The following is a 56,019-nucleotide window of genomic DNA, read 5'->3' as shown; positions in this document are numbered from 1 at the left end:
CGTCAGCCGGTGCCCCCGGAGCGACTTCAGCAGCTCGGCCCGCTCCTGCTCGGTCCGTCGGCGCTCCATCTCCTGGGCGCCGTCGTGCTGTCGGCCGGTCTCCGTCATGCCGGTCCCCCTCCCTCGTCCTCGCCGTCGTCACCCCCGCCCGGGGGCGGGCGGGGGTCGCGTCAGTGGTGCCCGGGGTGCCGGGCCGCGTGCTCCTGGTCCTCGTAGGCGCCGCGGCTGGCCTCGGTCTTCTCGCCGAAGGTGCCGATGAGGGCCTGTAGTGCGCCGAGCACGTCCGCCATGTACGTCTGCATGCCGTCGTGGGCGCCGGCGAGCCGGCCGGCCTCCTGGAAGCCCTTCCCGAACGCCGACTCCGGGATGGTGGTGTCGTATCTGACGGTCTGGGTGGGATCGTCCATGTCGCGCTGCAGGTGGCGCAGCTGTCGCACGACGACGTCCAGCTCTTCCAGATCGACCCTGAACCGCTCGGTCATGTGCCGCTTCTCCCCGTTCCCCCGCGGGCCTTCGGCACCAAGCTATCAAGCCCGCCGGACTTCCCGTACGTCCGTTCTCCTGATACCCGCTCCGGGGCCGCCCGTAGCGTGGACCAGCCGTCCCGAAGTGGGCAATTCGCCGTGCCACGCACAGATCTGACACTACGTCAGGAAAGTTCGGCGAGGCGGTGGCGGCAGTCCCAGACGCGGGACGAGAGGCGGGCCAGCAGGCGGGCCGCGGGGTCGCCGGTGTCCTGGCCGTCGGCGAGCGGGCCGGTGTAGCAGACGGCCAGTACGTAGGGCGGTGCGTCGGGCGGGTGGACCACCGCCGCGCTGTGCCGCGCCCCGTCGACCCAGCCGTTCTTGCCGGCCAGGCGGGTGCCGGGCGGCAGTCCCGCGGCGAGGTCCACGGCGTGCGCGTTGTGCTCCAGCCGGGCCAGCACCTCCGGTTCGAGGGAGGCCAGCAGCCGGATCAGGTCGTGGGCGGTGACGCGGTTGTCGATGCCGGCGGCGCGGGCGGCGGCGTCCTCGATGCCGCGCGGGCTGCCGGACGCGGCCGACGCCCCGGCCCGCCGCCACACCTCGGCGACCGCCGCCCGGCCGACCGCGGCCGTGCAGAGGCTGGTGGCCAGGTTGGAGGAGTGCCGGACCATCCGGTCGGCGAGCCAGCCGAGCGGTGCGGTGCCGCCCAGCAGCCGCCAGGGCTCGGGGTCGCTGTCCTCGGCCCGGTCGTGGGCGTAGCTGCCGACGGCCGCCGAGGGGAAGTCGTTGACGACGGGGACCGGGTGGTCGTGGTCGAGGCCGCTGCGGTGGACGGCGGCGAGCACCGCGACCTTCATCGTGCTGGCCGCGTAGTGCGGCACGTCGGCGTTCCGCAGGATCACCGGAGGACGCCGCCAGGGGGCTACGGCTACGGAGAGCATGGCTCATCGTAGGGCGCGGCGCCGTACGGCGCCGGGGGTCCGGGTCCGGCCCGGGCGGAGCGGGCGGGCCCGGGCGCGAACGCCCCCGTGCGCCCCGCACGGGCCCGGCAGCACCACCGCCGACGCATTCTGACGCTACGTCAGATTCCGGACCCGTCCCGCAGGCGCTCCGCCAGTGCCGACAGGGCCGTCGTCGCGGCGCGGTGGAGGCCGCCGCCGAAGGTGATCCGGGTCGCGCCCCGTGCGCCCAGTGCGCGCGGGGACGGGCCGCCGGCCCTGGCCAGGGCGTTGAGCGGGAGGGGGGCCGCCGCGGCCAGTTCGGGCAGCAGCTCCGGCGGGGCGAGGATCGGGTAGAGGCAGTCGGCGCCGGCCGCGGCGTAGTGGCGGGCCCGCACCAGCGCCGCGTCCGGGCTCGCCTCGCCGCGCAGGAAGGTGTCGATCCGGGCGTTGAGCACCAGCGCGTCGCCGGCCTCGGCCCGGACCGCGGCCAGCCGGTCGGCCTGCTCCTGCGGGTCGCGCAGGGCGCCGGTGGCGTGGTCGGAGTCCTCCAGGTTGCAGCCGGCCGCGCCGGCCTCGGCGAGCCGGCCGACCAGTTCCCCGGCGGACAGCCCGTAGCCGGCCTCCACGTCCGCCGTCACCGGCACGTCCACGGCCCGGACGATCCGGGCGATCGCCGCGAACATCTCGTCGGCCGGGGTCTCGCCGTCCGCGTATCCCAGGGACGCGGCGATGCCCGCGCTGGGAGTGGCCAGCGCCGGGAAGCCGGCGTCGGCGAAGACCCGGGCGGAGGCGGCGTCCCAGACGGTGGGGAGGATCAGCGGGTCGTCCGGCCGGCGGTCGCGGTGCAGGGCGCGCAACGCCGCGGCGGGGCCGGTGTCGGTGTCGGTCACAGCTGCGCCCCGGGGGGCTGGCGGACCGTGACGTTGACGCGGTTCCAGTTGTTGATGGCGACGATCACGGCCAGCAGGTGGGCGAGTTCGGACTCGGTGAACTGAGCGGCGGCCCGGTCGTAGACCGCGTCCGGGACGGACCCTTCGGTCAGCAGGGTGACCGCCTCGGTGAAGGCCAGCGCCGCCCGCTCCCGCTCGGAGTAGAGGTCGCCGGCCTCCTCCCAGGCCGGCAGCAGGTCGATCCGCTGCTGCTCGACACCGGCCTCGCGGAGGTTCTTCACATGCATGTCGACGCAGAACGCGCACTTGTTGAGCTGGGAGGCGCGCAGCACGGCCAGCTCCGCGAGGACCGGGTCGCCGAAGCCCTTCCTGGCGGCCTCGGTGAGCTTGAGCTGGGCCTGGAAGAAGGCGGGCACCCGGCTCCAGAACGTCATGCGGTGGGTCATCGTGTTCACTCCTGTCCCGGGGCCCGGCGGGTGGTCACGCCGAAGCGGTTCCAGGCGTTGATGGTGGTGATCATGGCGATCAGCTGGGCGAGTTCGGGCTCGTCGAAGACGGCGGCGGCCTGCTCGTAGACGGCGTCCGGGACGAAGCCGTCGGTCAGCACGGTGATGGCTTCGGTGAGCGCCAGGGCGGCGCGCTCGCGGTCGGTGTAGTAGCCGGCGGCCTCCTCCCAGGCGCTGAGGAGGGCGATCCGCTCCTCGGTCTCGCCGGCCTTGCGGGCGTCGGTGATGTGCATGTGGAGGCACATGGCGCACCGGTTGATCTGCGAGGCGCGGATCTTGACCAGCTCGGCCAGGGTGGGGTCGAGTCCCTTACGGGCCGCCACGTCCAGGCCGATCATGGCCTTGTAGACGTCGGGGGCCAGCTCGGCCCACTGCATCCGGGGGCCGTGCCGGTGGCCGGCGGCGGCCGGCGCCTGCTGTCCTGTGGACGGTGTCGGGTTCGTCATGCCCTAGACGCTACGCGGCAAGTGGCGCAGCGGTATGGTCCACTTCCATGGAGAAATCGCGGGCCACTTTCGGACGGGATCTCGGCCGGGACCTGCACCTCGACCTCGGCGGGCCGGGCGGGGTGCGGGCCTCGCTGATGGCCGCGCTGCGCGAGGCGGTGCGGTCCGGACGGCTGGTCCCCGGCACCCGGCTGCCGTCCTCCCGTTCCCTCGCCACCGACCTCGGCATCGCCCGCAACACCGTCGCCGACGCCTACGCGGAGCTGGTCGCCGAGGGCTGGCTGTGCGCCCGCCAGGGCTCGGGCACCGAGGTCGCCGAACGGGTCCTGCCGCGGGCCGCCGACCGATCACCCCGGCACGCCCCGGGCTCGCCGTCCCCCGCCGCCGGCCCGCGCTTCGACCTCACCCCCGGCACCCCGGACGTCTCCTCCTTCCCGCGGACCGCCTGGCTGGCGGCGGCCCGCCGGGCGCTGACCGCGGCGCCCAACGAGGCGTTCGGGTACGGCACTCCGGCCGGCCGCCCCGAACTGCGCGCGGTGCTCGCCGACTACCTGGCCCGGGCGCGGGGCGTGCGGACCGACCCCGAACGGATCGTGGTCTGCGCGGGGTTCATGCAGGGGCTGGGGGTGCTGTGCCGGGCGCTGAGACCCCGCGGCGGCACCCCCGGCCGGGTCGCCACCGAGGCGTACGGGCTGCCCTTCCACCGCGCCGTCATCGCCCGCGCCGGCCTCGGCACCGTCCCGCTGCCGATCGACGCGCACGGCGCGGACACCGGCCGGCTGACCGACCTGGACCACCTGCGGGCGACCCTGCTGACCCCCGCCCACCAGTTCCCGACCGGCGTCCCGCTGCACCCCGACCGGCGGGCCACGGCGGTCAACTGGGCGCGCGCCACCGGCGGTTACGTCCTGGAGGACGACTACGACGGCGAGTTCCGATACGACCGGCAACCGGTCGGGGCCCTTCAAGGACTGGACCCCGACCACGTCGTCTACCTGGGCACCGCGAGCAAGAGCCTGGCGCCCGCGCTGCGGCTGGCCTGGATGGTGGTGCCGGACCGGCTGATGGACCGGGTGCTGGAGATCAAGTCGGCCGGCGAGTGGCAGTCCGGTTCGCTGGACCAGCTCACCCTGGCGGAGTTCGTCTCCTCCGGCGCGTACGACCGGCATCTGCGCGGGATGCGGCTGCGCTACCGGCGGCGGCGCGACCAGCTGGTGGCCGCGCTGGCCGAACACGCCCCGCACGTACACGTCTCGGGCATCGCCGCCGGGCTGCACGCGGTGCTGGAACTGCCGCCCGGCACCGAGCGGTCCATCGCCCAGGCCGCACTGTGGCAGGGCCTGGCGGTGACCGGGCTGGCGGATTTCTCCGATCCGGCGGGCCCGGCGGCCGCCCGCGACGCGCTGGTCATCGCCTACGGCCGTCCGCCGGACCACGCGTTCTCGGCCGTCCTGGAGGCCCTGTTGAGGGCGATGCCGCCGGCGGGGTGAGGGCCGGGGCCGGGGCACGGTGTGGTGCGGTGGGCTTCGTTCACGGGCGTTCGGCGGGCACCGTGGTGGAGTCGGGCGGGGACGCCGGTGTGCCGGTGTCCGTGCCGGCGTCGGCGTCGGCGTCGGTGCTCGTACCCGTGTCCGTGTCGGGGGCCGCGGTCGCCGGTGCCTCGCCGAAGCGGGCCAGTGCCAGCGCCCCGGCGACGGCCAGTGCGAAACCGGCGACGGTCAGCGGGGCCAGCCCGTCGCGGGTGCGGTCGCCGAGCCAGACGACGCCGACCACGGCCGGGCCGAGGGTCTCGCCGATCACCATGCCGGCGGTGGCGGTGGTGACCGCGCCGCGCTGGAAGGCGGAGGTCAGCAGCAGGAAGGCGGCGGCCCCGCCGATCAGCAGCGCGTAGCTGGCGGGGTTGGTGAGCAGGTCGGCCGGGCCGAAGCCGTCGATCAGCCGCACCGCGACCTCGACGACCCCGAAGCCGAAGCCCGAGCCGAGGCCGAGCACGGCGGCGCGGGAGCGGTCCGGGAGCCGGCCGGCCAGGGCGCCGGCGGCCAGCACGGCGACCGCGAAGACCAGCACCCCGATCCGCAGCGCGGGGGTGCCGGCCCGGTGCCCCTCGGCTCCGGACGACAGCGCCAGCAGGGCCAGCCCGCCGCAGACCACCCCGACCGCCAGCCATTCGGCGCGCCGGAGGCGGACGCCCAGGACCGGCGCGGCGACCACCGCGGTCACCGCGAGGGTCGCGGCCAGCGCCGCACCGACCGTGTAGATCGGCAGCGTCCGCAGCGCCACCAGCTCCAGCAGGAAGCCCAGCCCGTCCAGCGCCAGCCCGAGCAGATACCGCCACTGCGTCAGCACCCGCAGCAGCAGCCGGGCGTCGACGCCGGAGCCGGAGCCGGGCGAGGTGTCCCGGGCGGCCACGGCCTGGAAGACGGAGGCGGTACCGAAGCAGACCGCGGACGCGAGCGCGCAGATCATCCCGAGCAGCATGGCCCGACTGTACGGGGCGGCGGGGGCACCGGGGCAGGGGGCTTCGCCATGGGGTGCCCGTCCGGCACTCGGCTCGGGGGCTCGCCTCCGAGGACTCGGCCCGGCGACTCGCTCTCGCAGGGCACCCCGGACGGCGCTCCCCCGGGCGACGCTCCCCCTTCCCGGACGACACCCCGGAGCGGACGCTACGCGCCCAGCACCACCCGGAGTTGCTCCAGCCCCCAGTCCAGCTCCTCCTCGTCGATCACCAGCGGCGGCGCGATCCGGATCGTCGCGCCGTGGGTGTCCTTGACCAGCACACCGCGCGCCAGCAGCCGTTCCGAGACGGCCCGGCCGTCGCCGCGCGAGGGGTTGATGTCGACGCCGGCCCACAGGCCGCGGCCGCGGATCGCGTCCACCGCGCCGCCGCCCACGATCGGGGCCAGCGAGCGGTGCAGGCGGTCGCCGAGTTCGGCGGCCCGCCGCTGGTACTCGCCGGTGCGCAGCATCGCGATGACCTCCAGGCCGACCGCGCAGGCCAGCGGGTTGCCGCCGAACGTCGAGCCGTGCTCGCCGGGCCGGAAGACGCCCAGCACCTCGCGGGACGACACCACCGCGGACACCGGCACCACCCCGCCGCCCAGCGCCTTGCCGAGGACGTACACATCGGGCACCACGCCCTCGTGTTCGCAGGCGAAGGTGGTCCCGGTGCGGCCCAGCCCGGACTGGATCTCGTCCGCGACGAAGAGCACGTTCCGGGCCCGGGTCAGCTCGCGCACCCCGGCCAGGTAGCCGCGCGGCGGCACCAGGACCCCGGCCTCGCCCTGGATCGGCTCCAGCAGCACCGCGACGGTGTCGGCGTCGACGGCGGCGTCCAGGGCGGCCAGGTCGCCATAGGGGACGACGGTGAAGCCGGGGGTGTACGGGCCGAAGTCGGCGCGGGCCTCGGGGTCGGTGGAGAAGGAGACGACGGTGGTGGTCCGGCCGTGGAAGTTGTTCTCCGCGACGACGATCCCGGCCCGTCCGTCGGGCACGCCCTTGACCCGGTAGCCCCATTTCCGGGCCGTCTTGATCGCGGTCTCCACGGCCTCCGTGCCGGTGTTCATCGGCAGCACGAGTTCCATCCCGCACAGGTCGGCGAGCTGGGTGCAGAAGTCGGCGTAGCGGTCGTGGTGGAAGGCGCGGGAGGTGAGCGTGACCCGTTCCAGCTGGGCGCGGGCCGCCGCCAGCAGACGGGGGTGACGGTGGCCGAAGTTGAGCGCGGAGTACCCGGCGAGCAGGTCCAGATAGCGGCGGCCGGTGACATCGGTCATCCAGGCGCCCTCGGCGGTGGCCACGACCACGGGGAGCGGGTGGTAGTTGTGCGCGCTGTGGGCCTCGGCGGCGGCGATGAACGCTTCCGTGGACGTCACGGGTGACTCCGTCCGGTGGGCCGGACCGCGGGTCCGACTGCTGTGCCGACCTGCCCGTTCATTGTCCCGCCCGGGGCGGGCGCCCGCAGGCCGCACGCCGCCGCCGGGCGGGCGCGAGTTCGACGGCAGGGCCTAGACTTCCGGTGCGCAGCCGCGACTGGCGTACGGGGAACGGACCCCGAGGAAGCGGTGCGCGGCCACACGCCTACGAGGTGCCGCCCGCCTGGGCACCCCGGGACCACGACCGACCACCGCTCGATCGCCCCGGAGGACGCCATGACGCCCCATTCCCCCACCCGTCCCGCCCATCCCGCCCTGCACGCCGCCGACCCCGAACTCGCCGCGCTGGTCGGCGCCGAGGAGCGGCTCCAGGCCGACACCCTGCGGCTGATCCCCAGCGAGAACTACGTCTCCGCCGCCGTGCTGGAGGCCACCGGGACGGTCCTCCAGAACAAGTACAGCGAGGGCTACCCGGGCCGCCGCTACTACGAGGGCCAGCAGAACATCGACGTCGTGGAGGCCCTGGCCGTCGAGCGCGCCAAGGATCTCTTCGGTGTCGAGCACGCCAATGTGCAGCCGTACTCCGGCTCGCCCGCCAATCTGGCGGCGTACCTCGCCTTCGCCTCCCCCGGTGACACGGTGCTGGGCATGTCGCTGCCGATGGGCGGGCACCTCACACACGGCTGGGGCGTCTCGGCGACCGGCACGTGGTTCAACGGGGTGGGGTACGGCGTACGGGCCGACACCGGGCGGATCGACTTCGACGAGGTGCGCGACCTGGCCCGCAAGGAGCGCCCGAAGATCATCTTCTGTGGCGGCACGGCCGTCCCGCGGACCATCGACTTCGCGGCCTTCGGCGAGATCGCGCGGGAGGTCGAAGCGGTGCTGGTCGCCGACATCGCGCACATCGCGGGCCTGGTGGCGGGCGGTGCGCACCCCTCGCCCGTACCGCACGCCGACGTCGTGTCGACGACCACCCACAAGACGCTGCGCGGTCCGCGCGGCGCGATGCTGATGTCCCGCGCGGCGCACGCCAAGGCGATCGACAAGGCGGTCTTCCCCGGCCTGCAGGGCGGCCCGCACAACCACACCACGGCCGCCGTCGCGGTGGCGCTGCGCGAGGCGTCGGCGCCGTCCTTCCGGGAGTACGCGCACGCCGTCGTCGCCAATGCCAAGGCGCTCGCCGAGGCGCTGCTGGCGCGCGGCTTCGACCTGGTCTCCGGCGGCACCGACAACCACCTGGTGCTGATCGACCTGACGTCGAAGGAGGTGCCCGGCAAGGTCGCGGCCAAGGCCCTGGACCGGGCCGGGATCGTGGTGAACTACAACACCGTGCCGTTCGACCCCCGCAAGCCGTTCGACCCGTCCGGCATCCGGATCGGCACCCCGTCGCTGACGTCGCGGGGCCTGGGGACGGCGGAGATGCCGAAGGTCGCGGAGTGGATCGACCGCGGCGTCCGGGCCGCGTCCACCGGCGACGAGGACTCCCTGACGACGATCCGCCAGGAGGTCACGGACCTCATGACCGCCTACCCGGCGCCGGGCCTCCCTGTGCACGACTGACCTGTGAACGGCTGAGGCGGCGGGGCGCCTCGTGGCGTGACCCCGGGAACACCCCCAACCCCCCTCACGTTATGGCCCCGCAGGGGGCCCGCTCATCCCCTACGGGATGTGTTCGGCCACCCCTTGCGGGCCTCCACGCCCGGGCCTCCCGCGGACCTGAGAGAATGGCTGCCATGGCTCTCGAACGCCCGCCCGTCGCCCACCACCGCCCCAAGGGGAGTGGCTCCGCCATGCAGCATCCTCGGGTGCTCTCCGGTATCCAGCCCACCGCCGGCTCCTTCCACCTCGGCAACTACCTCGGTGCGGTGCGCCAGTGGGTGGCCCTTCAGGAGTCGCACGACGCCTTCTACATGGTCGTCGACCTGCACGCGATCACCGTCCCGCAGGACCCCGCGGAGCTGCGCCGCAACACCCGGATCGCCGCCGCCCAGCTGCTGGCGGCCGGCCTCGACCCGGAGCGCTGCACGCTCTTCGTGCAGAGCCACGTCCCCGAGCACGCCCAGCTGAGCTGGGTCATGAACTGCGTCACCGGCTTCGGTGAGGCGTCCCGGATGACGCAGTTCAAGGACAAGTCGGCGAAGCAGGGCACGGACCGTACGACGGTCGGCCTGTTCACCTACCCCGTCCTGATGGTCGCCGACATCCTCCTCTACCAGGCCGACCAGGTCCCCGTCGGCGAGGACCAGCGCCAGCACCTGGAGCTGACCCGCGACCTCGCGGACCGCTTCAACACCCGCTTCGGCGACACCTTCACCGTCCCGAACCCGTACATCGTCAAGGAGACGGCGAAGATCTTCGATCTTCAGGACCCGTCGATCAAGATGAGCAAGTCGGCGTCCTCGCCGAAGGGCATCATCGACCTCCTCGACGAGCCCAAGGTCACCGCGAAGAAGATCAAGAGCGCCGTGACGGACACCGACACGGTCATCCGCTTCGACCGCGAGGCCAAGCCCGGCGTCAGCAACCTCCTCACCATCCTGTCCACCCTCACCGGCCAGGACATCCCCTCGCTGGAGCGCTCCTACGAGGGCAAGATGTACGGCGCGCTCAAGACGGACCTGGCCGAGGTGATGGTCGACTTCGTCACCCCGTTCCGGACCCGTACGCAGGAATACCTCGACGACCCCGAGACGCTGGACACGATCCTGGCCAAGGGCGCCGAGAAGGCCCGCGCGGTGGCGGCCGAGACCCTGGCCACCACCTACGACCGGATCGGGTTCCTGCCCGCCAAGCGCTGACCGTCCGCGCAGGCCCGGGGACGTGCCCGTCCGGGTCCGTCCCCGGCACACTGGGAAGGGTGCCCGCCCCCGCGGCGCGCACGCACACGTCGGGACGGCACGTCAGGGCGGTACGTCAGGACAGCACGTCAAGGCACACGCAGCGCAGCACGTCAGGGCACATGTCAGGGTACATGTCAGGAGGGAGAACGCAGTGGGGACCGTAACGCTCGGCGTTTCGCTCGCGGTCCCGGAGCCGCACGGCCGCTTCCTCCAGCGGAAGCGCGAGGGCTTCGGGGATCCGGCCGCCCGCGGCATCCCCACCCACATCACCCTCCTCCCGCCGACGGAGGTGGACACCGGCGCGCTGCCCGGCATCGAGCGCCATCTCGCCGAGGTCGCCGCCGGCTCCCGGCCGTTTCCGCTGCGGCTGGAGGGCACCGACACCTTCCGGCCGCTCTCGCCGGTGGTCTTCGTCAAGGTCGTCGAGGGCGCCCGCGGCTGCACGCTCCTACAGGAGCGGGTCCGTGCCGCGTCCGGGCCGTGCGCCCGCGAGCTGCAGTTCCCGTACCACCCTCATGTGACGATCGCGCACGGCATCGACGAGGCCGCCATGGACCGCGCCCAGGCGGAGCTGGCGGGCTTCTCCGCCACCTGGACGATCGCCGGCTTCGCGCTCTACGAGAAGGGCGACGACGAGGTCTGGCGGCTGGAGCGGGAGTACCCGTTCGGGGCCGGCGGGGGCGCGGTGCCGGTGCCCCGGCAGGGCAGTGAGCCCGCCGAGCTGTCCCGGCCCCCGGCCACGTTCCACTGAGTCGCCGCCCGCTGAGCCGCCGCCCGGCCGCCTCCGCCGTCACGCGCCTGCCCGGTGCGTCGGATGGCCGCCGGTCACCGGGGTAGCCGGAGGCTAGTGTTCCGGATCATCAGCCGGAACAGCCGGCACGGGAGGCGGTACGGGGATGAACGGCGGGCGGCACTCGGGCCAGGGCAGCGACGAGGGCCCGGACGAGAGCGACGAGCACAGCGAGCACGACCAGCACGGCGAGCACGACGCGCACAGCAAGCACGACGAGTACGACGCGAGCGCCGGCCAGGACCAGGACCAGGACGAGGACAAGGACAAGGCCCAGGACCGCGCCCCGGTCGAGGGCGCCGAAAGCAGCCCCCTCGCCTGGATCCCCGGGCTTCCGGTCGTCGGACCGCGCCTCGCGCCCCTCGTCGAGCGGCTGCTCGCCACCCACCTGTGGCGCAGCTACGAGCGGATGCTGCGGGTCCACTGGACCCGGCTGGCCGCGGCCATCACCTTCACCAGCTTCATCGCGCTCTTCCCGCTGCTGACCGTCGCCGCCGCGATCGTCGCCGCCACGATCGGCGCGGACCGGCTGCACACGCTGGAGGCCAAGCTCGCCGAGCAGGTCCCCGGCATCTCGAACCAGCTCAATCTGACCGGGCTGGTCGACAACGCCGGCACCGTCGGGCTGATCGCCGGTGCCGCCCTGCTGCTCACCGGCATCGGCTGGGTGCAGTCCCTGCGCGACTGCCTGCGGGCGGTCTGGGAACTGCCCGACGAGAAGACCAACTTCCTGCTCGGCAAGGTCCGCGACGGCGGGCTGCTGCTCGGCCTGGGCGCGGTCGCGGTGGTCTCGGTGGGCTGCTCGGCGTTCGCCTCCGCGGCGGTCGGCCGGGCGGTGGACGCGATCGGCCTGCCCCGGGGCGGCGCGGTCAGCGTCCTGCTCACCGTCGCCGGCTTCTGCATCGCGGTGCTCGCCGACTTCCTGATGCTGGCCTACGTCCTGACCAAGCTCGCCGGCGCGCACCCGTCGCGGCGCGCCCTGGTCGTCGCCTCACTGGTCGGCGCGGTCGGCTTCGAGGCGCTGAAGCTGCTGATCAGCAGCTATCTCCAGGGCGTCGCCGGGCGCAGCATGTACGGGGCGTTCGGCACCCCGATCGCGCTGCTGCTGTGGATCAACTTCACCGCGAAACTGCTGGTCTTCTGCGCGTCCTGGACGGCCGCCGAGGGGGCCGGGCAGCGACCGGACGGAACCGGCCGGCGGCCGGACACGGAGCCCGCCGCCACGGCGTGACGGTTCCGAGCGGACGGGGCCGGCCCACCAGCAAAGCGGCGGGCCGGCCCCCGGTCACGTTCTCGCCGTGTCGCCCGCTCCCCCGCTCACTTCCGCCGACGCCCCCCGGAGCCACCCCGGTGCCCAGGCTCCTGCCCGGTCCCGGCACCGGCCTCCGGCTGCGGACGCCGCCTGCGGACGAACCAAGCCACCGCGGCGATCAGCGCCACCGCTCCGCCGCCGATCCCGGCGATCGTCCACGGTCCGCCCCAGCTGCCGGAGTCCAGCCCGGCCTCGGCCTGCGGGTCGCCGTTCTTCGCGTCGGCGCCGTGGTCCTTGCCCGAGCCCTTCGGGTCGACCAGCTTGCCGACCGGCGTCACCTTGCCGTCCGCCGCGAAGCCCCAGTCGAAGAGCTTGGCCGCCTCCCGGTACGCCTCGTTGTGCTGCTTCTTCTCCGGGTTCATCACGGTGACCAGCAGCTTGCGGTCGCCGTGCTGGGCGAACCCGGTGAAGGTGGACCCGGCGTTGGTGGTGGAGCCGTTCTTCACGCCCGCGATGCCCGGGTAGGGCTTGATGTCGTAGTCGCCGCTGAGCAGCCGGTTGGTGTTCTGGATGCCGAAGGTGGCGCGCTTGCCGTCCTTGCCCATGTCGCCCGGGAACTGCGCGCTCGCCGTGGAGCAGTACTCCCGGAAGTCCGCGTTCTGCAGCCCGGCCCGCGCGAACAGGCTCAGGTCGTACGCGCTGGACACCTGCCCCGGCGCGTCGTAGCCGTCCGGCGTGATCACGTGGGTGTCGGTGGCGTTCAGCTGCACCGCCCGCTGCTGCATCTGCTTGACGGTGGCCTCCGTGCCGCCGTTCATCGCGGAGAGCGTGTGCACCGCGTCGTTGCCGGACCGCAGGAACACCCCCAGCCACAGGTCGTGGACGGTGTAGGTGAGGTTCTCCTTTATCCCGACGAGGCTGCTGCCGACGCCCATGCCCGCCAGGTCGGCCGACTTGACCGTGTACTTCGTGGTCTTGGGGAACTTCGGCAGCACGGTGTCGGCGAACAGCATCTTCAGCGTGCTGGCCGGCGCCAGCTGCCAGTGCGGGTTCTTCGCGGCCAGCACATCGCCGGTCTCGGCGTCCGAGATGATCCACGAGCGGCCGGTCAGCTCCTTGGGCAGCTCGGGCGCGCCCGGCCGGAGCTGCACCTGGACGCCGGGCCGGCCCAGCTGCTCGCCGCCGACCTGCGACATCTTCGCGGGCGGCACGGGGGCCTTGGGCGGCTGACCGCCGTCCACGGGGGCGGCGTGCGCGGTGCCGGCCAGCAGCGGCGACGCCAGCACCACGGAGGACGCCAGCGCGGCAACGGTTCGAACGGCGGACGGGGACGCGGAGGCACTCAAGGTCGTCGGCACGTCCGTGAACGTACCCGCCCGCGACCGCCTCTTTGAACGTGCCCCACGGAAGAGTGCCCCTCCGAACGGCCGGATGGAGCCGCCCTCGCCGTCCGGCCGGGGATGCGTGCCGCTCCCTCGCCCCGCGTCCTGGTTCCCGCCCGCCTTACGGGGGAGCTGACGCATCTGGTCCACCTTTCCCAAACAACTCACCAACACAACGTCAGGACCAGGCAAAAGAGCAGGTCAGAGCCCCCGTAACCGTTCCTGTCGAGGGGCCGCGAAGACATGGACTCCGTTCCCGTCACCGCGCCCGCCCGATGGTCCATCCCCGCCCCGACGTCCGAGCACGCCACCGTCCGGAACGCCGGCCGTCGGCCGGTGCGGGCAGATGTTCCACAGCCCCCAAGACGGACCCCGGCCCCCCACGGATCCACAAACCACCCGTCCGGGACGTGAATCACTTCCACCGGCAGCCCGCACGCCGTCCAGTGGGGTTGACGTGCGGGGCTCCTGACCGCGCCGCGTCGGTCGACGGCGTGCCGCACCGCATCCCGGCCGGGTTTATGCCAAGACGCGCATAAGGAACGTGATCGCATGGACGCGCGGGGCTGAGCCGCCTACGGTCGTGGCCAGTTGGCCCACCAGGGCCAGAAGCGAGGGGGTTTCGGCATGCCACGTGAGGAACTGACCCGGCTCACCGGCAACGGCAACGGCACCTGCGGTGGCGAGGACTGTCCGAATGTCTACCGGGCAGAAAACGGGACACTCATCATGCAGGGAGGAATTTCGGAGGCATTCGCACCGCCGCCCGGTGAGGCCCTGGTAGAGATTCCGGAAGAGGTGCTGAGGGAGGCCGTGCGTGCTCTTGGATGGTGAAGAGTGGCGACGTCGGTTCGCAGAGATCAAACGAGAGGCATGGCGGCTTGAGACGCTCCCGCAGTACCTCGTACCGCAGGAGGCCGAAGCTTTCGCGGCATTCCGCGAGGGGAAAACGCTGGACGCGTACACAGCGTCCTCATACACGGAACGCGTCTCACGTCAGCGGGCGGCGGGGAAGCGCAACGGCCGGGTACATATCGTAACGCGGCCGCTCTCCGACTACCTTCAATTCGAGTTCGCTCGCTACTATCAGGCGCATTCCCAGGCAGGGGACGACATTCGCATTCTCGACGTGACCGATCGCCCCAATCCCCTGGCGGGAGTCCAGGATTTCTGGATGTTCGACCACACAGAAGTCGTGTTCATGAACTATGCGGAGGATGGCCGGCAGATCAATCGTGAGGTATTCGAAGGCGACGTGTCCCCGTTTATCGAATATCAGCGCATCGCGATGGCTGAGGCGGTCCCCTTCGAGGAGTACGTGAACGGTGGCCATCGAGCCTGACCGGCTTGGCCGGTCCGGTCTGGAGCTGGCGGCCATGCTCAGGCAGCTCCGCAGGCAAGCCGGACTCTCGGGAGTCCGGCTTGCTGCACGTTGCCATATGTCCCAGTCCAAGATCAGTCGTATCGAGGGGGGAAAGCTCCGCCCGTCGCTGGTGGACGTGGAGCAGATCCTGCGCGGGCTGAGCGTCTCCCCCGCCGTCGCGGCCGAGGCCCTGGCCATCGCTCGAATAGCTCAGACGGAATGGCAGGACCGCAAGGCCCTGCACCGAAAAGGGCTGGACAAGAAGCAACTGGAGCTGGCCGGCCTGGAGGCGGTCACCACAGACTTCCGATATTTCATGCTGTCCATGGCCACAGGCTTGCTGGCAACGCCGGATTACATCCGGGAAAGCATCACACATGCCCCGCCGACACAACAGGCCAAGACCGTCAGCATGAAGCTTGAACGCCAGGCCGCCCTACTCGATCACTCCAAGCGCTTTGCTTTTCTCCTCACTGAGCAGGCAATCAGGTACCCATTAGTTTCGCCGGACGCCATGGCACTCCAGATTGACCGACTGGCCTCACTGACCCTGCAGTCGAACATCCGGCTCGGCATTCTTCCGATGGGTGTGAGATTCAGCAACACGCCGCTGAGTACGTTCACTGTTTACGACGACCGTCTGGCGACGATCGAGACGGATCTCGGGGCTGCCGTTTTCCGAGACCCCAAAGACATCCGTTCACTCCTCGACCGATTCGCCAGCTATGCGGCACATGCCGTCTACGATGACGAAGCCCGACAGCTGTTGACCACGTGGGCGTGGTCATTCCGCCAGTGATCTTTATTCAACAACGCGAATAAAGCAGTCGCTTCCTTCACTGATGCAGGACCATTGATGCCTCACGGAACAACTGGGGAGGCACAAGAAATAGCCAGCAGCTCGGAAACATCTGAGGGAAATTGGGAGTACCCCACCTACGCGCCCAAGGGGCAGCGGTGCTCCGTTTGCGCGGAGCCGATCCGGACGTTCGAGCTAACTCTCCGAGGTCAGATCGAACGCGCCTCAGAGTCGCCCGTGGTGATCTACCGGCACACCGGCACGTGCCCAAGGTGACGGCCATGGCCAGGCAACCCCGGCTGGATCGACATGAAAGGAAGTCGAAAGATGAGCAGTGCGGCGGTCGAGACGATGGATACGCGTCCACGCGACGCCGAAGGCTGGCCCGGCATCCCGTTCCGGCACCCACGGGATCTGGAGGTCGTCGCCGAGAACGACGGCGGGAAGCACGACGGCGGGCCCATGCCTCCGGAGGCGCCCCGCGATCCGGCTCCGCAGCCCAGCGGCGGCGAGAGCAAGTGAGCCACTGACGGTCGCGCGCCTTCTCGGGGCGGTGATAGCTCACGGCCCTCCCGCAGCGGCTCCCGTCCCGCGACGGGGGCCGCCCGGCGGCAAGGGCGTCGGGCGCGTCCCCCTCAGCTCTCCGCCGCCGCGCCCCGTGCCGCCTCACGGCGCAGTGCGCGAAGGCCCCGGAAGCCGAGGACGCCGATGGCGGTGCCCAGGAGGAACGAGGTGATGGCGAGGGCGAGATGGATCCAGAAGTACGCGGTGGGGTTCCCGTGGTCGAAGGCCAGACCGCTCGCGTCCTTGATCAGGTTCTTGACGAAGGTGACCCACACCACCCAGGACCAGGCGCCGAAGGCGAGCAGGAACCAGGAGACGGGACGGCTGAGCTTCATGGGGCGGTGTCCTCTACTGCGGGGGAGCCTTGCCCTGCCAGTATCCGCGATGGGGGAGATCGGGCTCCGGGGTGTCCCCGACCCGCGCCCGAGCGATCACCGCGGGGCCGGCCCGACGGGCAGGACAGGCAGGACGGGCAGGAAGAGCACCGGCGTCGCCGACCACTCGACCCACGTTCCGGCGCAGCTCAGCGCCAGTCCGCAGGGCTCGCCCCGGTGCAGCGCGGCCACCGCCGCCACCCGTTCCTCGGCGGCCACCCCGCGCAACGCCCGTTCGCGCGCCCGCCCCGGCAGCCCGGCGGCCAGTCTCCGGGCGTCCGCGACGATCGCCCCCACGGCCCGCAGCGGGGTGCCGATCGCGAGGAACGTCCAGGACTCCACCTCGTCCGCGTGCACGGACCGGTACACCGTCCGCTCGCACCAGATCCCCGGTGCGGCCCGGATTCCCGGCGAGGCCGCCCCCGCCTGCGGCCGGTGCACCCCTCCCGCCCCGTCCGGGCGCCTCACGCCGCCAGCCACGTCGCCTCCCGCCCCCGCGGCGTGCCGCTCCCGAACGCGCCGACGCCCCGGCCGCCGGGCCGGGCCACGAGCGCGTACGCGCACCCTTCGGCGTCAACGACGGTCAGCGCGACGGGAGTTCCGGCCACCAGCGCCGCCACCGCCCGGTCGAAGTCGCCCCGCTCGCCGAGCCAGCCCCACGCCCCCGCGCCGTCCGGCACCCCTAACTGCTGCGCGACCTGCTCGGCACGCGTCCGCACCCATCGCGCCGCCCGGCGCGGCGAGTACGACACCACGCCCCCGAGGTCGATCGCCGCCCCGGACGGCCGATGGACGACCAACTCCGCTCGATAGACGGCCACTTCCCCCATGACGCTCACGACGTCCCCGGGGCGGGCGGCATCAGCTCCGCCCACACCACCTTTCCGGTGACGCCCCACTCCACGCCCCAGCCACTTGCCAAGGCGTTCACGAGCATCAACCCACGACCACATTCCGATACCTCCCCATTCCCCTTCGCCTCGTTGATCACTGGCACCCCGTCACTCACGTCGCGCACCTCCAGCCGCAGCCGGTCGCCCGACAGCGTGAACCGGACTCCGATCGCGGGCGCGGGGACGGCCCACGCGGCGTGCGCCCGCACCGCGTTGGTGACCAGCTCGGACACCAACAGCTCGGCGTTCGCGGCGACTTCACCCCCGACGCGCCATGCGCGCAGCTGCCGCCGCAGCTCCCTACGAGCCCACCCGACGCTGCGCACGTCGGCCGGAAGTCGATAGCCGACTACGGGGGTGATGGTCGAAGTTGCTACGAACCGGGCGCGTGCGGACATGGCCATCCCCTTGGTGCGCATGACGGAGCGGCGCCACTACTCAGCGCACCACGGTGCGCGCGTTGAGTGACGATGCTCACGCTAGGGCGCGGGCTCGCAAGTTTGCAAGCTTTGGCCATGCAAGCTTGCCGTTGCTGTGTGTAAGCGTGCAGACTGGATCCGTTACTACTCAACGGTGCATGTTGAGGCGGTCGTTGAAGGGAGGGGCTCATGCCCGCAGGTGGGAGGCCGACGGTACGCAGCCGTAGGCTCGGCAACGCAATGAGGCGCTATCGCGAGACTGCCGGCTTGGATCAACCGGACGCCGCCGAGGCGATCACGAAGTCCGTTTCCAAGATCAGTCGCCTGGAGAGCGGGCATACGTCCGCGTCAGGCTTGGAGGTCCGCACGCTCCTGGATCTGTATGGCGTGGAGGATCCAGCGGAGCGAACCAAGCTGCTCGAATGGGCTCGGAAGAGCAACGAGCGGGGTTGGTGGATCGATTACCAAGCCGCGATCCAACCCGGCCATGTGGATCACATTGCCCTCGAAAACGAGGCAACGTGCATCAGGGCCTGGGAACCCGTCCTCGTTCCGGGGCTGTTGCAGACTCCCGAGTACACCGAAGCCGTCATCACCGTTGGGCCGAGGTCGGTCCCGCCCGAAGAGGTTGTCGAGCTGACGAAACTCCGCCAGGAGCGGCAACGGCAGATCGAGGCAGGCGGAGCTTCCTTCACGGCGATCATCTGGGAGCCGGCCCTCACCGCATTGCACTCCCAACCTCGTGTGAATGTTGGTCAGCTGACGCACCTTCTGGAAGTTGGGAGGCGGCAGAACATCACCATTCAGATCCTCCCAGCATCCGCAAGTCTGATTGCCGGCATGTCGAGTGGCTTCGCCGCCTTCTCGTTCGGGGAAGAAGCGATTGTGGAAGCAGTGACACTTGACACTCCCGCGCACGCCAATGTTGTAGAAGCGCCTGAAGATCTTGCCCGCTATGTCAACGTCTTCGACCAGCTACGCTCAGCGGCACTGCCACCGGACAACAGCGCTGAGCGCATCCGGGAGCTCCTTGAAGACGGAATGCCGTACGAGGAAGTGAAAGCATGAAGCCTGAACTGATCGGCACGTACCGGAAGTCCTCCTACTCGACGCAGGACGGCAACTGCGTGGAGATCGCCTCCATATCCACCGGCGGCCGCGCCATCCGCGACAGCAAGAACCCCGCCGGGCCCCACCTCGCCTTCACCGCCGACGCCTGGGGCGCGTTCACCCAGTCGCTGAAGGGCGGCTGCGACCGCGTCTGACGCACGCGAGCCCCCGGCCCCACTCGATGCGGGCCGGGGACCGTCGCCTACTACCCCGCGAACTTTCGGCTCACCGTGTCGAAGACACGCTCCGCCTCCGGGCCCAAGTAGGGGCCGGCCAGCCAGGTGTGGGCGTTGGAGCTGATCGAGGTGTTGGAGATCAGGGCGAGTCTGCCGTTGCGGCTGACGAACCAGCCGCCGCCGGACGTGCCGCCGGTCATGGTGCAGCCGATGCGGTCCATGGCGGGCGTGCCCTGTTGCATGGTGAGGCGGCCGGGACGGTCGAGGCAGGCCATCATCCGGGCGCCGTCGTAGGGCGGTGCGGCCGGGTAGCCGAACGCCTTGACCGAGCTGATCCCGTCGGCGTGCGGGGCGTTGAACCAGACCTGGGCGGCCGCGCCGACGGTCTCCTGGAGGGACTTTCCGCCGCCGTACTCCGGCCGCACGTGCAGCACCGCGAAGTCGTACGCGGAACCGGCGTTGCCGGACGCCGAGCTGCCCATGTCGATCCACTCGCCGGAGGTGCTGATCCAGTCGGCCCAGAAACGGCCGTACGGGGTGACCTGCTCGGTGGGGCTGGTGCCGACCTGGCTCATCGGCACGCCCTGGTCGTTGTACGAGGGCACGAAGACGATGTTGCGCATCCAGCCGCCCTGCCGGCCGGAGTGGACGCAGTGGCCCGCGGTCCACACGAGGTTGGACTTCCCCGGGTGCGCGGGGTCCTCGACGATGGTGCCGGAGCAGACCATCGGGCCCTTGGGGCTGTCGAAGAAGATCTTCCCGACCGGGGCCATGTGGCGGTGGTAGGGGCGGTCGACCTCCTGGGCGGTGACGGGGCGGGGCTCGGGGTCGGTGGCGCCGTCGCCGTCGACCGCCGTACCGGCCTGGACGCCGAGTTCCGGTGCGGCCTTGGCCTGGGCCAGCCGGTCCGCCTTCCAGTGGTCCTTGATGATCGGGTTGGCGAAGTCCTGGGCCTTGTGCGCCCACTTGTCCCAGTTCTTCCAGCCGCCGTCCTTCCACTTCTTGAGGTCGTCGAGGCTGGTCGGCGCCCCGTCGGGCAGGTGGCCGGCGCCGGTCTTCCGGTCGCCGGCGGCCGAACTCCCGCTGCCCGAAGCGGTGTTGCCGTCGGGGCCGCAGGCGGTCGCGGCGGCGAGCAGGAGGGCGGCCGCCGCGGCGGCGAGGGAGGTACGGCGGAGGGCCCGGGGGCGGGTGCGCCGCCGTGGCGACGGTGCCCCCGGCGGCCCGTCAGAGGCGCGTGGGGCGAACGGTTCGTGCGGGTCGGACGGTTCCGGCGGGCCGGCCGGTTCCGGTGGTGTGGCTGCTGGCATGGTGCAGGTCCCCCCTGATACGTCGGTGCGCCCCCCGTGCGGCTGTCATGCCCCTGCTGGGGCGCCGGGCCGCGCTCTACTATGCCGGTCCGCCGCGCCAGGCGGGGCCGGGGGCCGTGGCCGCGAAAAAGATCGGGACAATCAGTGGTGTCCTGTCCGAACCGTCCCAAGGACCCGAACGTGACCGATCGCGTGATCGACCGCCCCCGCAGCCGCGGGTTCCTCTTCCTCGACTCCCACCCCGCCGGGTGCCGGCAGCTGGTCTCCGACATGTGGGAGGCCGTGCCCGCGCCGGCCGCGGCGCCGCCCGCCGACGGCCCGGTGGCCCTCGTCATCGGCTCGTCCGCCGGCTACGGGCTGGCCGCCACCCTGGCCGGTCTGAAGCGCGCCGGGATCCGGGGCATCGGCGTCTGCTTCGAGAAGCCGGCCACCGCCCGGCGCACCGCCACCGCCGGCTGGTACCGCACCGCCGCCACCGCCGAACTGGCCCGCGAGGCCGGGCGGGACATGGTCTTCGTCAACGGGGACGCGTTCTCCGACGAGGTCAAGGACCAGGTGGCCGACCTGCTGGCGGAGCGGTTCGGCGGCAAGCTGGACCACTTGATCTACTCGGTGGCCGCGCCTCGGCGTACCGACCCGGAGACCGGCACGACCTACGCCTCGGTCCTCCAGCCGATCGGCGCGCCGTCCCGCACCAGGACGCTGGTCTTCGACGACGAGGGCGCGCCCGAGGTCAAGGAGGTGGAGTCCGCGCCGGCCGCCGAGGAGGACATCGCGCAGACCGTGGCGGTGATGGGCGGCGCCGACTGGGAGCGCTGGATCGACCACCTGGCCGGCCGCGGCCTGCTCGCCGAGGGCTTCAGCACCGCCGCGCTCTCCTACATCGGCTCGACGCTGACCGAGGGGATCTACCGCAAGGGCACCATCGGCGCCGCCAAGGCCCACCTGGAGGGCACCGCCCGCGTGCTCGACAAGCGGCTGTCCGAGCTGGTCGGCGGGCGCGCGGTGACGTCCGTCAACGGCGCCGCGGTCACCCAGTCCTCCACGGCCATCCCCGGCATCGCGCTCTACGTCGGGCTGCTGCGCGGCGTCCTCGGCGAGCGGCTGGCGCCGCCGACCGCCCAGCTCGCCGACCTGTGGGACCGGCTGACCGGGGCCCGGCCGCTCGACCTCGACGACGAGGGCCGGGTCCGGCTGGACACCTGGGAGCTGGACCCCGAGGTCCAGGCCGCGGTCACCGAGCGCTGGCAGGAGGCCACCACGGAGAACATCGCCCGGCTCGCCGACCTCGACTGGTTCCACCGCGAGGTGCACCGCCTCTACGGCTTCGCGGTGCCCGGCGTCGACTACGGGGCGCCGGTGGCCACCGAGGTGCCGTGGCCGGGGCAGGCCGGCTGACGGCCCGCGCTCCGCGCCGGGGCGCGGTCAGTGGGGGCGGGCCGCCACCCGGGGGTCCCGTGGGTCCCGGCAGCCCGTCCCGACCGCGTTCCGGTACTCCTCGATCTGCTCGCGGGTCGGGTAGCACTTCTTGTCGCAACGGTGGCACCACCAGCGCCAGTTGTCCCGGTGGACCTCGGTGGTCGTGGTGTCCTTCCACAGGTGGTCGTCGCAGTCGGGGGTCGGGCAGTGCGGCGGCGGCAGAGACATGACGGGCCGGGCCTTCCGTGCGCCGGGGCGTTCCCGGTGGGTCCGGGACGGGTCCCCGGATGGGATGGGGGGCGCCTCCCAGCCTGGAGCGCCGAGGGCGCACGCGGTGGCCCGGCGTGACCGCGGCCATACGATCGGGTGACGTCCGGTATCGCGGCTGACGCGGCCCGCACCGTGGGCATCTGACCGGATGCGATCACCCGCGACCGGACATGCGATCACGCGTGATCGGCGCTGCGATGGAGTCATGGGCACGACCAGGTGGGGCGGGACGCGGCTGCACCGCGTCTTCGAGACCACCTGTGACCGGATGCCGTCGGCGACGGCGCTGGAGTGCGGCGGGCACGTCCTGACGTATGCGGAACTCGACGCCCGTGCCAACCGGATCGCCCACCACCTGCGCGGGCTGGGCGTCGGCGCGGGGTGCCGGGTCGCGCTGCTGGTGCCGCGGTCGGTGGAGCTGTACGCCGCCCTGCTGGCGGTGGGCAAGGCCGGGGCGACGTTCGTCCCCGTCGACCCGGCGGCGCCCGCGGACCGGATCGCCTTCATCGCCTCGGACGCGCAGGCGGACGCGGTGCTGACGGTGGCCGGGCGGGCGGGCGCGGTGGCGGGGCTCGGGGCGCAGGTGGTGGAGCTGGACACCCGGGCGGCGGAGCTGGCCGCGGCGCCGGCCACCCGGCCGCGGGTGCCGGCCCCGGCGCGGCGCCCGGCCCCGGCGCGGGCGGCGGCACCGCCGGGCCCGGAGGACGACGATCCCGTCGACCCGCTCGCGTACATCATGTACACCTCGGGCTCCAGCGGCCGCCCCAAGGGCGTGGCCATCGCGCACTCCAGCATCTGCAACTTCCTCGCCGTCGTCCCCGGTGTCTACGACGTGCGCCCGGAGGACCGGGTCTACCAGGGCATGACCGTCTCCTTCGACTTCTCCATCGAGGAGATCTGGCCCACCTGGGCGGTGGGCGCGACCCTCGTCGCGGGGCCGGCCGAGTCGGGGGCCGGGCGGTTCGGGGCCGAACTCGCCGACGCACTGGACGAGTTGGGCATCACCGTCTTCTACTGCGTCCCGACGCTGCTGGCGACGCTCCCCCGGGATCTGCCGGGGGTGCGCGCCCTGATGGTGGGCGGCGAGGCGTGCCCGGCCCGGCTCGTCGAGCGGTGGAGCCGGCCGGGGCGGCGGATCCTCAACACCTACGGGCCGACCGAGACCACCGTCACCGCGACCGTCGCGGAGCTGCGGCCGGGCCGGCCGGTGACGATCGGCCGGCCGCTGCCCACGTACACGGTGGTGCTGCTGGACGAGGAGCTCCGGCCGGTACCGGACGGGGCGGTCGGTGAGATCTGCGTGGGCGGCCCCGGTGTCGCCCGCGGCTATGTGGGGCGCCCGGAACTGACCGCGGAGCGCTTCGTCGAGCATCCGGCGGCCGCCGGCGGCGGCCGGCTGTACCGCACCGGCGACCTGGGCCGGGTCACCGCGGACGGGGAGATCGCGTTCCTGGGGCGGGCCGACGACGAGGTGAAGGTCCGCGGCTACCGGGTCGACCTCGGCGAGATCGACAACGTGCTGCTGGAGGACGCCGGGGTGGCCGAGGCGGCCACCGCGCTGGTGCGGCTGCCGGACCGCGACGGCGCGGGGGCGAGCCAGGAGTTGTCGGCGTACGTGGTGCCGACCTCGAACGGCGACGGGCCGGCGGCCGCGGCGGCGGAGGAGGCACTGGTGGCCCGCCTCCACCAGCATCTGCGGCAGCGGCTCCCGGCCTACATGGTGCCGCCGTTCCTCGACGTCCTGCCCCGGCTGCCGGCCATGCCGAGCGGCAAGGTGGACCGCCGGCGGCTGCCCGTGCCGTCCGGGCGCCGGCTGGGCGGCGGCGGCCGGGTGGTGCCGCCGCGGGGCGAGTTGGAGGCCCGGGTGCGGGAAGTCTGGGCCGAGGTCTTCGGCATGGCACCCGACGCGCTGTCCACGGAGGCGGACTTCTTCGACGACCTCGGCGGGCACTCGCTGCTCGCCGCCCAGGTCGTCTCGCTGCTCCGCAGCCGCGGCATCGGCAGCGGCACCGGCGCGACCCTGCGCACTCTCTACGCCCGTCCGACGGTGCGGGGGCTGGCGGCCGGTCTGAACATGGCGCCGCAACCGGGGGGCCCGGAGGTCCCCGAGGCCCGTTCGGCGAACGGCGACAGCGCGGCGGGCGGGGGCGTTGCGGCAGGTGGGGGCGGTACGGGTCCGGGCGCCGACAGCGGCCCCGGCACCGCCGCGCCGGCGCCGCCCCAGGTCCGTCCCCGGCCGCTCCGGCACAGCGGGGCCCGGATCGCCGTGGCCGGGCTGGTGCAGGCCGCCGTCCTCTACCTGCTGTTCTTCGCCACCACCGTGCCGCTGGCCGTCGTCTTCAGCCGGCAGGGCGGCGTGTTCACCGGCCGGACCCCGGTCCCCGTACAGCCCGTACTGGCCGCGCTGGTCGGCTATTTCGGGGTGCGCTGGCTGCTGCCGGTGCTGCTCGCCCGCCCCCTGGCCGCCGGCATCCGGCCGGGCCGCTATCCCCTGTGGGGCGCGACCTACCTCCGGCTGTGGACGCTCGGCCTCCTGCTGGGCGCGAGCCCGCTGCCCGTGCTCAGCGGCTCCCCCCTGATGGGCGGCTATCTGCGGCTGCTGGGCGCCCGGATCGGGCCGCGGACGACCGTCGCCACCGGCGCCGTCCCGCTGCCGTCCCTGGTCCGGATCGGCGCGGACGCCTCGATCGGCTACGGCGTCACCCTGCGCGCCTGGCGGGTGGCCGACGGCTGGGTGACCGTCGCCCCGATAGACATCGGCCCCCGCGCCTACGTAGGGGCCCACGCGGTGCTGGAACCGGGCGCCCGCATCGGGACGGGCGCGGGGCTCGGCGAGCAGTCGGCGCTCGGTCAGGGCGAGGCCGTGCCGCCCGGTGCCCGGTGGGCCGGCTCCCCGCCCTCCCCGGTGGCGGCCCTGGCCCCGGACGTCGAGGAGATGCTGCGCGCCGACGGCCCGGCCGGGCGCGGCCGGGCGAGTCACCTCACGGCCGCACACCGCACGGCCGCACTGCTGGGCGTCGTCCTCCTCGAACTGCTCGCCCTGGCCGCCGTGGTGCCCGGCGCCGCGCTGGTGTGGTGTGCCTGGCTGGCCTGGGGCGGCGGCCCCACCGTCCTGGTCTCCCTGGTGGCGGCCGCGCCCCTCTACGTGCTCTCGGTCTGCGCCGCGGTCGCCGGCGCCAAGCGGCTGCTGCTGCGCCGCACCCCGGTCGGCGTCCACTCGGTCCGCTCCGGCCTCGGTGTGCGCAAGTGGCTCTCCGACAAACTGCTGGAGTCCAGCCTCGCCCTCACCAACTCCCTCTACGCCACCCTCTACACCGTCCCCTGGCTGCGGCTGCTGGGCGCCCGGATCGGCCCCGGCGCCGAGGTGTCCACCGCCTCCCACCTCGACCCGGACCTGCTGGCCCTCGGCGAGGGCAGCTTCGTCGCGGACATGGCGGGGGTCGGCGGCGCGACGTTCGCCGGCGGCCGGGTCCTGTGCCGCCGCACCGAGGTGGGCCACCGCGCGTTCGTCGGCAACGCCGCGTATCTGCCGGCCGGGACGCGGACCGGGCCGAACTCGCTGATCGGCGTCGGCACCGTGCCGCCCGAGGAGGAGGTGCCCGCCGGCAGCTCCTGGCTGGGCTCCCCCGCGTTCCGCCTCCCACGGCGCCAGAGCAGCGGCACCTTCCCCGAGGAGCTGACCTTCCGCCCCACCCGCCGGGCGGTCCGCCGCCGCCTGGCCGTCGAATACCTCCGCGCGACGATGCCGGCGGCCCTCGTGGGCACCAGCGCCTACCTCTTCCTCCTCGCGCTCTCCGGCCTCGCCCACAGCCCCTCCCCGGCCCTGCCGGTGCTGCTCGCCCCGGTCCTCCTCATGGCCGCCGGCCTCGCCGTCGTCGCCGCCTGCGCACTGCTCAAGTGGCTGGTGGTCGGCCGCTACCGGCCGCGCGTCGAGCCCCTGTGGAGCGGCTTCGTCCGGCGCACCGAGTTCGTCACCGGCCTGTACGAGGCGGCCGCGGTGCCGGCCGGGCTCGCCGCCCTCGCCGGCACCCCGTTCCTGCCGCCGGCGCTGCGCCTGTTCGGCGCCCGGATCGGCCGCCGGACGTGGCTGGCCACCACCTTCCTCACCGAGTTCGACCTGGTCGAGGTGGGCGACGACGCGGCGATCGGCGCCGGCGTAAGCTTGCAGACGCATCTCTTCGAGGACCGGGTCATGAAGATGTCGAAGGTCACCGTCCGGGCCGGCGCCGGCGTCGGCAGCCGCTCGGTCGTGCTCTACGACGGCATCGTCGGCGAGGGCGTCTGGCTCGACGCGCTGTCCCTGGTCATGAAGGGCGAGTACCTCGTCCCCGGTACGGCGTGGCGCGGCATCCCCGCCCAGGGCCTGCCCCTCCGGCCCGCGGACCGCCCACCCGCCCCGGCCCCGCACCCCACCAGCCCCGCACGGTGAGTCCCATGCCCCCAGACGGCCTCCTCGGCTCCCTCCGCCGGGCCTTCGGCGCCCGCGACGAGACGGAGTCCCCCCTCCTTCCCGCGCCCGACGGCCGCCGCCTGGCCCTGGTCTACCGCGGCCCGGCCGCACGCCCGGCCGGCTGCTCCGAGGCGGTCGCCGAACTGCTCGCCGCCGGCCCCTGGAACCTCGACGTCCGCTACACCGGCCCGCACGAGACGGTCCCGCTCTCCGCCGCGTCCCTGGCGCACGCCCACCTCTACGCCCAGCCGGGCGGCGGCTCCCTGGCCCCCGCCTACCGCCGGCTGCGCAGGCACGCCTGCGAGATCCGCGACTACGTCCAGGGCGGCGGCCGCTATCTGGGCTTCTGCCTCGGCGGCTATCTGGCCGGCGACGACCCGGGCTTCGACCTGCTGCCCGGCGACACCGACCAGTACATCGTCACCCCGGGCGCCACCGTCCGGCACGACGGCGACACCGTCGTCGAGACCCGCTGGCGGGGCCTGCCCCGCACCGTCTACTTCCAGGACGGTCCGCACTTCCTCCTCGACGAGGGCGCCGACGCCACCGTCCTGGCCACCTATCCCAACGGCACCGTCGCCGCCGTCGTCGCCCCCTGCGGCGCCGGGAAGGTCGCCGTGGTCGGCCCGCACCCCGAGGCCACCGACGACTGGTTCCTCGACGAGAGCCTCCCCGTCCACCACACCCACGACCTGGCGGTGGACCTGGTGAACGAACTGCTGGCGGGCTGACGGCCGTTCGGGCGGCCTCCGGGCGAACGCCGCCGGGCGGGCCCGTCCCCGTGGAACGGTCCCGCCCGGTGGCGTGGTGATGCTGCGGCGGCTGCTTCTTCGGCAGCCGGCTACTTCTTCGGAATCCAGCGGTGCCAGACGTCGGGGTGCTCCCGGACCCACTTCTTGGCCGCGTCGTCGGCGGAGAGCCCGCCGGACGCGATCATTTCGGAGACCTCGTTCTGGTCCTTCTTGTCCCAGCGGAAGTTCTTCAGGAACCGCGCCGCGGTGCTGCCGCTCTCGGCGAAGTCGGTGTTGAAGTACTTCTGGAGGGGGGTGGTGGGGTACGCGCAGTCGATGGACTGCGGGTCCTTGGTGCCCTTCGCCGCGCAGGCGTCGGTGTACGGCGGGAGTTTGACCTCCACCATCGGCACCTGGTTGAAGAGCCACTGGGGTTCGTACCAGTAGGTGAGGAACGGCTTCTTCTGCTTGGCGAACTGCTGGATCTGGGTGATCTGGGCGGCCTCGGAACCGGCGAAGACGACCTGGTAGTTCAGGCCGAGGTTCTTCACCAGCGCCTTGTCGTTGGTCACGTAGGACGGCGAACCGTCCATCAACTGGCCCTTGTTGCCGCTCTCCGAGGTACGGAGTTCCTTGGCGTACTTGTTGAGGTTCTTCCAGTTGGTGACGTCGGGGTGGGCGTCGGCCCAGTACTTGGGCACCCACCAGCCGATGTGGCCGGTGACGCCGTTGCCGCCGCCCGCCGTGATCGTCTTCTTGTCCTGGACGTAGCGCTTCTCCTGGTCGGGGTGGCCCCAGTCCTCCAGGATGGCGTCGACCCGGCCCTGGCTCAGGGCGTCCCAGGCGGGGATCTCGTCCACCTGGACGGTGTCGACGTGGTAGCCCAGCTCGTGTTCGAGCAGGTACTGCGCCACCGCGACGTTGGCCTGGGCGCCGACCCAGGTCTGCACGGACAGGGTGACCGACTTGGAGCCCTTGGCGGCGGCGAACGGCGACCCCTGCTTGGTCATGTCGGCCTTGCCGCAGGCGGAGAGGGAGACCAGCAGGGCACCGCTCGCGGCGGTCGCCGCGAGTCCCTTGGCGAGCGTCCGGGTGCGTATCGGCATACGGGGCATGGTCAGGCTCCCTTCCCGGCGGTGCGCCGTTCCGTGGGCTGGGTGACCCGGTCGAGCATCAGGCCCAGGCAGACGATGGCGACGCCGGCGACCAGGCCGAGGGCGAGGTTGCCGGTGGCCAGGCCGGTGACCACGTCGTAGCCGAGGGCACCGCCGCCGACCAGGCCGCCGATGATGACGACGGCGAGGACGAGCACCACGCCCTGGTTGACGGCCAGCAGCAACGCGGGCCGGGCGAGCGGGAGTTGGACCTGCCGCAGGGTCTGCCAGCGGGTGGCGCCCAGGGACTCGGCGGACTCCATGGCGCCCGGGTCCACCTGGCGCAGGCCCTGGGTGGTGATCCGGATGACGGCCGGCAGGGCGTAGACCACGGCCGCGGCGGCGGCCGGCGCGCGGCCCACCGCGAACAGCGCCACGACGGGGATCAGGTAGACGAACTGCGGCATGGTCTGCATGACGTCCAGGACCGGGCGCAGCACGGCCTCGAAGCGCTTGCTGCCGGCCGCGAGGATGCCGACGCCGATGCCCAGCACCAGGGTCAGCACCAGGGCGGCGAGGACCTGGGAGAGGGTGTCCATGGACGGGCCCCACACGCCCAGCACGCCGACGGCGGCCATCGCCAGGACGGCGGTCAGGGCCGTCCGCCAGGTGCCGATGAGCCAGGCCAGCGCGGCGACGACGAGCAGCACGCCGTACCAGGGGAGGGCGGTCAGGCCGTCCCGCAGCGGGTTGAGCACCCAGTTGGTGAAGTGCGCGGCCCAGTCGGCGGTGCCGCCGACGACCGGCACGCCGGAGTAGAGGTGGTTGACCATCCACTCCTTGGCGTCGTTGACCGGGCGGGCGATGGCGAGCGTCGCACCGGCGGGCCAGATGGTGGAGCCGGCCAGCCGGCCGGCGAGCGCGGCCACCGCGGTGAGCACGGCGATGCCGGCCCAGACGGGCCAGCCGCGCAGCAGCCGCGGGCCGGCCGCGGCCGGGGCCGCGCCGAGCTTCTCGCCGGCCGCGGCGGTGGTGCGGTCCATGACGATGGCCAGCAGCACGATCGGGACGGCGGCGGCGAGCGCGGCGCCGACGTCGACGGAGGCGAGCGCCTGGTAGACGCGGTCGCCGAGGCCGGCGGCGCCGATCATCGAGGCGATCACGGCCATGGACAGCGCCATCATGATCGTCTGGTTGACGCCGAGGAGGAGTTCCTTGCGGGCCAGCGGGAGGCGGGCGGTCAGCAGCCGCTGGCGTCCGGTGGCGCCGAGCGAGGAGACCGCCTCCAGGACGCCGGCGTCCGCGCCGCGCAGCCCGAGCGCGGTGAGCCGGGCCATCGGCGGCGCCGCGTAGATCACGGTGGCCAGCAGCGCGGCCGGCACGCCGATGCCGAAGATCATGACGACCGGCAGGAGGTAGGCGAAGGCCGGGAGCACCTGCATGGTGTCGAGGACCGGGCGGAGGATCTTGAACAGCCGCGGGGAGAGCCCGGCGGCGAGCCCGAGGAGCGCGCCGACGACGACCGAGGCGAGCACCGCGACGATCATCAGGGCCAGCGTCTGCATGGTCGGGATCCACATCCCGAGCGCGCCGCTGACCAGGAAGGACACCAGTGCGGTGGCGGCGATCCGGACGCCGGCGACGCGCCAGGCCAGCAGCGTCACACCGGCCGTCACACCGGTCCAGCCGAGCGCCAGCAGCAGCAGGTAGACGCCGCGGACGGAGAGCACCACGGCGTTGCTGAGGTGGCCCAGGACGTAGACGAACAGCCAGTGGCTGTCGCGGTTGTCGATGATCCAGTTGCTGGCGTGGTCGAGCGGTCCGGAGACGTCGACGGTCAGGGCGCTGGGCCAGGCCGCGCCCGGCCAGGCGGCCTGGGCGACCGGCACGAGGACCGCCGCGGCGACGACGAGCAGCAGGAGCTTGGCGAGGCCGCGGCGGCGCAGCAGGGCCTGTATCGGACGGAGCCTGCCGGCGCCGAGCGCGCCGGCCGTGGTCGGGGGTGCGGCCGTACTCATGCCCGGCCTCGCTTCACGGTGCCGGCCGGCACGCCGAGGGCGGCGGCACGCTGGGCCTGGCGCCACCGGCGGAGCAGGGCGGTGCGCAGCCGGGCCCGGGGGCTCGCGGCGGGCGCGCGGGGGACGACGGCGCGGGTGGCGCCGCGGTGCGGAGCGGCGGCGTACATCACGCGGCCACCTCCCCCGGCGTGTCGTACGGCGCCGAGTTCCGGGCCACCACGTTCAGCAGGCAGGTGCTGTCGACGATGCCCAGGCAGCGGCCGTTGTCGACGACCCGGGCGGGGCCGCCGGAGCGGGCGACCGCCTCGATGGCGTCACAGATCAGGGTGTCGGGGGTGAGCGCGGGACCCTCCTCGGCCTCGCCGTCCTCGACGGGGCGCATCGCGCGGCGCACGGTGAGGACCTGCTCGCGCGGCACGTCCCGGACGAAGTCGCGGACGTAGTCGTCGGCGGGCGAGCCGACGATCTCCTCGGGGGTGCCGAGCTGGACGATCCGGCCGTCGCGCATCAGGGCGATCCGGTCGCCGATCCGCAGCGCCTCGGCGAGGTCGTGGGTGATGAACACCATGGTCCGCCCCTCCTCGCGGTGCAGGCGGACGACCTCCTCCTGCATGTCGCGCCGGATGAGCGGGTCGAGCGCGCTGAACGGCTCGTCGAACAGCAGGACTTCGGGGTCCACGGCGAGCGCGCGGGCCAGGCCGACGCGCTGCTGCTGGCCGCCGGAGAGCTGGCCGGGACGGCGCTTCTCCAGGCCGGCCAGGCCGACCTTGTCGACCATCTCGGTGGCCTTCTCGCGGCGTTCGGACTTGCCGACGCCCTGGATCTCCAGCCCGTAGGCGACGTTGTCGACGACGGTGCGGTGCGGCAGCAGGCCGAAGTGCTGGAAGACCATGGCGGCCCGGCGGCGGCGCAGTTCGCGCAGCGTGGTGCGGTCCATGGCGCGGACGTCCTCGCCGTCCATCTCCAGGGCGCCGCTGGTCGGCTCGATCAGCCGGGTCAGACAGCGGACGAGGGTGGACTTGCCGGAGCCGGACAGGCCCATGACCACGAAGACCTCGCCCTTGCGGACGTCGAAGGAGACGTCGCGGACGGCGGCGGTGCAGCCGGTCTTCTCGCGCAGCTCGCGGGCGCTCAGATCGGCGACCGAGGAGTCCTCGGGGATCCGGTCGGCCTTGGGGCCGAAGACCTTCCACAGGTTCCGCACGGAGAAGACCGTGGGCTGCTCGCCGGCGTCGTCCGCGGCGGAAGCGGCCCCGCCGGAGCGGGGGTTGGGGACTGCGGTGGCGTCGGTGGCGGAGGCGGCCATCACGCATCACCTCCCTTGGTAGAGGTCGCGCGGAGCAGTTCGGCGCACTTCTCCCCCACCATCAGCACGCCGATCATCGGGTTCACCGCGGGCATCGTCGGGAAGACGGAGGCGTCGGCGATCCGGATGCCGTGCAGGCCGCGGATCTTCAACTCCGGGTCGACGACGGCGAGTCGGTCGTCCTCGGCGCCCATCTTGCAGGTGCCGGCCGGGTGGTAGACGGTGTGCGCGGCCTTGCGGACCAGCTCGCTGATCTCGGCGTCGTCGGTGACCTCGGGGCCGGGGAAGACCTCCCGCTTGAGCCACTTCCTGAACGGCTCGGCCTCGGCGACCTTACGGGCCAGCTTGATGCCGTCGACGAGGGTCTGCCCGTCGTAGTCGCCCTCGTCCTCGAAGTACTTGAAGTCCAGCGCGGGCTTGACCTCGGGGTCGGCGGAGGTCAGGTAGAGCCGGCCGCGGGCGCGGGACTTGGGGATGTTGGGGGTCATCGAGACGCCGTGCTCGGGGCGCTCGTAGCCCAGTCGCTCGGGGTTGTCGGTGAACGGGATCTGGTAGAAGTGGAACATCAGGTCCGGGCCCTTGTGCTCCGGGTCCCGCTTGACGAACAGACCGGCGTCCGAGTCCATCGCGGAGTTGCCGGGGATCGGCCCGTTGGTCTCCCAGACGATGACCGACTCGGGGTGGTCGATCAGGTTCTCCCCGACGCCCGGCAGGTCGAGCACGCAACTGATGCCCAGCGCCTCCAGATCCTTCCGCGGGCCGATGCCGGAGTGCATCAGCAGCCGCGGGGTGTCCACCGCGCCGGCGCAGACCAGCACCTCGCGGGCGGCCTCGACGTAGACCTCCTCGCCGTCCTTGGTGCGGACGTGGACGCCCTTGGCGCGAGTGCCGTCGAGCTCCAGCTTCTGCGCCCAGGTCTCCAGCATCAGCGTGAGGTTGGGGCGGTCGCCGGCCTCCATGTGGGGGTGGAGGTAGGCGACGGAGGCGGAGGACCGCTTGTTGTTCTCCGGGTGGTAGGAGAGGTCGAAGAAGCCGACGCCCTCGTCGAAGGGCCGGTCGTTGAAGCCGACGACCTCGGGCACGTCCAGGGCGGACTTGACGGCCTCGATCCAGTCCGTGGCGATCTCGTTCTGGTCCTTCTTGGCCACCCGCACGATGTTGTTGCGCAGCTTGCCGAAGTAGGGGTCCATGTCCTTCGCGCCCCAGCCGGTGGCGCCGGCCGCCGCCCACTCGTCCCAGTCGGACGGCAGCGGCTTGAAGGAGATCAGGGTGTTGTGGGACGAGCAGCCGCCGAGGACCTTGGCGCGGCTGTGCAGGATGTGCGAGTTGCCGCGGGGCTGCTCGGTGGTCGTGTACTCGTAGTCGAGGTCGCCGCCGAGCAGGCCGAGCCACTTGCGCAGCGTCAGCACGTCCTCGCGGTCGATGTCGGAGGGGCCGCCCTCGATGACGGCGACGGTGGTTCCGGGGTCCTCGGCGAGGCGGGAGGCGATGACGGAACCGGCGGTGCCACCGCCGACCACCACGTAGTCGTACACGGGCATGGGGTGCTCCTTAACTGGCGAAGTGCGCGGGGCCCGGACGTCGGGGTGTCCGGGCCGGGGGTCGTACCGGAAGGCGGTGCCGGTCAGCCGGCGAACCAGCGGACGGGCTCGGGCCGCAGGTTCTCGTAGATGTGCTTGCTCTCCCGGTACTCGTCGAGTCCGGTCGGCCCGAGCTCGCGGCCGATGCCGGACTTCCCGAAGCCGCCCCATTCGGCCTGCGGCAGGTAGGGGTGGTAGTCGTTGATCCACACGGTGCCGTGCCGCAGCCGGGCGGCGACCCGGCGGGCGCGCGCGGTGTCGGCGGAGAAGACCGCACCGGCCAGCCCGTACTCGGTGTCGTTGGCGAGCGCGACGGCCTCGTCCTCGGTGGTGAAGGTCTCGACGGTGAGGATCGGCCCGAAGGTCTCCTCCCGGACGACCTTCATCCCGCGGTGGCAGCCGTCCAGCACGGTCGGCCGGTAGAAGTAGCCGCCGGCCGGCCGGACGTCGCTCGGCTCGGGGCGGGCGCCGCCGCAGCGCAGGCTCGCACCCTCGGCCAGCGCGGAGGCGACGTACGCCTCGACCTTGTCCAGCTGCTGCTGGGAGACCAGCGGGCCGCACTCCACACCCGGCTCGGTCCCCCGGCCGAGCTTGATCTTCTCGGCGCGGCGGGCGAGTTCGGCGACGAAGCGGTCCCGCACCGAGTCCTCGATGATCAGCCGGGCGCCGGCCGAGCAGACCTGCCCGCTGTGGATGAACGCCGCGTTCAGCGCCTGGTCGACCGCGGTGTCGAAGCCCTCGTCGGTGGCGCAGGCGTCGGCGAACACCACGTTGGGGTTCTTGCCGCCCAGCTCCAGGGCGATCTTCTTGGCGCCGGAGACCGCCGCCGCGCCCGCCTTCGTGCCGCTGACCAGACCACCGGTGAACGAGAAGAGGTCCACGTCGGGGTGGTCGGCCAGCCGCTGACCGACCGGCAGCCCGGCGCCGGTGACGATGTTGGCGACGCCGTCCGGCAGTCCGGCCTCGACCAGCAGCCGGACCAGGTGCACGGTCGAGAGCGGGGTGACCTCGCTCGGCTTGATCACGAAGGTGTTGCCGGCCGCCAGCGCCGGGGCGATCTTCCAACTGGCCTGGAGCAGCGGGTAGTTCCAGGGGGTGATCAGCGCGCAGACGCCGACCGGCTCGTGCACCACGATGCTGTGCACGTCGGCCGAGCCGGCGTCCACGACCCGGCCGCCGCTCTCGTTGACGACGAGGTCGGCGAAGTAGCGGAAGGCGTCGGTGACGCAGTCGACGTCGATCCGGCCCTCTTCCAACGTCTTGCCGGTGTCCCGGCTCTCGATCAGGGCGATCTGCTCGCGGTCGCGCTGGAGCAGGTCGGCGACCCGGCGCAGCAGCGCCGACCGCTCGGCCACCGGCGTGCGGGGCCACACCCCGGTGCCGCCGTCGAAGGCCGCCCGGGCCGCCTCGACGGCCGCGTCGGCGTCCTCGGCGCCGCCCTCGGCGACCAGCTGGAGCACCGTGGCGTCGGCTGGGTCCAGGACCTCGCGCGTGGCACCGGAAGCGGCCGCCCGCCAAACCCCGCCTACGTGAATGGTCTCGCTTGTCTCGGTTGCCGCCACGACGTCCTTCTGCCTTCCGCTTTCCGGTGTTTTCCCGCCGGCGGGAGGGCTGCCCAGTGATCTTCACTGGTTCAACCACTGCCACGCCAGCAACGTGGACCCCTAACCCAAACCTGCATTCCTATGCCGGAACATTCATCGAAAGTGACCCGAGTCACCCCGAGGCGCCCGACCTCTCCGCATGCGCCCGAATAGACCGGAAAGTACGCTGAATAGCCGTATGTCCACCCGGGAGCCTCCCGAAAGGCCCACCGCGGTCCCCCGGGAGCCCCTCCGGACGGAGGTGCCGAGATGTCCCGCAGACGCTCCTCCCGCACCGCCATGGCCTGGGGCGCGGCCGGTCTGATCGCGGCCGCCGCCTGTGCCGCCATGACCCCGGCCGACGACCCGGACGACGAGGGCGACCTCGCCCACAAGTCGGCCCAGCAGATCTCCGACGAGGCCCTGCACGCCCTCGTCGGCGCGGACTCCGTGCGGCTGCGCACCGAGACCTCCGTCGACGCCACCAGGCTCGACCTCACCCTCGACCGGGCCGGGAACTGCGCCGGCAACATCAGCAACGGCAAGCAGGGCCGGGTCGACCTGATCAAGCGCGGCAAGGACGTCTGGCTCAAGCCCGACGCCGCCTACTGGAAGAGCCAGCTGCCCGGCGACGAGGGCGCCACCGCGGCCCGGACCTACCGGGACCGCTTCCTCCACGGCACCACCGACGACAGCTTCCTCCAGAGCATCGCCACCGCCTGCGACCTCACCGCCTTCCAGAAGGCGGTCACCCCGCAGTCGCCCGCCCCCGAGGACAGCCCCGCCCCGACCCCCGCCGTCACCCTCTCCAAGGGCCGCCCCACCACCCACGAGGGCACCCGCGTCCTCCCCGTCGTCAAGAAGGCCGGCGACGCCACCCAGACCGTCTACGTCGCCATCAAGGGCACCCACTACCCCCTGAAGCTCGCCACCCGGGTCGACGACGAGACCAGCACCGTCCTGCTCAGCGACTACGACCACCCGGTCCCCGCACACACCCCGCCCCCCGGGCAGACCGTCGACGTCTCCGTCCTGGAGGGCCAGAACCAGGCCGTCTGACGTCAGCTCGCGCGCGACGTTCACCCCCCGTGGTGCTCGTACATACGTATCGTTGAACCGTGCGGCTCCCCGCATCCCGCGGCGGAGCGGGGAGGAGCGGCACGATGACCATCAGCCTTGAGCGGACCGAATGGATCGAGATGGCCGAGCCCGGTGAGCTGACGTTGGACCAGTTGTTCGATCGGCTGGAGCGGATGCCCGTCCCCGAGGGATACAAGGTCGAGATCGTCGAGGGGACCGTTTTCATGACGCCGCAGCGGGACGTCCACTGGCAGACCATTCGCCGGCTCCTGTGGGCGCTCGAAGACCACTTCGGTCGCGACGCCGTGATGGTGTCGGATGTGAGGATCGACTTCCCGGGCAGGAGCAACGGCTTCTGCCCGGATATGGCCAAGCTCTCCGACGGCGCCGCGAAGACGAACGGCTGCTGGCGTTATCAGGACGTCGAGTTCGTCGCGGAGGTCATTTCCCGGGGGACAGCCATGAACGACTACGGGCCCAAAGAAAAGGCATACGCAATCGCCGAAATCCCCGTCTACCTCATCGCCGACCCCTACCTCGGCCGCTGCCGCGTCTTCACGCACCCCCAGGACGGCGAGTACAAGCGCGATCTCACCCTTGCCTACGGCGAACCCATCGACCTCACCGACACCGTTCTCGGCATGACCCTCTCGACGGAGGATTTCCCCCGGGACTGACGGTCGGCCACGGCGAGCCACCCCGGGCAGCCGGGCGGTGCGCGAGACACTGCCGCCATGGCGAGCAAGGCACCCAAGGCAGTACTCCAGGGCGGCCCCGAGGGGATCACCGCACGGATCGTCGAGGTGGATCCCGGAGCGGGCGACCTGAAGGTCCCGTACCGCGGTGGCTACGAGCACTTCCGGCCGACCGCGCGGCAGTGGGACACCGTCGACGGCCGGCTGCCGGTCTACGAGTGGTGGGAGCGGACCGAACTGCCGGGCTGACGGCCCGGCCGGCTGCCCGGGTGGGCGGCCGGCCGGCAGTGGCCGCCCGAGGCAGGGCCGTCAGGCGGTCGGGGCGAAGGACTCCAGGGCGATCCGCTGGACCTCCGCCTGCCGGGGCCAGTCGGCGTCCGGGCCCAGCGCGAGGACCGCGAACTGGCGGCCGTCGGGGACCGTGAAGGCGCAGTCCACGGCCCGGACGCGGACGCCCAGGCGGTCGCTGTCGTAGGCGTAGGTCAGTTGGGCACCACTGGGGCCGGGCGGGCCCTGACGCGGCTCCAGGCCCAGCTCTTTGTAGCCGGGGTTGCCGGCGAGGCCCTTGGACGCCTGCTCCAGGGCCTGCCGAGGAGTGAGGTCGGGCTCGGTGATCTGGAAGATCTGGAGCAGGCTGCGGCCGTCCGGCGAGGTGTAGAAGACCCCGGTGGAGCGCAGCTCGCGCCGCCAGCCGTCGGGGACGGCGAGGGTGAAGCCCTTCTCGTCGTGGACGAGGTGGGAGCCGCCGGGTACGGCCGTGGCGGAGGCGTCGGCGGTGGGCGAGGCGGTGGGCGCCGCCGCGCCGCTCGGGGCGGCGGTCGCGGTGCCGCTCGCCGAGGCGGTGGGACGGATCGGCGAGACGTGCGGGCCGCGGCCCCACAGGGCGTAGGCGCCGCCGGCACCGGCCACGACGACGGCGGCCACCGCGGCGGCGATCAGGATCCGGGTCCGGCGGCCGGTGTCCGCGGCGGGCACGGGCAGACCCGCGGTGTCGGGGACCGTCGCCGGCGGCGGGCCGGGAGCGTAGGGGGCCGCGGCGGGGCCGTCCGCGCCCGGCACCGGGCCGGCGGACGGCGGGGGCGCGGCCGGGCGGGGCGGCGGCGGGCCGGTGTACGGGCGGACGGGGCGCGCGGGGCCGGTCTCCCAGGACTGGGTGTCGGGGTTCCAGCGCGGTTCGGGGCCTTGGGGCACGGGCCGTCACCCTCCCAGAAGGGCGGCGACCGCCTGGACCACCGCCGCACCGGACGCCAGCAGCCCCACCACCGCACCGGCGTCGGTCAGCGCGGCGCGCAGCCGGGCCAGCCGGCCGGGGGCGGCGGCGCCGGTGCCGGTGATCTCCTCCTCGGTGCCGGTGAGTTCGGCCGTCAGCGCCCGGACCTCGGGGCTCTCCACGGCCCGTCCGAGGTCCTCGCGGAGGGTGCGGACGGCCCGCAGGAGCTCCTCGTGGGCCGGGTCGATCGCGGGCCCGGCGCCCTGGGAGTTGGCGCCGTGGTGGGTGACGGTGTTGTGGTCGCCGATGGCGAAGGCGCCCTGGACGCTGCCGATGTGGATGCCGTTGCCCTTGCCGGTCGAGTCAGCTGATGCCACGTCAGGACCTGCCCTTCGGGGAGGAGTCGGCCCCGCTGCCAGGAGCGGGGTCACCGTTGCTGGTGATGGTGTTGTGGTCGCCGATGCCGACGGCGCCCTGGGCGGACTCGACATAGACCCCGCCGTCGGCGACATGGACGACGCGCTGCTCGAACTCGGCCGTTTGGTAACCCGCGTCGTGCAGCGCGCTCTTCACCCCGGCCGCCACCCGCTGCTGAACGGTCTTCAGATAGCGGGCCACGTCCATGTACTGGAAGAGCGACGCCTCGCCGGTCGCGCCCAGCTCGCGGACGGAGGTGGCCGGGCCCTCCGGCAGGGCGGCGCCGTGGCCCTCGGTGGCCAGCCGCCACGGGCCGCGCAGCCCGCGCGCCAGGGTCAGCAGCGCCTCGCCGGCGGACCGGGGACTGTGGGCCAGCGCCCAGACCGCCTTGCCGAAGCGATGGTGGTGACGGTACTGGTGGGCGATCCGGTCGGCGTCCTGGAAGAGCGGGCGCAGCGGCCACAGCACATGCGGGGCCACCTCCATCATCAGCATCCCGCCCTGGGTGTGGACGCGGACGAAGACCGTGGTGACCACGCCCTCGTGCCACCCGCCGACCCGGATCCGCAGGAAGTGCCGGCGGGTCTCCCCGCCCTCCTCCAGGGCCGCGGCCCGGTGCGCCTCGAAGGCGGCGGGGGCGTACGGCGCGGCGGCGCGGCTCGGCAGACCGTCGACCGGCAGGAAGACGCACTGGTCGACCTCCAGGGAGCGCAGTCGGTCGCGGACCGCGTCCGCCGTCGCCGGCGAGCCGGACGGCACCCGCAGCGCCTCGACCAGCGGGACGATCCGGGCGAGGATCTCGCCGTTGTCCAGCGGCACGGCGCCGCCGTCGGCCCGGGGCACCAGCTCCACCGACAGCGACCACGGCTTGACCGGCTCCCCCGCGCCGCAGAACGGATCACCGGGGCGGTACATCACCAACGGCCCGTGCTGCTCGGTCCGGACCCGGTCGCGCAGCCGCTGGAAGCGGACGCCCTCGGCGCGCTCCGCCGGGTCGGACATCATGTCGGGGAAGTGCTCGCGGGACAGCTCACGGGCCAGCGCGCGGGCGAACTGGCCCCGCTTGAGCGCGACCAGGACGGCCACGGCCACGGGCAGCAGCAGCGCGACCCAGATCCCGAGCACCGTCGGGGCGCCGATGCCGGAGGTGTCGAGGGCACCGCCCGGGACGCTCCATCCGCCGCCGTAGGACGGGCCGGTGACGCCTGTCGCGCCGAGCAGGGCCTGGATCAGGGCGAGCGGCGACAGCGCCGGCAGGATGCTCGATGCAGTGCTGTCGAAGACCATCACCGCCAGCCCCACCACAAAGACCGTCAGCACGATCCGGGCGTACCAGCGCAGCAGGAAGGCGGTGGACCGCAGCACCCGGGAGGTCGCCGACAGCCCGCGGACGAACCGGCCCAGGCCGAGCAGGGCGACGAGGTACAGATAGGACCAGGCCAGCCCCGCGGACAGCGCGGTGGCCACCACCCACGCCAGCACGATCGCCGCCGACCAGCCGAGCTCCAGCCGGCGGGCGCGCAGGGCGTGGGCGAGCACCCGGGCCGCGTCGATGCCCAGGGAGGGGGCGGCGAACCGCTCCTCGTGGATGTAGAGCTCGTCGATGACGGCGTCGCGGAAGGACGTGTCGAGGTAGGTCCCCGCGCACAGCAGGCGGGTCGCCTCGCTGGCCCCGGGCGGCGTCGGCGGCAGCGGCCCGGCCGCCGGGATGCCCGCGGCCGCCCCGTACCGCCCGGGCCCTCCGTGCTCCTTGTGTTCCGCTGATTCCTTGCGCAGCCACGGCCGTTCCGCCGAACCGCCGGGCTGCGCGGGCACCTCGTTACCGCTCATCGGACTCCCCCGTAGCTGCCGTCCTGCCAGCGCGTATCCGTCACAACGCACCGGCGCGGCGGCGCAGTTCCGCCAGCGCGCACCTTCACCCGTACGTGTGAAGGGACCGCAGAGCATAGAGGAACGGAGGGCGTCGTGTCAGCGCGTTATCGTCGACTGACGTTGCGTCAACGGGCCGAGCCCGCACGGCCGTTGGGCCATGCGGGCTCGGAAGGGGTGGTGCGGCGGTGCGCCGGCGCCGGCTCAGATCAGGCCGAGGGCACGGACGGCCTCGCGCTCCTCCGACAGCTCCTTGACGGAGGCGTCGATGCGGGCGCGGGAGAACTCGTTGATCTCCAGGCCCTGGACGATCTCGTACACGCCGTCCTTGGTGGTGACGGGGAAGGAGGAGATCAGGCCCTCCGGGACGCCGTAGGAGCCGTCCGAGGGGATGCCCATGGAGGTCCAGTTGCCCTCGGCGGTGCCGTTGACCCAGGTGTGGACGTGGTCGATGGCGGCGTTGGCGGCGGAGGCGGCCGACGAGGCACCGCGGGCCTCGATGATCGCCGCACCGCGCTTGGCGACGGTCGGGATGAAGGTGTCGGCCAGCCACTTCTCGTCGTTGACGGTCTCGGCGGCGTTCTTGCCGGCGACCGTGGCGTGGAAGATGTCCGGGTACTGGGTGGCCGAGTGGTTGCCCCAGATGGTCAGGCGGCGGATCTCGGACACCGGGACGCCGGTCTTCTGCGCAAGCTGGGTGACCGCGCGGTTGTGGTCCAGGCGGGTCATCGCGGTGAAGCGCTCGCGCGGCACGTCCGGGGCGGCGGCCTGGGCGATCAGCGCGTTGGTGTTGGCCGGGTTGCCGACGACGAGGACCTTGATGTCGTCCGCGGCGTGGTCGTTGATGGCCTTGCCCTGCGGCTTGAAGATGCCGCCGTTGGCCTCCAGCAGGTCGCCGCGCTCCATGCCCTTGGTACGGGGGCGGGCGCCGACGAGCAGCGCGACGTTGGCGCCGTCGAAGGCCACGTTCGGGTCGTCGGTGATCTCGATGCCCTGGAGCAGCGGGAAGGCGCAGTCGTCGAGCTCCATCGCGGTGCCCTCGGCGGCCTTGAGACCCTGCGGGATCTCCAGGAGGCGCAGCTTGACCGGCACGTCCGCGCCGAGCAGATGGCCGGAGGCGATGCGGAAGAGGAGGGCGTAACCGATCTGGCCGGCGGCGCCGGTGACGGTGACGTTGACGGGAGTGCGGGTCATGGCGATCTCCTGCGCGGTATTCCGGGGGCAAGCCCCTGGACCACCTTGGGTCGGCGGTGGGTGTCCCTGCCCATTCATCAAGGTCTCTTGGTATCGAGAGACTCGGCCGTCAGGCTATCGGACCCCCGACCCGCACAGGTGACGGGCCGGTGTGGGACACCTCACCGGCCGTCACGCCGTCCCGGCCGGACCACCTCGGCGGCCGCCGTGCGGGCGGCCGGCGGGCCGGCCCGGCCGGGGGGGACGACGGCCGCCCGCTCTTGGAGGGGCAGCGCGGGCGGCCGGCGGTTGTGCATACCCGTGGGGGGGTGTGGTGCGCATGCCCGGGATACGGGAGGGCAATCCCCCCACTCTCGCGGCGGTTCCACGACGACGGCGATTCCCGGCCAGCCGCACAGGCCGCCGGGGCCGGCTCAGGCGGGCGCCATCGCCTTCTGCAGCCCGGCGTCCAGCGCCTCCAGGAACTGGTCGGTGGTCAGCCACGGCTGGGCCGGGCCGATCAGCAGCGCCAGGTCCCTGGTCATCTGGCCGCCCTCGACGGTCTCCACGCAGACCCGCTCCAGGGTGTGGGCGAAGCGGGTCACCTCGGGGGTGTCGTCCAGTTTGCCGCGGTGCGCCAGGCCGCGGGTCCAGGCGAAGACCGAGGCGACGGGGTTGGTGGAGGTGGCCTTGCCCTGCTGGTGCTGCCGGTAGTGGCGGGTGACGGTGCCGTGCGCGGCCTCGGCCTCCAGGGTCCGTCCGTCGGGCGTCATCAGCACCGACGTCATCAGCCCGAGCGAACCGAACCCCTGGGCGACGACGTCCGACTGCACATCGCCGTCGTAGTTCTTGCACGCCCAGACGTAGCCGCCGGACGACTTCAGGGCCATGGCCACCATGTCGTCGATCAGCCGGTGCTCGTACGTCAGGCCGCGGGCCTCGAACTCGGTCCGGAACTCGCCGTCGAAGACCTCCTGGAAGAGGTCCTTGAAGCGGCCGTCGTACTTCTTGAGGATCGTGTTCTTCGTGGAGAGGTAGACGGGGTAGCCGCGGTCCAGCCCGTAGCGGAACGACGCCCGGGCGAAGTCGCGGATCGAGTCGTCGTGGTTGTACATCGCCAGGGCCACGCCGGCGCCGGGGAATTGGTGCACCTCCAGCTCGGTCGGCTCACCGCCGTCCGCCGGGGCGAAGGCCAGGGTGAGCGTGCCGGGCCCGGGGACCTTCAGGTCGGTGGCGCGGTACTGGTCGCCGAAGGCGTGGCGGCCGACGACGATGGGGCTGGTCCAGCCGGGGACGAGCCGCGGAACGTTCTCCATGATGATGGGCTCGCGGAAGATCACGCCGCCGAGGATGTTGCGGATCGTGCCGTTCGGCGAGCGGTACATCGCCTTGAGGTTGAACTCCTCGACCCGGGCCTCGTCCGGGGTGATCGTCGCGCACTTCACCCCGACGCCGTACTCCTGGACGGCGTGCGCGGCGTCGACGGTGACCTGGTCGCTGGTGGCGTCCCGGTGCTCGATGCCGAGGTCGAAGTACTTCAGCTCGACGTCGAGGTACGGGAGGATCAGCCGGTCCCTGATGGACGACCAGATGATGCGGGTCATCTCGTCGCCGTCGATCTCGACGACGGGGCGGGCAACCTTGATCTTGGCCATGCGTGGACGTCCCTCTCGCGGTTGGGGCACCCCCCGGACGTCGCCAAGTTACCCGCGTCACACAGGCGCACGGCGCTACGGCACGAGGTGTGCCGCAGCGCCGCGAAAGGCCGGTGGCCGCGTCCTAGCGGACCGTGAAGTGGACGATGTCGTCCAGGAGCGGGATGTGGATCCACGGCTTGGGCTGCACCATCATCGCCAGGATCACGATCACGAAGCCCAGGCCGCCGTAGGTGATCATGTCGGTGAAGCGGGACCGGACGGCCAGCATCCCCACCGAGGGCAGCGCCCACCGCAGCACCGCGCCGCCCAGCAGGGCCAGCCCGATCACGATCGAGCCGATCCGGAACGCGTCCAGCGCGACCAGCAGCAGCCCGAGGGCGACCCCGCCCAGCACGCTCAGCAGCGGCCACTGCCGGGCCGGCGCCGGGTAGTTGCCCGAGGCGGCCCGGCCGCCGCCCTCGGGGCGGGCGGTGTCGCGGGTCAGCTGCGGAAAGCGGCGCGAGGTGCGCTGCGGCTCGGACGCACCCTCCGAGTGCGCTTCGGCAGCCATGTCTGGCGGTCAGCCCCTTCCGGTGTCCGGGTCGGTGTGGAGATCGGGATGGAGGTCGGTGTCGCGGGTTCGTCGCACGGGACGGCGGGCCCTCTTCCAGGCTCGCACGTCCGGGCCGGTCACAGACTCCCCCAGCTAACGCTGGGCGGTGCCCCCAGCCGCGCGCTCCGCCGCCTCGACGACGTTGACCAGCAGCTGGGCGCGGGTCATCGGGCCGACGCCGCCCGGGTTGGGGGCGACCCAGCCGGCCACCTCGGCGACGCCGGGGTGCACATCGCCGACGATCTTGCCGTGCTCGTCCCGGCTGACGCCCACGTCCAGGACGGCGGCGCCGGGCTTGACGTCCTCGGGCTTGATGATGTGCGGCACACCGGCGGCGGCGACGATGATGTCGGCCTGCTTCAGGTGTGCGGAGAGGTCGCGGGTGCCGGTGTGGCACTGGGTGACCGTGGCGTTCTCGGACTTGCGGGTGAGCACCAGCGGCATCGGCCGGCCGATGGTGATGCCACGGCCCACGACGACCACGTGCGCGCCCTTGATCTCGACGTCGTGCCGCCGCAGCAGCTGGACGATGCCGTACGGGGTGCAGGGCAGCGGGCCCTCGATGCCGAGGACCAGGCGGCCCAGGCTCATCGGGTGCAGCCCGTCGGCGTCCTTGGCCGGATCCATCAGCTCCAGCACGCGGTTGGCGTCGATGCCCTTGGGGAGCGGGAGTTGGACGATGTAGCCGGTGCAGGCCGGGTCCTCGTTGAGCTCCCGGACGACGGCCTCGATCTCCTCCTGGGTGGCGGTCTCCGGCAGTTCGCGCTGGATGGAGGCGATGCCCACCTGCGCGCAGTCCCGGTGCTTGCCGTTGACGTACCAGCGGCTGCCGGGGTCGTCGCCGACCAGCAGGGTGCCCAGGCCGGGGGTGACACCCTTGGCCTTCAGCGCCTCGACGCGGGCGGCGAGCTCGGACTTGATCGCGGCGGCGGTGGCCTTGCCATCCAGAATCTGGGCAGTCATACCCCCCATCCTCCCGGATGGAGGCACCCGTGTTCCAATCAGGGCGCGCGGACGGCAGTTGTCCGGAAATGATCATTGCGGTTGCACAAAGACCGACCGCCTTGACTGGACAGACGGAATCCTCACCTAGAAGGATTGACGGCGCAGTGCCGCAGGCATCGTCGGGGGCGGGCCATGAATACACGTGTTTTTCCTCCGAGTCACGCCGCGTCGTCCCCCACTGACACCAACGGAGGAAAGCAGCACCATGAGCTTCGGTGACCCGAACAACCCGTACGGCCAGCCGCCGCAGGCCCCCCAGGGGCCGTACGGTCAGCCGCCGCAGGCTCCCCAGGGCCCGTACGGCCAGCAGCCGCCGGCCCCGCCGCAGGGCGGTCAGCCCGGCTACGGCTACCCCCAGCAGGGCGCCCCGCAGCAGCCCCAGCAGCCGTACGGCTACCCCCAGCAGGGCCAGGTCCCGCCGCAGGGCCAGCCGGGCTACGGCTATGCGCAGCAGCCGGCGGCCCCCTACGGCCAGCCGGGCATGCCGGGGATGCCGTCGGGTTACGCGAGCTGGGGTGCGCGGGTCGGCGCCCTGCTGATCGACTTCCTCATCGTCGGCCTGGTGCCGGTCATCCTCTACGTCATCGCCTTCGCCGTGGCGGCCGGCTCGGCGAGCTCGGCCAGCAGCTCGGCCAGCTCGGCCGCCTCCAGCTGCCCGCCGGGGGACTACAGCTGCCTCAACCACGCCTACGAGTCGGCCACGACGTCGAGCACGCCGGCCATCTTCTTCATCCTCATCGGGATCGCGTGGCTGATCGGCGTGAGCGGCGGCTTCTTCCTCATGGCGAAGGAAGGCGGTACCGGTCAGACCCCGGGCAAGAAGGCGCTGGGCATCAAGGTCATCAAGGAGACCACCGGCCAGCCCATGGGCTTCGGCATGACCTTCGTCCGCTACCTCTGCCGCGGCCTGAACGGCGCGCTGTGCGGCATCGGCTGGCTGTGGCCGCTGTGGGACGAGAAGAACCAGACGTTCGCGGACAAGATCGTCGGCACGGTGGTCGTCGAGGCTCCCAAGTAATGCCATAACGGGCCGCACTACCTGCCCCGCACAGCCCAGTGAAGGCCCCCTCGCAGCAGCGATCGGGGGCCTTCACGGCGCTCGCCGATACCGCTCCAAGTCGTCTGAAGGGCACCGCTCGTGAGTTATCCCAACCCCAACCCCAACCCCTACGGCCCTCCACCGGGCCAGCAGCCCGGTTACGGCTATCCCCAGCAGCCGCAGCAGCCGCAGCAGCCGATGGCCCCGTACAGCCCGTACCCGGGCGGTCCGTACGCGGGCGGTCCGATGCCCGCGGCGCAGATGCCGTACCCGACGGTGATGCCGAGCAGCGTCAAGACGGCCCGGGTGATGCTGTTCGTGCTCGCCGGGCTGAACCTCATCGGCCTGGTCCTGTCGGTGGTCATGCTGGGCGTCTTCAGCAAGGCGTCGCACGAGGCGTCGTCCTCCCCGTACGCGGACTCGTCCGCATTCGCGGTCACCAAGGGCTTCGCGATCGCGGCCATCGTGGTCATCGTGATCTTCACGGCCGCCGCGCTTACGCTCGCCGCCCAGTTCGGCAACGGCAGCAACGGTGTCCGCATCAGCACCATCGTCTTCGGCGCCGGCACCACCTTGCTGAGCTTCGCCTCCTTCCCGCTCGGCCTGATCCACACGGCGCTGGGCATCACAGTGATCGTCATGGCCTCCAAGGACGAGAGCAAGTCCTGGTTCAGCAGGCCGCGTCACTAGGCACCGCGCAAACAGCGGCGGAGGGCCGCACCCCGAAGTGACGGGGTGCGGCCCTCCGCGCGTGACCGGTCCGGCTCAGTGGAAGAAGTGCCGGGTACCGGTGAAGTACATCGTCACGCCGGCCTTCTGGGCGGCCTCGACGACCAGTTCGTCACGGATCGAGCCGCCCGGCTGGACGATCGCCCGCACCCCGGCGCCGATGAGGATCTCCGGCCCGTCGGGGAACGGGAAGAAGGCGTCGGAGGCCGCGTAGGAGCCGCGCGCCCGCTCCTCGCCCGCGCGCTCCACGGCGAGCTTGCAGGAGTCGACGCGGTTGACCTGGCCCATGCCGACGCCGACCGAGGCGCCGTCCTTGGCGAGCAGGATCGCGTTGGACTTGACGGCCCGGCACGCCTTCCAGGCGAAGGCCAGCTCCTGGAGCTCCTCGGGGGAGAGCGCCTCGCCGGTCGCCAGCGTCCAGTTGGCCGGGTCGTCGCCGTCGGCCTGGAGCCGGTCGGTGACCTGGAGCAGCACACCGCCGTCGATCTGCTTGGCCTCGACCCGGTTGCAGGGCGCGCTCGGGGCCTTCAGCACACGGAGGTTCTTCTTCTTGGCGAGGGCCTCCAGGGCCCCCTCCTCGTAGTCCGGGGCGACGATGACCTCGGTGAAGATGCCGGCGACCTGCTCGGCCAGCTCCTTGCTGACCGGCCGGTTCACGGCGATCACGCCGCCGTACGCGGAGACCGGGTCGCAGGCGTGCGCCTTGCGGTGCGCCTCGGCGACATCCGAACCGACCGCGATACCGCAGGGGTTGGCGTGCTTGATGATCGCGACGCACGGCTCGTCGTGGTCGTACGCGGCACGGCGGGCGGCGTCCGTGTCCGTGTAGTTGTTGTACGACATCTCCTTGCCGTGCAGCTGCTCGGCGGCCGCGAGGCCGGCTGAGCCGTCGACGTAGAGGGCCGCGTCCTGGTGCGGGTTCTCGCCGTAGCGCAGGGTGTTCTCGCGCTCGTAGATGGCGCCGAGGAAGTCGGGGAAGGAGGACTCGTCCACGGGGGCGTAGGACGAGGCGAACCAGGAGGCGACGGCCACGTCGTAGGCGGCGGTGTGCCGGAACGCCTCGGCGGCCAGGCGCTTGCGGGCGGCCAGGTCGAACCCGCCGCCGTTGACGGCCGCGAGGACGTCGGCGTAGCGCTCGGGGCTGGTGACCACGGCGACCGAGGGGTGGTTCTTGGCGGCGGCGCGGACCATCGAGGGGCCGCCGATGTCGATCTGCTCGACGCACTCGTCCGGCGAGGCGCCGGAGGCGACCGTCTCGCGGAACGGGTAGAGGTTGACGACGACCAGGTCGAACGGCTCCACGCCCAGCTCGGCGAGCTGCTCGCGGTGGGGCTCCAGCCGCAGGTCGGCGAGGATGCCGGCGTGCACCTTGGGGTGCAGGGTCTTGACCCGGCCGTCGAGGCACTCGGGGAAGCCGGTGAGCTCCTCGACCTTGGTGACCGGCACCCCGGCGGCGGCGATCCGCCCGGCCGTCGACCCGGTCGAGACCAGCTGGACGCCCGCCGCGTGCAGCCCCTGGGCCAGCTCCTCCAGCCCGGACTTGTCGTAGACGCTGACCAGCGCGCGGCGGATGGGCCGCTGCGTACCTTCGGTGGCGATGCCTTCGGTGGCGGTCACGAGATACGTACCTTTCGTCCCTCTATGTGGTAGCCGTGCCGGGCCAGACGCCCCACGACATCGACGAGCAGTGATCGCTCGACTTCCTTGATGCGCTCATGCAGCGCGGATTCGTCGTCCTCCGCCCGGACCTCGACCACGCCCTGGGCGATGATCGGGCCGGTGTCGACGCCGTCGTCGACGAAGTGGACGGTGCAGCCGGTGACCTTCGCGCCGTACGCGAGCGCGTCGCGCACACCGTGGGCACCGGGAAAGCTGGGCAGCAGCGCCGGGTGGGTGTTGACCGTCCGGCCGCCGAAGCGGGCCAGGAAGTCCTTCCCGAGGATCTTCATGAAGCCGGCCGAGACCACCAGGTCGGGGGCGTGCGCGGCGGTCGCCTCGGTGAGCGCCGCGTCCCAGGCCGCGCGGTCCGGGTAGTCCCTGACCCGGCAGACGAACGTCGGCAGCCCGGCCCGCTCGGCGCGCTCCAGGCCGGCGATCCCGGTGCGGTCGGCGCCCACCGCGACGATCTCGGCGCCGTATGCGGCGGCACCCTCCTCGGCGATGGCGTCGAGCAGCGCCTGGAGGTTGGTGCCCGAACCGGAGACGAGTACCACGATGCGGGCCGGGGCGGAGCGAGCGGGAAGAGAGGAGGGGGCCACGGTGGGGTCTTTCTCGCCGGGTCTTGCGGGTCTGGGGTGCTGTGCGGGGCTCTGCGGTCTTTCGGGGTCCTACGGTCTTTGTGCGGTCGTACAAAGCCAGGGGTTTCGCGAATCCGGGGAACCCTACGAACGCGCCGACCGTCAGCAACGATACCGGCACACCGCGCGGCCCCCGCGGGACGGGGGCGGGCACGGGAGGTAGCGTCGGGCGGGAGAACGCATGCAGTTCATGGTGACCGTCCGCCCGGCCCACCCGCCGGACGGACGCCCGCGACAAGGGGAAGACTCACTCCAGATGCCGGACCGACGCCGCCGCGCGGCTCTCCTCCTCGCTCCCCCGGCCGTCGCCGGGTGGTGCCCCCAGCCCGCCACCGACCCAGGGGTGGTCGTCCTGCCGCGCGAGCGCAAGTCGTCGTCCGCCCCGGGCTCACCGTCCGCCGGCGGCCCGGACCCGTCCTCCTCCGACCGGGACGACAACCCCTTCGCACCGCCGCCGGCCGGCACCCCCGACCAGGAGTGGCGACCGCGTCCCCACCTCACGGGGCAGGCCCAGGGCGACGGTGACGGTGACGAGGAGCAGCGGCCGCAGGACCAGCCGCCGGCCTGGGGCAGCCAGTGGAGCAGCCGCCAACCGGGCCGGCAGGGCGGCGGGTTCGGCACCCGGCCCGGCCGGGGCGGCGGTCAGGGCGGGCAGGGCGGTCCGGGCGGATCCGGCGGACCGGGCGGGCAGGGCGGCGGCCCCGGCGGGCTGCGCTGGGACCCCACCGACCCGCTCCAGCGGCGGGCCCGCTACGCCCTGCTGGCCGGGATGTGGGCGTTCTTCTTCGTGCTCTTCAGCCTGCCGGAGGTGGCGCTGCTGCTGGGTGCGCTCTCCCTCTACTGGGGCGTCAGCGCACTGCGCGGCAAGGCCGAACCGAAGAAGGCGAACGCCACGGCGCCGGAGGGGCGTCCGGCCGGCGGCGCCACCCCGCCCCCGCCGGGCCGGCCCGGCGGCGCACCGGCCGCCACGACCCGGCCGCAGACCACCGCCGCGATCGCCGGCCTGGTGACCGCCTCGCTGGCGCTGATGATGGTGGCCGCGACGTTCACCGTGCAGGTCGTCTACCGCGACTACTTCACCTGCGTGAACGACGCGCTGACGCAGGCGGCGAGCAAGTCCTGCGAGCGGCTCCTGCCGCCGCAGCTCCGGCCGCTGCTCAGTCAGCAGCAGCAACAGTAGGGACCGGGCGCGCCCGGGCGCGCGCCCTCAGGCGGCGGACTCCTGGTCGCCGCCCCGGCCGTCCTCGGTCCGACCGTCCTCGGTCCGGTCGCCCTTGGTCGGGTCGGGCTTGGCCGGGTCGGCCTTGACCGGGTCAGCCTTGATGGGGCCGTCCTCGGTCCGGTCGTCCTTGCCGCGGCGGGCCTTCTCCCGGCGGCCCTTGGCGCGGGCGGTCCACCGGCCCGCCGCTCGGCCCGCCCGCCGTTCGCTTCCACGGCCCCCGCTCGGCTCGTCGATCGGGGCCGCCGGGTCCTCCGGCGTCGAGCCGGCCGTCGGGACCGGCGTCACGTCCGACACCAGGTCCGGCGTCGTCGGGTCCGCCGTCGTCGGGTCCGGCTCCCGGCTCGACTCCCCGCTCGACTCCGGGATCAACTCCCCGGCCGGCTCCGGGATCGGCTCCTGGCTCGGCTCCGTGCCCGGCTCCGTGCCCGGCTTCGTGCCCGGCTCCGGTTCGGTCGTCCGGCCGCGGCGGAACAGGAGGCCGGGCAGGGCTCGGAGGCTCGGCCCGCGGCCCTCGACCGCCCGCCGCCGGCCCCGCCGCCAGACGCGCAGCCCCAGCGTCCCGGGCACCCCGGCCAGCGCCGTCCAGCCCGCCGCCACGGGGCCGATGAGCCATCCGGCGGGCCCGAACGACGCGAGCGCACCCTCGCCCAACGACCCGCCGGCCAGGCCGCCGAGGACCCCCGTCGCCACCCCGCAGAGCACCGCCGCCACGGTCGCCGTGCCGGCCGTCCGCCCCCAGGAACGGTGGCCGTCCCCGGCCGCGTAACGGGCCAGCAGCACCGTCGCGGACGCCGGCACCACCAGGGCCGGCGCGATCTGCCACCAGGTTCCGGGCCCCGGGGCCGGCAGCCCGCTGAGCAGCGGGAAGTGCGGCAGCGCGGGGCGCGGCGAGGTGGCCAGCGGTCCGACCGCGGTGCCCGCGCCGACGGTGAAACCGGGCCCGAGTCCGTACGCGGCGCCCCAGACGGCCGCGTTGGGGAGCAGCGCGAGACAGAGCAGCAGCACCGTGCAGCGGCCCTGCCAGTCGGGGGCGAGCTGCCCCAGGTCGTCGGCGAACCGCCCCGGGTGCAGGGCCAGTCCGAGGAGCACGAGCACCGTGCCCGAGGCGAGCAGCCCGAGGGTGGCGGCGGCGGCCGCGCGCAGCGCGGTGTCGAGCCGGGGGCCGGTGAGGGCGGCCCGGAGGGCGTCGGGCAGCGCCCGGAAGGCGCTCCGCACCCGCGCCGGCAGCAGCGCCGCGGCGTCCCGGCCGAGGAGCCGCCAGGCGGTCGCGCCGAGCGTGGCGGCGGCGGTGCCGGGGACGGCGAGCAGCGCGGAGAGCGGCGCGGCGGTCAGCCGGCCGGTCGAGGCGTAGACCAGCGCGGCGGCGGCGACCAGCAGGTATCCGGCCAGCAGGGCGCCGAGCAGGGTGCGCGGAGCGACCGCGGTGCCGTCGTCACGGCGCTGGTCGGCGGCGGTGGCCAGGGTGTCCCGGGCGGCGCGGTGGACCAGCCAGACGGGGAGGACGCACAGCAGCAGCGGGGACACCGCGAGCGGCGCCGCGGTCCCGGACAGCGTCGTCTCGCGGACCAGGCCGCCGCCGTGCGCCATGAACCAGAGCCCGGCGGCCAGGTGCAGCGCCCGGGAGGGGCCGCTGTCGGGGTACGGGGAGGCGACCCAGAGCAGCAGGACGGCGACCGCGAGCGCGCCGAGGCCGAGTCCGGCGGCGGTCACCCCGCTGACGACCGCGGCGGCGATCGCGGACGAGCGCTGCGCGGCGGTCCGGCCGTGCGAGGACAACGGGGTGCCGCGTTCGGTCAACTGGCTCACACGGTCATGCTGCCAATAACGCCCCTTTCCGCCACGTACCGGGCATCCGTCCGACGTGTCGCGCGCGCTCCGCGGCCCGCGTTTCCAGACTTCCGGTATGAGCGAGCACGACCGGCGGCAGCCCCCGACCACCCCCGACACCCCGCACGACGCCACTCCCCTCACCACTCCCGTCACCGACTCCGTCACCACCCCCGCAACCGCCTTCGCCACCGACTCAAATACGGGCAATCAAGCCTTAGTTGACTGCCAGTCAGAGCATTTCGACGCACTGTACGGTGCGCACGCCGGGCCGCTGATCCGGCAGGCGCTGCTGCTCACCGGGCGGGCCCGGCTCGCCCGGCGAGCCGTCGAGCGGGCGTTCCAGACGGCCTGGCAGCGGTGGCCGGAGGTGGTGGCGGATCCGGACCCGGTGGGGTGGGTGCGGGCGGCCGCGTACGAGTACGCGCTGGCGCCGTGGCGGCGGCTGTTCCCCGGGCTGCGGCCCACCGAGCGTCCCGGGCCCGGGACGCCCGCGCCGCCGCCGGCCGCGCCGGAGGATCATGCGCTGCTGACCGCGGTGCTGGCGCTGCCCGTCCCCTACCGCCGGGCGCTGCTGCTGCACGACGGTGTGGGGTTGGGGCTGCACGAGACCGCGGCGGAGGTGGAGGCCACCACGCCGGCCGCGACCGGGCGGCTGACGCATGCCCGGGAGTGCCTGGCCGAGCGACTGCCGGAGCTGGGGCTGAAGGGGCTGCCGCCGGACCGGCAGGGCGCGGTGCTGCACGCACGGCTGGGCGCGTTGGCGGCGCTGCGCCCGGTGGTGGTGCCGCCGGCGCGGGAGGTGCGGACCGAGGCGGAGCGGCGGGCCCGGTTGACCACCCGTACGGGGTTCGGGGCGGCCGGGCTGCTGGCGGTGGCGGCGCTGGCGGTGTCGCTGAGCACACCGGACGGCTACCGGCCGCCGCCGCGGCGCCCGGCGGTCGCGGCCCCGTCCTCGGCGCCGGGGCCGGCGGCCCAACAGGCGGACCGGCCGCAACGGTCCGGCCCGAAGAGCGGGCACGGGGGCCGGGAGGCCGGGCACCACGCCCGGCGCGACCGGGCACTGCCGAACGGCGCCCGGCTCACCCCCGACGCCCGGTGAACGGAGCGCACCCCGGCACCCGCCGGAAGCGGAACGGCCGTGGGCCCGCACCCGGAAAGGGTGCGGGCCCACGGCCGTCATACGGTGCCGCCGCGGCGGTACGCGGACGAGCGCGCGGTTCAGCCGCCCAGGATCTCGCGGGCCAGCAGCGCGGTCTCGGACGGGGTCTTGCCGACCTTCACGCCCGCGGCCTCCAGGGCCTCCTTCTTCGCCTGGGCGGTGCCGGACGAGCCGGACACGATGGCGCCGGCGTGGCCCATCGTCTTGCCCTCGGGCGCGGTGAAGCCCGCGACGTAGCCGACGACCGGCTTGGTGACGTTGGCCTTGATGAAGTCGGCCGCCCGCTCCTCGGCGTCGCCGCCGATCTCGCCGATCATCACGATCAGGTCGGTGTCGGGGTCGGCCTCGAACGCCTCCAGGGCGTCGATGTGGGTGGTGCCGATGACCGGGTCGCCACCGATGCCGACGGCCGACGAGAAGCCGATGTCACGCAGCTCGTACATCATCTGGTAGGTCAGCGTGCCGGACTTCGACACCAGGCCGATGCGGCCGGGCTTGGTGATGTCGCCCGGGATGATGCCGGCGTTGGACTGGCCCGGGGTGATCAGACCGGGGCAGTTCGGGCCGATGATCCGGGTCTTGTTGCCCTTGGACTTGGCGTACGCCCAGAAGGCGGCGGAGTCGTGCACCGCGATGCCCTCGGTGATGACGACGGCCAGCGGGATCTCGGCGTCGATCGCCTCGACGACGGCGGCCTTGGCGAAGGCCGGCGGGACGAAGAGGACGGAGACGTTGGCGCCCGTCTTCTCCATCGCCTCCTTGACGGAACCGAAGACCGGGACGGACGTGCCGTCGAAGTCGACCTCGGTGCCCGCCTTGCGCGGGTTCACGCCGCCGACGATGTTGGTGCCGTCACCGAGCATGAGCTTGGTGTGCTTCATGCCGGTGGCGCCGGTCATCCCCTGGACGATGACCTTGCTGTCCTTGGTGAGGAAGATAGCCATGGTTGTTGGAGTCCTCGTCCCTTACTTGGCCGCGGCCAGCTCGGCGGCCTTGTCGGCCGCACCGTCCATCGTGTCCACACGCTGCACCAGCGGGTGGTTGGCGTCCGAGAGGATCTTGCGACCCAGCTCGGCGTTGTTGCCGTCGAGGCGGACGACCAGCGGCTTGGTGACGTTCTCGCCCTTGGACTTCAGCAGCTCCAGGGCCTGCACGATGCCGTTGGCGACCTCGTCGCAGGCGGTGATGCCGCCGAAGACGTTGACGAACACGGACTTCACGTCCGGGTCGCCGAGGATGATCTCCAGGCCGTTGGCCATGACCTCGGCGGACGCGCCGCCGCCGATGTCGAGGAAGTTGGCGGGCTTGACGCCACCGTGGTTCTCACCGGCGTAGGCGACGACGTCCAGGGTGCTCATGACGAGACCCGCGCCGTTGCCGATGATGCCGACCTGGCCGTCGAGCTTGACGTAGTTCAGGCCCTTGGCCTTGGCCGCGGCCTCGAGCGGGTTGGCCGCCGCCTTGTCCTCCAGGGCCTCGTGCTCCGGCTGACGGAACTCGGCGTTGGCGTCCAGGGAGACCTTGCCGTCGAGGGCGAGGACGTCACCGGAGGCGACCTTGGCCAGCGGGTTGACCTCGACGAGGAGGGCGTCCTCCTTGACGAAGGTCTGCCACAGGGTGACCAGCACCTCGGCGACCTGCTCGGCGACCTCGGCCGGGAACTGCGCCTGGGCGACGATCTCGCGGGCCTTCTCGATGGAGACGCCCTCGTTGGCGTCGACCGGGACCTTGGCGAGCTTCTCGGGGGTCGTCGCGGCGACCTCCTCGATGTCCATGCCGCCCGCGACCGAGGCCATGGCCAGGAAGGTGCGGTTGGTGCGGTCGAGGAGGTAGGAGACGTAGTACTCCTCGGCGATCTCCGGAGCCGTCTCGGCGATCATCACCTTGTGGACCGTGTGGCCCTTGATGTCCATGCCCAGGATGTCCGTCGCGCGCGCGACGGCCTCGTCCGGGGTGGCGGCCAGCTTGACGCCGCCGGCCTTGCCGCGACCGCCGACCTTGACCTGCGCCTTGACGACAGACCGGCCCCCCAGCCGCTCGGTCACCTCGCGCGCCGCCTCAGGCGTGTCGATGACTTCACCGGCCAGCACCGGTACACCGTGCTTGGCGAAGAGGTCCCTCGCCTGGTACTCGAACAGGTCCACGCGCGTCCGTCCCTTGTCTTCTCAGAATCGCCGTAGTGATCGCGGTTCGTTCGTCTGCGATGGGCGTGCCGCGAAGGGCAACGTGACGGCGCTGTCACAGGGGAGGCGTATACACGGTGTCCGGATACGCGGCATGTCCGTCTCGCAGCGTATCGCCGCTGGACATGCGTCCCTAAATCACAGATCACACTCCGGCGGTGATTACGGTCACAGATCTTTTGGCCAACGTGCGGCGCCGCCCCTTTTCCGCAGGGATGCCTCGGCGCGTCGAGCGCATTTCACAGGCCCGACCGGGCCCGCGTGAGGCTTCGCCGTCATCTGCCGTACACGGAGCCGCCGTGCGCCGTTCGTGGCGGGGCGGGTGGAGCGAGGCGGGCGGGGCGGTGCGGACGGGTGGGGTGGACATCGGGTTTGGGCTCTCGGAGCCGGCGCGCATCCCTCGGTCCGGTGGTAACTCCCGTTCCTGGAACGGGAATACGCCGCCTGCCGCAGCACGTTGCGGCCCCGAAGGGGGGCCTTGCGTCCCCTAGGGAATCCGTTCGCCTCCCCCTTACGGGAGACGCCCCGCCCTCCCCGCCCTCCCCCCGCACGCACGAAAAAGCCGGGTGGCCCTCCCCCACAGAGGGCCACCCGGCGTCTTTCACTGGGCGGTGCGCAACGATCCCCACATCTCTGCGACCGCCTCATCCGGCGTCCCGCGTGCCCCGGTTTCCCGACCGCCGCCGCGGCCGTTTCACCGGTGCACTCCCTACGGGTCCGCCGGACGGCTCAGAGACCCTGCACGGGAAGCGCGGGCACCGCCGGGATGTTGGCGGCGTTGGTCAGGTCGGCGAGGTTCGCGGGCACGGCCGGGGCCAGGCCCTGGGCGCCGGCGACGGTGGTGGTCGCGGTGCCCTTGGCGTCCGTCACCACGACGGTGGTCAGGCCCTGCCCGAACGGCACCGCGTCGCCGCCCACGCCCTGCGCGAGCATGGTGGCCTGACCGGCGATGCCCTGTGCGAACGGCACCGCCTGGCCCTGCGCGCCCTGCGCGAACACCTGGACGCGGCCGCTGACGAGGG

Annotated in this window: 55 protein-coding genes (2 of these 55 only partly in view); 21 read left to right on the top strand and 34 right to left on the bottom strand. The window is 72.8% G+C overall.

What is annotated here, in order from left to right; all coding sequences use genetic code 11:
* From K2224_RS10410 to K2224_RS10385, 6 genes are all read right to left on the bottom strand, one after another.
* Positions 1–108: the beginning of a hypothetical protein gene (locus K2224_RS10410; RefSeq protein WP_221906291.1), read on the bottom strand. 1,344 nt of this gene lie to the left of the window's left edge; 108 of the gene's 1,452 nt are visible here — the first part of the coding sequence; it begins with the start codon at positions 106–108; its stop codon lies off the left edge, out of view.
* A 62-nt stretch (positions 109–170) separates the two neighbouring features.
* Positions 171–482 carry a hypothetical protein gene (locus K2224_RS10405; protein ID WP_221906290.1) on the bottom strand — a complete coding sequence of 104 codons (312 nt, stop codon included), beginning with the start codon at positions 480–482 and terminating at the stop codon, positions 171–173.
* A 167-nt stretch (positions 483–649) separates the two neighbouring features.
* The gene (locus tag K2224_RS10400) at positions 650–1,405 is read right to left on the bottom strand and encodes a serine hydrolase (RefSeq protein WP_221906289.1); all 756 of its coding nucleotides are present in this window, start codon (positions 1,403–1,405) and stop codon (positions 650–652) included.
* Positions 1,406–1,545: 140 nt separating this feature from the next.
* Complete coding sequence (locus tag K2224_RS10395; RefSeq protein ID WP_221906288.1) at positions 1,546–2,295, bottom strand: isocitrate lyase/phosphoenolpyruvate mutase family protein; 750 nt, start codon at positions 2,293–2,295, stop codon at positions 1,546–1,548.
* Entirely contained in the window at positions 2,292–2,741 is a 450-nt protein-coding gene (locus K2224_RS10390; RefSeq protein WP_221906287.1) for a carboxymuconolactone decarboxylase family protein, read from the bottom strand. The genes K2224_RS10395 and K2224_RS10390 overlap by 4 nt, the downstream gene beginning before the upstream one ends.
* 5 nt (positions 2,742–2,746) lie before the next feature.
* Positions 2,747–3,247 carry a carboxymuconolactone decarboxylase family protein gene (locus K2224_RS10385; protein WP_221906286.1) on the bottom strand — a complete coding sequence of 167 codons (501 nt, stop codon included), beginning with the start codon at positions 3,245–3,247 and terminating at the stop codon, positions 2,747–2,749.
* Positions 3,248–3,294: 47 nt separating this feature from the next.
* Between K2224_RS10385 and K2224_RS10380 the strand changes: the two genes are divergently transcribed.
* Positions 3,295–4,737, top strand: a complete 1,443-nt coding sequence (locus K2224_RS10380) for a PLP-dependent aminotransferase family protein (protein WP_221906285.1) — start codon at positions 3,295–3,297, stop codon at positions 4,735–4,737.
* A gap of 40 nt (positions 4,738–4,777) precedes the next feature.
* Here K2224_RS10380 and K2224_RS10375 read toward each other — a convergent pair whose 3' ends face one another.
* Positions 4,778–5,725 carry a hypothetical protein gene (locus K2224_RS10375; protein WP_221906284.1) on the bottom strand — a complete coding sequence of 316 codons (948 nt, stop codon included), beginning with the start codon at positions 5,723–5,725 and terminating at the stop codon, positions 4,778–4,780.
* A gap of 185 nt (positions 5,726–5,910) precedes the next feature.
* Complete coding sequence (rocD, locus tag K2224_RS10370) at positions 5,911–7,116, bottom strand: ornithine--oxo-acid transaminase (RefSeq protein WP_221906283.1); 1,206 nt, start codon at positions 7,114–7,116, stop codon at positions 5,911–5,913.
* A gap of 276 nt (positions 7,117–7,392) precedes the next feature.
* Between rocD and glyA the strand changes: the two genes are divergently transcribed.
* From glyA to K2224_RS10350, 4 genes are all read left to right on the top strand, one after another.
* The gene (glyA, locus tag K2224_RS10365; protein ID WP_221906282.1) at positions 7,393–8,679 is read left to right on the top strand and encodes a serine hydroxymethyltransferase; all 1,287 of its coding nucleotides are present in this window, start codon (positions 7,393–7,395) and stop codon (positions 8,677–8,679) included.
* Between the two features lie 173 nt (positions 8,680–8,852).
* Positions 8,853–9,917 carry a tryptophan--tRNA ligase gene (trpS, locus tag K2224_RS10360; RefSeq protein WP_398194531.1) on the top strand — a complete coding sequence of 355 codons (1,065 nt, stop codon included), beginning with the start codon at positions 8,853–8,855 and terminating at the stop codon, positions 9,915–9,917.
* Between the two features lie 193 nt (positions 9,918–10,110).
* Positions 10,111–10,710 (top strand): 2'-5' RNA ligase family protein, encoded by a 600-nt coding sequence (locus tag K2224_RS10355; RefSeq protein ID WP_221906281.1) that lies wholly within the window; start codon positions 10,111–10,113, stop codon positions 10,708–10,710.
* A gap of 145 nt (positions 10,711–10,855) precedes the next feature.
* Positions 10,856–11,980 (top strand): YihY/virulence factor BrkB family protein, encoded by a 1,125-nt coding sequence (locus K2224_RS10350; protein WP_260692475.1) that lies wholly within the window; start codon positions 10,856–10,858, stop codon positions 11,978–11,980.
* Positions 11,981–12,066: 86 nt separating this feature from the next.
* Here the strand turns inward: K2224_RS10350 and K2224_RS10345 are convergent, their stop codons facing one another.
* A complete protein-coding gene (locus K2224_RS10345) occupies positions 12,067–13,359 on the bottom strand; it encodes a D-alanyl-D-alanine carboxypeptidase family protein (RefSeq protein WP_221906280.1) in 1,293 nt (430 codons plus the stop codon).
* A gap of 651 nt (positions 13,360–14,010) precedes the next feature.
* On the opposite strand from K2224_RS10345, the gene K2224_RS10340 reads away from it, so the two are divergent.
* The 4 genes from K2224_RS10340 (at position 14,011) to K2224_RS10325 (ending at position 16,067) form a co-directional block, all read left to right on the top strand.
* A complete protein-coding gene (locus K2224_RS10340) occupies positions 14,011–14,217 on the top strand; it encodes a hypothetical protein (protein WP_221906279.1) in 207 nt (68 codons plus the stop codon).
* Positions 14,201–14,725, top strand: coding sequence for a DUF6879 family protein (locus tag K2224_RS10335; RefSeq protein WP_221906278.1), 525 nt, complete (start codon positions 14,201–14,203; stop codon positions 14,723–14,725). Before K2224_RS10340 ends, K2224_RS10335 begins: the two co-directional genes overlap by 17 nt.
* A complete protein-coding gene (locus tag K2224_RS10330) occupies positions 14,709–15,545 on the top strand; it encodes a Scr1 family TA system antitoxin-like transcriptional regulator (RefSeq protein WP_221906277.1) in 837 nt (278 codons plus the stop codon). The genes K2224_RS10335 and K2224_RS10330 overlap by 17 nt, the downstream gene beginning before the upstream one ends.
* 327 nt (positions 15,546–15,872) lie before the next feature.
* Entirely contained in the window at positions 15,873–16,067 is a 195-nt protein-coding gene (locus K2224_RS10325; RefSeq protein ID WP_221906276.1) for a hypothetical protein, read from the top strand.
* A gap of 113 nt (positions 16,068–16,180) precedes the next feature.
* On the opposite strand, the gene K2224_RS10320 is transcribed toward K2224_RS10325, so the two are convergent.
* The 4 genes from K2224_RS10320 to K2224_RS10305 form a co-directional block, all read right to left on the bottom strand.
* On the bottom strand, positions 16,181–16,444 hold the full coding sequence (locus K2224_RS10320) for an SCO4848 family membrane protein (RefSeq protein ID WP_221906275.1): 264 nt from the start codon (positions 16,442–16,444) through the stop codon (positions 16,181–16,183).
* 96 nt (positions 16,445–16,540) lie between these two features.
* Positions 16,541–16,840 (bottom strand): hypothetical protein, encoded by a 300-nt coding sequence (locus K2224_RS10315; RefSeq protein WP_260692474.1) that lies wholly within the window; start codon positions 16,838–16,840, stop codon positions 16,541–16,543.
* A 107-nt stretch (positions 16,841–16,947) separates the two neighbouring features.
* Positions 16,948–17,313, bottom strand: coding sequence for a hypothetical protein (locus K2224_RS10310; protein ID WP_260692472.1), 366 nt, complete (start codon positions 17,311–17,313; stop codon positions 16,948–16,950).
* A 5-nt stretch (positions 17,314–17,318) separates the two neighbouring features.
* Entirely contained in the window at positions 17,319–17,774 is a 456-nt protein-coding gene (locus K2224_RS10305) for an ATP-binding protein (RefSeq protein ID WP_260692470.1), read from the bottom strand.
* A gap of 210 nt (positions 17,775–17,984) precedes the next feature.
* Here K2224_RS10305 and K2224_RS10300 point away from each other — a divergent pair, with 210 nt between their 5' ends.
* Positions 17,985–18,863: a helix-turn-helix transcriptional regulator gene (locus K2224_RS10300; RefSeq protein WP_221906272.1), complete on the top strand. Its 879-nt coding sequence runs from the start codon at positions 17,985–17,987 to the stop codon at positions 18,861–18,863.
* A complete protein-coding gene (locus tag K2224_RS10295) occupies positions 18,860–19,060 on the top strand; it encodes a DUF397 domain-containing protein (RefSeq protein ID WP_221906271.1) in 201 nt (66 codons plus the stop codon). The genes K2224_RS10300 and K2224_RS10295 overlap by 4 nt, the downstream gene beginning before the upstream one ends.
* Before the next feature lie 50 nt (positions 19,061–19,110).
* Here the strand turns inward: K2224_RS10295 and K2224_RS10290 are convergent, their stop codons facing one another.
* Positions 19,111–20,388: a serine protease gene (locus tag K2224_RS10290; RefSeq protein ID WP_221906270.1), complete on the bottom strand. Its 1,278-nt coding sequence runs from the start codon at positions 20,386–20,388 to the stop codon at positions 19,111–19,113.
* A gap of 180 nt (positions 20,389–20,568) precedes the next feature.
* Here K2224_RS10290 and fabV point away from each other — a divergent pair, with 180 nt between their 5' ends.
* A complete protein-coding gene (fabV, locus tag K2224_RS10285) occupies positions 20,569–21,786 on the top strand; it encodes an enoyl-[acyl-carrier-protein] reductase FabV (RefSeq protein ID WP_221906269.1) in 1,218 nt (405 codons plus the stop codon).
* A 27-nt stretch (positions 21,787–21,813) separates the two neighbouring features.
* Here the strand turns inward: fabV and K2224_RS10280 are convergent, their stop codons facing one another.
* Positions 21,814–22,035, bottom strand: a complete 222-nt coding sequence (locus tag K2224_RS10280) for a hypothetical protein (protein WP_221906268.1) — start codon at positions 22,033–22,035, stop codon at positions 21,814–21,816.
* A 247-nt stretch (positions 22,036–22,282) separates the two neighbouring features.
* Here K2224_RS10280 and K2224_RS10275 point away from each other — a divergent pair, with 247 nt between their 5' ends.
* Entirely contained in the window at positions 22,283–26,506 is a 4,224-nt protein-coding gene (locus K2224_RS10275; protein ID WP_221906267.1) for a Pls/PosA family non-ribosomal peptide synthetase, read from the top strand.
* 5 nt (positions 26,507–26,511) lie between these two features.
* A complete protein-coding gene (locus K2224_RS41345; RefSeq protein WP_221906266.1) occupies positions 26,512–27,258 on the top strand; it encodes a BPL-N domain-containing protein in 747 nt (248 codons plus the stop codon).
* 110 nt (positions 27,259–27,368) lie between these two features.
* On the opposite strand, the gene K2224_RS10265 is transcribed toward K2224_RS41345, so the two are convergent.
* The 6 genes from K2224_RS10265 to K2224_RS10240 form a co-directional block, all read right to left on the bottom strand.
* On the bottom strand, positions 27,369–28,364 hold the full coding sequence (locus K2224_RS10265) for an ABC transporter substrate-binding protein (protein ID WP_221906265.1): 996 nt from the start codon (positions 28,362–28,364) through the stop codon (positions 27,369–27,371).
* An 11-nt stretch (positions 28,365–28,375) separates the two neighbouring features.
* A complete protein-coding gene (locus K2224_RS10260; protein WP_221906264.1) occupies positions 28,376–30,370 on the bottom strand; it encodes an ABC transporter permease subunit in 1,995 nt (664 codons plus the stop codon).
* Positions 30,367–30,537 (bottom strand): hypothetical protein, encoded by a 171-nt coding sequence (locus K2224_RS10255; RefSeq protein WP_221906263.1) that lies wholly within the window; start codon positions 30,535–30,537, stop codon positions 30,367–30,369. The genes K2224_RS10260 and K2224_RS10255 overlap by 4 nt, the downstream gene beginning before the upstream one ends.
* Positions 30,537–31,676 carry a glycine betaine/L-proline ABC transporter ATP-binding protein gene (locus K2224_RS10250; RefSeq protein WP_221906262.1) on the bottom strand — a complete coding sequence of 380 codons (1,140 nt, stop codon included), beginning with the start codon at positions 31,674–31,676 and terminating at the stop codon, positions 30,537–30,539. Before K2224_RS10250 ends, K2224_RS10255 begins: the two co-directional genes overlap by 1 nt.
* Positions 31,676–33,217: a GMC family oxidoreductase gene (locus K2224_RS10245; protein WP_221906261.1), complete on the bottom strand. Its 1,542-nt coding sequence runs from the start codon at positions 33,215–33,217 to the stop codon at positions 31,676–31,678. The genes K2224_RS10250 and K2224_RS10245 overlap by 1 nt, the downstream gene beginning before the upstream one ends.
* Positions 33,218–33,300: 83 nt before the next feature.
* Positions 33,301–34,818: an aldehyde dehydrogenase family protein gene (locus K2224_RS10240; RefSeq protein ID WP_221906260.1), complete on the bottom strand. Its 1,518-nt coding sequence runs from the start codon at positions 34,816–34,818 to the stop codon at positions 33,301–33,303.
* 291 nt (positions 34,819–35,109) lie between these two features.
* Here K2224_RS10240 and K2224_RS10235 point away from each other — a divergent pair, with 291 nt between their 5' ends.
* The 3 genes from K2224_RS10235 to K2224_RS10225 all read left to right on the top strand — a co-directional run bounded on the left by K2224_RS10235 (position 35,110) and on the right by K2224_RS10225 (position 36,863).
* Positions 35,110–35,898: a hypothetical protein gene (locus K2224_RS10235; RefSeq protein WP_221906259.1), complete on the top strand. Its 789-nt coding sequence runs from the start codon at positions 35,110–35,112 to the stop codon at positions 35,896–35,898.
* A gap of 104 nt (positions 35,899–36,002) precedes the next feature.
* Positions 36,003–36,596: a Uma2 family endonuclease gene (locus K2224_RS10230; RefSeq protein ID WP_221909560.1), complete on the top strand. Its 594-nt coding sequence runs from the start codon at positions 36,003–36,005 to the stop codon at positions 36,594–36,596.
* Positions 36,597–36,653: 57 nt separating this feature from the next.
* Positions 36,654–36,863 (top strand): DUF5988 family protein, encoded by a 210-nt coding sequence (locus K2224_RS10225; protein WP_221906258.1) that lies wholly within the window; start codon positions 36,654–36,656, stop codon positions 36,861–36,863.
* A 60-nt stretch (positions 36,864–36,923) separates the two neighbouring features.
* On the opposite strand, the gene K2224_RS10220 is transcribed toward K2224_RS10225, so the two are convergent.
* The 7 genes from K2224_RS10220 to K2224_RS10190 all read right to left on the bottom strand — a co-directional run bounded on the left by K2224_RS10220 (position 36,924) and on the right by K2224_RS10190 (position 44,496).
* Positions 36,924–37,805 carry a hypothetical protein gene (locus tag K2224_RS10220; protein ID WP_260692468.1) on the bottom strand — a complete coding sequence of 294 codons (882 nt, stop codon included), beginning with the start codon at positions 37,803–37,805 and terminating at the stop codon, positions 36,924–36,926.
* 6 nt (positions 37,806–37,811) lie between these two features.
* Complete coding sequence (locus K2224_RS10215) at positions 37,812–38,201, bottom strand: hypothetical protein (protein WP_221906257.1); 390 nt, start codon at positions 38,199–38,201, stop codon at positions 37,812–37,814.
* Between the two features lies 1 nt (position 38,202).
* Complete coding sequence (locus K2224_RS10210; RefSeq protein WP_260692466.1) at positions 38,203–40,071, bottom strand: hypothetical protein; 1,869 nt, start codon at positions 40,069–40,071, stop codon at positions 38,203–38,205.
* A 243-nt stretch (positions 40,072–40,314) separates the two neighbouring features.
* Complete coding sequence (locus tag K2224_RS10205; RefSeq protein WP_221906256.1) at positions 40,315–41,304, bottom strand: malate dehydrogenase; 990 nt, start codon at positions 41,302–41,304, stop codon at positions 40,315–40,317.
* A 413-nt stretch (positions 41,305–41,717) separates the two neighbouring features.
* Positions 41,718–42,938 carry an NADP-dependent isocitrate dehydrogenase gene (locus tag K2224_RS10200; protein WP_221906255.1) on the bottom strand — a complete coding sequence of 407 codons (1,221 nt, stop codon included), beginning with the start codon at positions 42,936–42,938 and terminating at the stop codon, positions 41,718–41,720.
* Positions 42,939–43,062: 124 nt separating this feature from the next.
* On the bottom strand, positions 43,063–43,491 hold the full coding sequence (locus K2224_RS10195) for a DUF3017 domain-containing protein (RefSeq protein WP_221906254.1): 429 nt from the start codon (positions 43,489–43,491) through the stop codon (positions 43,063–43,065).
* A 135-nt stretch (positions 43,492–43,626) separates the two neighbouring features.
* The gene (locus K2224_RS10190) at positions 43,627–44,496 is read right to left on the bottom strand and encodes a bifunctional methylenetetrahydrofolate dehydrogenase/methenyltetrahydrofolate cyclohydrolase (protein ID WP_221906253.1); all 870 of its coding nucleotides are present in this window, start codon (positions 44,494–44,496) and stop codon (positions 43,627–43,629) included.
* A 247-nt stretch (positions 44,497–44,743) separates the two neighbouring features.
* Here K2224_RS10190 and K2224_RS10185 point away from each other — a divergent pair, with 247 nt between their 5' ends.
* The gene (locus K2224_RS10185; protein ID WP_221906252.1) at positions 44,744–45,556 is read left to right on the top strand and encodes an RDD family protein; all 813 of its coding nucleotides are present in this window, start codon (positions 44,744–44,746) and stop codon (positions 45,554–45,556) included.
* Between the two features lie 120 nt (positions 45,557–45,676).
* Positions 45,677–46,267, top strand: coding sequence for a hypothetical protein (locus K2224_RS10180; RefSeq protein WP_221906251.1), 591 nt, complete (start codon positions 45,677–45,679; stop codon positions 46,265–46,267).
* A gap of 75 nt (positions 46,268–46,342) precedes the next feature.
* On the opposite strand, the gene purH is transcribed toward K2224_RS10180, so the two are convergent.
* Both purH and purN read right to left on the bottom strand, forming a co-directional pair.
* Positions 46,343–47,923 carry a bifunctional phosphoribosylaminoimidazolecarboxamide formyltransferase/IMP cyclohydrolase gene (purH, locus tag K2224_RS10175; protein ID WP_260692465.1) on the bottom strand — a complete coding sequence of 527 codons (1,581 nt, stop codon included), beginning with the start codon at positions 47,921–47,923 and terminating at the stop codon, positions 46,343–46,345.
* A complete protein-coding gene (purN, locus tag K2224_RS10170) occupies positions 47,920–48,564 on the bottom strand; it encodes a phosphoribosylglycinamide formyltransferase (RefSeq protein ID WP_221906250.1) in 645 nt (214 codons plus the stop codon). The genes purH and purN overlap by 4 nt, the downstream gene beginning before the upstream one ends.
* A 295-nt stretch (positions 48,565–48,859) precedes the next feature.
* Here purN and K2224_RS10165 point away from each other — a divergent pair, with 295 nt between their 5' ends.
* Positions 48,860–49,783: a hypothetical protein gene (locus tag K2224_RS10165; protein WP_399018195.1), complete on the top strand. Its 924-nt coding sequence runs from the start codon at positions 48,860–48,862 to the stop codon at positions 49,781–49,783.
* Positions 49,784–49,810: 27 nt separating this feature from the next.
* Here the strand turns inward: K2224_RS10165 and K2224_RS41340 are convergent, their stop codons facing one another.
* On the bottom strand, positions 49,811–51,631 hold the full coding sequence (locus K2224_RS41340; RefSeq protein WP_313904768.1) for a DUF6350 family protein: 1,821 nt from the start codon (positions 51,629–51,631) through the stop codon (positions 49,811–49,813).
* Positions 51,632–51,728: 97 nt separating this feature from the next.
* On the opposite strand from K2224_RS41340, the gene K2224_RS10155 reads away from it, so the two are divergent.
* Complete coding sequence (locus tag K2224_RS10155) at positions 51,729–52,754, top strand: hypothetical protein (protein WP_260692463.1); 1,026 nt, start codon at positions 51,729–51,731, stop codon at positions 52,752–52,754.
* 119 nt (positions 52,755–52,873) lie between these two features.
* On the opposite strand, the gene sucD is transcribed toward K2224_RS10155, so the two are convergent.
* The 3 genes from sucD to K2224_RS10140 all read right to left on the bottom strand — a co-directional run.
* The gene (gene sucD, locus K2224_RS10150) at positions 52,874–53,758 is read right to left on the bottom strand and encodes a succinate--CoA ligase subunit alpha (protein WP_221906249.1); all 885 of its coding nucleotides are present in this window, start codon (positions 53,756–53,758) and stop codon (positions 52,874–52,876) included.
* Between the two features lie 21 nt (positions 53,759–53,779).
* A complete protein-coding gene (gene sucC, locus K2224_RS10145) occupies positions 53,780–54,958 on the bottom strand; it encodes an ADP-forming succinate--CoA ligase subunit beta (protein ID WP_221906248.1) in 1,179 nt (392 codons plus the stop codon).
* Between the two features lie 768 nt (positions 54,959–55,726).
* Positions 55,727–56,019, bottom strand: the 3' end of a protein-coding gene (locus tag K2224_RS10140) for a hypothetical protein (RefSeq protein ID WP_221906247.1). 838 nt of this gene lie beyond the right edge of the window; 293 of the gene's 1,131 nt are visible here — the last part of the coding sequence; its start codon lies beyond the right edge, outside the window — the gene reads right to left on this strand; its stop codon occupies positions 55,727–55,729.

The sequence above is a fragment of the Streptomyces sp. BHT-5-2 genome, assembly GCF_019774615.1.
Lineage (GTDB): Bacteria > Actinomycetota > Actinomycetes > Streptomycetales > Streptomycetaceae > Streptomyces.
This window is presented reverse-complemented; position numbering and strand designations above follow the sequence as displayed.

Bases quoted from the DNA above. Each gene is read 5' to 3' on its own strand.
- K2224_RS10155 (WP_260692463.1), top strand. From the start codon at position 51,729: ATGAGCGAGCACGACCGGCGGCAGCCCCCGACCACCCCCGACACCCCG.
- K2224_RS10275 (WP_221906267.1), top strand. From the start codon at position 22,283: ATGGGCACGACCAGGTGGGGCGGGACGCGGCTGCACCGCGTCTTCGAG.
- K2224_RS10255 (WP_221906263.1), bottom strand. From the start codon at position 30,537: ATGTACGCCGCCGCTCCGCACCGCGGCGCCACCCGCGCCGTCGTCCCC.
- K2224_RS10310 (WP_260692472.1), bottom strand. From the start codon at position 17,313: ATGGGGGAAGTGGCCGTCTATCGAGCGGAGTTGGTCGTCCATCGGCCG.
- glyA (WP_221906282.1), top strand. From the start codon at position 7,393: ATGACGCCCCATTCCCCCACCCGTCCCGCCCATCCCGCCCTGCACGCC.
- trpS (WP_398194531.1), top strand. From the start codon at position 8,853: ATGGCTCTCGAACGCCCGCCCGTCGCCCACCACCGCCCCAAGGGGAGT.
- sucD (WP_221906249.1), bottom strand. From the start codon at position 53,758: ATGGCTATCTTCCTCACCAAGGACAGCAAGGTCATCGTCCAGGGGATG.
- K2224_RS10210 (WP_260692466.1), bottom strand. From the start codon at position 40,071: ATGAGCGGTAACGAGGTGCCCGCGCAGCCCGGCGGTTCGGCGGAACGG.
- K2224_RS10245 (WP_221906261.1), bottom strand. From the start codon at position 33,217: ATGCCCGTGTACGACTACGTGGTGGTCGGCGGTGGCACCGCCGGTTCC.
- K2224_RS10225 (WP_221906258.1), top strand. From the start codon at position 36,654: ATGGCGAGCAAGGCACCCAAGGCAGTACTCCAGGGCGGCCCCGAGGGG.
- K2224_RS10300 (WP_221906272.1), top strand. From the start codon at position 17,985: ATGCCCGCAGGTGGGAGGCCGACGGTACGCAGCCGTAGGCTCGGCAAC.
- K2224_RS10190 (WP_221906253.1), bottom strand. From the start codon at position 44,496: ATGACTGCCCAGATTCTGGATGGCAAGGCCACCGCCGCCGCGATCAAG.
- K2224_RS10385 (WP_221906286.1), bottom strand. From the start codon at position 3,247: ATGACGAACCCGACACCGTCCACAGGACAGCAGGCGCCGGCCGCCGCC.
- K2224_RS10290 (WP_221906270.1), bottom strand. From the start codon at position 20,388: ATGCCAGCAGCCACACCACCGGAACCGGCCGGCCCGCCGGAACCGTCC.
- K2224_RS10200 (WP_221906255.1), bottom strand. From the start codon at position 42,938: ATGGCCAAGATCAAGGTTGCCCGCCCCGTCGTCGAGATCGACGGCGAC.
- K2224_RS10375 (WP_221906284.1), bottom strand. From the start codon at position 5,725: ATGCTGCTCGGGATGATCTGCGCGCTCGCGTCCGCGGTCTGCTTCGGT.
- K2224_RS10325 (WP_221906276.1), top strand. From the start codon at position 15,873: ATGAGCAGTGCGGCGGTCGAGACGATGGATACGCGTCCACGCGACGCC.
- K2224_RS10230 (WP_221909560.1), top strand. From the start codon at position 36,003: ATGACCATCAGCCTTGAGCGGACCGAATGGATCGAGATGGCCGAGCCC.
- K2224_RS41345 (WP_221906266.1), top strand. From the start codon at position 26,512: ATGCCCCCAGACGGCCTCCTCGGCTCCCTCCGCCGGGCCTTCGGCGCC.
- K2224_RS10350 (WP_260692475.1), top strand. From the start codon at position 10,856: ATGAACGGCGGGCGGCACTCGGGCCAGGGCAGCGACGAGGGCCCGGAC.
- K2224_RS10260 (WP_221906264.1), bottom strand. From the start codon at position 30,370: ATGAGTACGGCCGCACCCCCGACCACGGCCGGCGCGCTCGGCGCCGGC.
- K2224_RS10305 (WP_260692470.1), bottom strand. From the start codon at position 17,774: ATGTCCGCACGCGCCCGGTTCGTAGCAACTTCGACCATCACCCCCGTA.
- K2224_RS10205 (WP_221906256.1), bottom strand. From the start codon at position 41,304: ATGACCCGCACTCCCGTCAACGTCACCGTCACCGGCGCCGCCGGCCAG.
- K2224_RS10380 (WP_221906285.1), top strand. From the start codon at position 3,295: ATGGAGAAATCGCGGGCCACTTTCGGACGGGATCTCGGCCGGGACCTG.
- K2224_RS10405 (WP_221906290.1), bottom strand. From the start codon at position 482: ATGACCGAGCGGTTCAGGGTCGATCTGGAAGAGCTGGACGTCGTCGTG.
- K2224_RS10295 (WP_221906271.1), top strand. From the start codon at position 18,860: ATGAAGCCTGAACTGATCGGCACGTACCGGAAGTCCTCCTACTCGACG.
- K2224_RS10390 (WP_221906287.1), bottom strand. From the start codon at position 2,741: ATGACCCACCGCATGACGTTCTGGAGCCGGGTGCCCGCCTTCTTCCAG.
- K2224_RS10320 (WP_221906275.1), bottom strand. From the start codon at position 16,444: ATGAAGCTCAGCCGTCCCGTCTCCTGGTTCCTGCTCGCCTTCGGCGCC.
- K2224_RS10195 (WP_221906254.1), bottom strand. From the start codon at position 43,491: ATGGCTGCCGAAGCGCACTCGGAGGGTGCGTCCGAGCCGCAGCGCACC.
- K2224_RS10185 (WP_221906252.1), top strand. From the start codon at position 44,744: ATGAGCTTCGGTGACCCGAACAACCCGTACGGCCAGCCGCCGCAGGCC.
- K2224_RS10280 (WP_221906268.1), bottom strand. From the start codon at position 22,035: ATGTCTCTGCCGCCGCCGCACTGCCCGACCCCCGACTGCGACGACCAC.
- K2224_RS10250 (WP_221906262.1), bottom strand. From the start codon at position 31,676: ATGGCCGCCTCCGCCACCGACGCCACCGCAGTCCCCAACCCCCGCTCC.
- K2224_RS10165 (WP_399018195.1), top strand. From the start codon at position 48,860: ATGCCGGACCGACGCCGCCGCGCGGCTCTCCTCCTCGCTCCCCCGGCC.
- K2224_RS10235 (WP_221906259.1), top strand. From the start codon at position 35,110: ATGTCCCGCAGACGCTCCTCCCGCACCGCCATGGCCTGGGGCGCGGCC.
- K2224_RS10340 (WP_221906279.1), top strand. From the start codon at position 14,011: ATGCCACGTGAGGAACTGACCCGGCTCACCGGCAACGGCAACGGCACC.
- K2224_RS10265 (WP_221906265.1), bottom strand. From the start codon at position 28,364: ATGCCGATACGCACCCGGACGCTCGCCAAGGGACTCGCGGCGACCGCC.
- K2224_RS10400 (WP_221906289.1), bottom strand. From the start codon at position 1,405: ATGCTCTCCGTAGCCGTAGCCCCCTGGCGGCGTCCTCCGGTGATCCTG.